This is a genomic window from Kribbella steppae (assembly GCF_004342025.1).
Taxonomy (GTDB): domain Bacteria; phylum Actinomycetota; class Actinomycetes; order Propionibacteriales; family Kribbellaceae; genus Kribbella; species Kribbella steppae.
On record NZ_SLWN01000003.1, the window covers coordinates 338,990 to 396,660 of the forward strand.

Consider the following 57,671-nt stretch of genomic DNA (forward strand, 5'->3'; position numbering starts at 1 on the left):
ATCTGGAAGGACCCCGGCCATGACCACTAACGACCTGACGATTCCGGCCACTACCCGTGTGTCCACCCGCGCTCTGCTGACCGGCGGGATCGTGGCCGGCCCGCTGTACGTCGCGGTCTGGCTGGGTCAGGCCTTCACCCGTGAAGCCTTCGACGTGACCCGGCATCCGGCGAGCCTGCTGGCCAACGGCGGCCCGGGCTGGATCCAGACCGCGAACTTCGTGATCGCCGGTCTGCTGTCGATCGGCGCGGCGGTCGGCCTCCGTCGTACCCTCACCGGACGGGGCAGCAAGTGGGCACCGCGGTTGCTCGGCGCGTACGGCGTCGGACTGCTGCTCGCCGCGATCTTCCCGGCCGACCCGGCGGCCGGCTTCCCGGCCGGTACGCCGGCCGACTATGCCGAGATCAGCACCCGCGGGATGGGGCACTTCGTTGCCGGCAGCATCGGGTTCACCGGCCTGATCGCCGCCTGCCTGGTGGTCGCAGCGCACTACCGCAGCATCGGCCGGACGGCGTTCAGCCGCTACTCCGCCGCCACCGGCATCCTGTTCTTCGGCGCCTTCGCCGGCCTCAGCGCCGGTGCCGGCTCCCGCCCGACCATCATCGCCTTCGACATCGCCGTCATCCTCGCCTGGACCTGGATCGCCGCCCTCTGCGCCGACAAGCGCCGCAACGTCTGACCGTCCACAGTGAACTTCACCCTGCCAGTGGTAGGCCTGTGCGCGAGACGCCTTGCTGCACCACGTCGACGGTCACGTACCGGCCCACCACCAGTTGCCGTCGGACACCAGCGGCGTTCGTGACGCTGGGAAGGATGCGGCCACCAACAGCGGAGTGCCAGAGGTGTGCCTCGCCGTAGCCACCCGTCACCTCGACCGATACGAGGCCCGCGATCACTGTCAACCGCCACGCCGTGGCAGCCAGGGCAGGGTTGTCCGCCAGCAACTGGCCGATCCAGTCGATGTTCTCCACCACAGACAACATCGGGTTTCTCGGCACGGATTGGATGGTCATGGTGTCCGCAACTTTCTTGGTGACATCTGCTCTCACCCTCTACGACGAGACAGAGCGCTGAAGTGTGACTTCCGAAACTCATGACCTGGCGGCGGTCTAACTCAAGCAGGTGCGGAGGGCGGTGATGAGGTTGGTGGCTCGGGGGTCGCCGTGGCCTAGCATCCGATTGGCGACGTAGGCGAAGCCGACTTCGTGCTCGTCGTCTCCGAAGGCGAATTGGCCACCGGCGCCGTCGTTACCGAAGCTGCGGGCGCCGAGCATCGGGCGGAAACTGGAGTCGAGCAGGACGCCTGAGCCCCAGCGGGCGCCGGCGTCGAAGCCCAGGAAGCCCTGACCTGCGGAGAGCTCGCGGACCAGGTCTGTGACGGTCTCCGTGGTGAGCAGCCGGTCGCCGGCCACGGCTGCCGAGTACAGGCCGGCGAGGCCGGTTGCGGAGGCTACCGCGCCTGCGCCGGGGAGCTCCATCCCGAGGAGGGCCGGGTCGTTCCAGCCGTGCGGTACGTCGAGACCCGGGAAGACCAGAGCACCGTTCATCGTCACGATCCGGGTGAGCAGGTGCTCCGGCCCGGGCATCGCGGGACGGCCTTCTGCCTCGACCAAGCGAGCGAGGTTGCCCAACTGCGATTCCGGCAGCCCGATCCAGGCCTGAAGGCCGAGTGGGTCGCCGATGGCCTGGCGGAGGTACGTACCAGGCCGGAGCCCGGTGATCCCGTCGTACCACCTCGCCGAGGACGAAGCCGAACACGTGACCGTGGTACTCGTACGTCGTACCAGGTTCCCAGAGCGGCTTCTGCTCCTCGATCGCCTCGATCACCGGCGTCCAGGCCGCGATCTCCTCGAACGACAGCGTCTTGTCCAGCACGGGGATCCCGGCGCGGTGCCCGAGCACCATCCGGGACGTGATCGCGTCCTTGCCGCCGGCAACGAACCCGGGCCAGTAGGTCCCGATCGGCGCATCCAGCTCGAGCCGGCCCTGCTGCGCCAGCAGGTGAACGCCCAGGCTCACCAGCCCTTTGGCGACTGAGAACACCGGTACGACGGTCTCGCGCGTCCACCGGCGTCCGGGCGAAGCCTCCCCGTCCCACAGCTCGACGACCTTGCGCCCGCCGACGTACACCGTGACCGCGGCTCCGAGCTCGGGGAACTCGGTGAAGTTCCCCGCGAACGCGTCGGCGACAGCTCCGAAGCCCTCGTCCACCCAGCCGTTGTCCATCATCCCGTCCTTCGTCGTAGGTCGGTGAGTCACCCTACGTGCGGGAGCGAGGTGTCACGACTGGTTTACGGCAGGACCCATTTCTGGTTGAGGGCGGTGTGACAGGTGTAGAGGATCAGCCTTGTTCCATTGGCTGTGGAGGCTCCGGTCGCGTCGAGGCACTGTCCGGAGCGCACGTTGAGGAGCGTGCCGTTCGCGCGTGGCAACCACTTCTGGCCCGCGCTGCCGTCACACGTCCACAGCACGACCGGTGTGCGGATCGCCGTACCGCGGGCATCCATGCACTTGCCGAGCGATCGCAGAGTGCCGTCCTCGGACTGTGTCCACTGCTGGTTCGCCTTGCCGTGGCAGGTGTACAGCGTGGTCGGAGTGCCGTCGGCCGAGCTGGCCTGGTAGAGGTCGACGCACTTGCCACCCGCCCCGGTGATCGGACCTGTGTCCTGGAAGACCCCGACTTCCCACAGCGAGTAGTAGCTGCCCGCGATACCCCGGGCCGTCGCGTTGATCCGCACGTACCTGGCGAAGTTGGGAGTGAACTGCAGGCTGTCGGTTCCGCCGTCTCCGACCGTGGTCGAGTAGACGGTCTTCCATGTCCGTCCACTACCCGACACCTGGATCTGATAGGCCTTGCCGTACGCCGATCCCAGCCAGTTGAGCAGTACGCGGTTCACGAGCTGAACCGAGCCGAGGTCGACCCGCAACCACTGTGGATCGCTGCGCGCACTCGACCAGGCCGTCGACATCGAGCCGTCCACTGCCTTCGGGCCTTCCCGGCCCGCGGTGTAGACGCTGGAAACGGCCACCGGCCGGTTGAACGCCAGATTCCGCTTCGGCACGTACGTCGCTGTGTAGGTGGTCGGTGTGGCCGGCGCGGTGAAGTTGTGGTTCCGCGCGCCGCCGTCGGACCAGGAGGCGAACCGGTAGAGCTTGCCGGCCGACGGCTGCAACAGATCGGCGGACAGCGATCCGTTCGACCCGATGATCGCCGTACTGGTGGCCGGAGTGGTGACCGACTTCGAGAAGTAGGTGACCTTCATTCCCGCCGGCTGGGTCGCGAAGGTGAGCCCGACGGTCTTCGGGTCGAGTCGCACGCTCTTGACGTTGGTCAGCCCGCCGGAGTCCCGGGCGGTGAGCTTGAGTTCCAGGTACGACGGATACTCGTGATCCGGCGTGGTGAACGTGCCGCTCGTGCCGGTCATCGAGGTGATCTGATGCGCGTGGCAGTCGCTCGGACAGTGGTGCATGATCAGCGCCCACGTCAGTGCAGATCCAGGCAAGGTGCCTTGCTCAGCGTCGGTCGCCGTACCGGCGAAACTGATGGTGTCGCCGACCTGCCACTTCGTCGCCGGGGTGGGAGCGGTGATGGTCGCGGTGGGTGGGCCGTTGGCCACGTCGATCTCGGTCGACGCGGTGCCGGTCCCGCCGTGGCCGTCGTTCACCCGGAGCCTGGCGATCGTGGCTCCGCTGCCCGAATAGGTGTGCTGGACGATCGCCGCGGTCGAGTCGTCGTACTGGCCGTCGCCGTCCAGGTCCCACGCATAGGTCAGCGCGTCGCCGTCGGCGTCGTTGGACGCGGTCCCGTCGAACGTGACCTTGAGTGGGCTCGGGCCGGAGGTCGGATCGGCGTTGATGATCGCGGTCGGCGGGTTGTTGGTGCCGTTGTAGACGTAGCGCATGACCCGGCCGTTGTCGTAGTCGACGGCGAAGATGTCACCGCCCGGTCCGGTCTGCAGCCTGGTCGTCCCGTACCCCGAGGCGAAGGTGACGATCTCGTCCGGATCGGGCAGCCCGTTGGCATCGGGCAGCATCGCCCAGACGCACTTGCGGCTGTAGTCGGCGAAGAACAGGGCGCCGTCGTACTCCGGCGGGTAGTTCCCCTCCTCGTAGAAGGACATACCGGTGAGTGAGGAACTGCCGGTGCCACAGCTCTCGCCGGCCACCACTTGGTCGCTGTGTTTGTAGGCGTAGTACGGCGATGCGACCGCACTCGGGCCGGCGGCGTACAGGTTCTCGCAGATGCTCAGGTCGTTCCCGTCGTACCCGCCCTGCCGGCCGGCGCCCTCGTAGCAGGGCCAGCCGAAGTTGGTCACGCCCGCGGTCGGACTGACGATGCGGTTGATCTCCTCCCAGGCGCTCCAGCCGACGTCGCCGACCCAGAGCTCGTTGGTGCCCGGGCGGAAGTCGAAGCGCATCGGGTTGCGCAGGCCGTGCGCGACGATCCGGCGCGCGTTGAGGTCCGAGCTGCTCAGCAGCGGGTTGTTGGGCGCGGCCAGTCCGGTGTTGGGATTGATGCGGATGATCGATCCGTCGAGGGTGGCGGGGTCGCCACTCGTCCGGAGGTCCTGGGCTCGCAACGCGCCGCCCTGGGCCGACGGCGGTGCGAGCGCGGTGCCGATCGGTGACGGCGGGTCACCACAGGGGTTGTCCGGCGTGATGTCCGAAGAGGGGAACGCGTCCTGGCCGTAGTCGGCGTAGTTGAAGCTGGCGCCGTCACCGCCGCCCGCGTAGAGCATGCCGTCCGGCCCGAACTCGATCGACCCGATCGAGTGGCTGGGGAACACCTGGCACCAGTCCTCGACCAGCACCTGCTCCGCCACGGCCGAGCCGTTCGGGGTGAGGACCGACAATCGCGCACTGGCCTGGCAGCCGTCACTCGTCGGCCCCGGGGGCGACGGGCACGGGTCGTTGGTGCCGCCAACGGTGCCCCATTTCGGTGCTGTTCCGCCGATCAGGCCGTCGTACGTATAGAGGACGTAGACGCGGGGATCGGTGGGGAAGTCGGGATGCAGCGCCAGGCCGAGCAGGCCGCGGTCCCAGTAGTTGTAGACCTTCGTGCGGAGGTCCGCGAACACACTGGGTGTCGTGTCGTCGAGTGAGTCGAAGACCTTGACCAGGCCGCTCTTCTCGGCGACGAACACCCGGCCGTCCGCAGCGAACGCCACATTCGACGGATTGGTGAGCCCGCTGAACACGACCTGCTCACTGAAACCGCTCGGCACGACCGCAGCTCGTGCCGGCTCGGTCATTGTCAACGGCGCCAACAGCGCCACGCACAGCGCTGCCAGCAACCTCTTGGCGGAATGCAACATTGGTGCCCCCAGGCAAGCCTCGCCGCCGGGCCCCACTCCCGGCAAGACCACGAGGTGCCCGACAGCATGCGGCACGATCCACCTCGGCGCAAGACCGCGTTTGAAACCTGCACTCCAGGTCAGCGAGCGGTTACTTCAGACGCTGACCGGATGGTCTCGACTGTGTTCGATTGTGTACGGACCGTTGAAGTAGGTCGGCATGCGCAGCACGCTAAGGCGCACGTTTTCGCCTGATGAGGAGACAGTCACGATGACCCGTCGGAGAATTCGATTCGCCGTTGCAGCGTTGGCGATTCTGGTGGCTTCGGTCGCCGGCGTCACGCCCGCTGCAGCCTCGCAGACGTATGAGTCCTTCCGGCCTGGTGCGCCGTGGCTCGACACCAACGGCCAAGTGATCCAGGCACATGGTGGTCAGGTCGTCCCGTCGACCGACAACCGTGGTCGGCGGATCTACTACTGGTACGGCGAGGACCGGAGCAAGGGGTACTTCGACAGCCCCGGCGTGCACGTGTACTCGTCGTACGACCTCTACAACTGGAAGGACGAAGGGCTTGCGCTGCGGGCGATGAGCTCGCCGGACCAGTTCGAGAACGACAACTACTTCTCGAAGCTGTACAAGGGCTACACAGCCGCGCAGAAGGAGATTGTCTGGCGCGACCTGTCGACCAACAGCGTCCGCACCGACGGCTGGGCGCGACCGTCGATCCTCGAGCGGCCGAAGGTGATCTACAACAAGGCCACTGGCAAGTGGATCATGTGGGTGCACTCCGACGGACCGTCTTCGCCGACGAGCACGTCGACGTACGCGCGGGCCGAGGCCGGGGTCGCGATCGCCGATTCGCCGATGGGACCGTTCCGCTGGATCGACTCGTACCGGCTGAACCGGGTGCCGAGTGATTCGGTGCCTTGGTGCGGTACGTCGCCCGCGTTCGACCCGGCCGGTGGGATGGCGCGGGACATGAACCTGTTCGTGGACGACGACGGCAAGGCGTACATCATCTACTCGTCCGAGGAGAACCGGACGATGTACATCTCCAAGCTGAACAACTCCTACACGTATCTGTCCGCTGCACCGGAGAGCGCCGTACAGGGTAGGGACTTCGTCCGGACGCTGCCGTGCAACCAGCGGGAGGCGCCGGCGATGTTCAAGTCCGAGGGCACGTACTACCTGGTGACGTCGGGGGCGACGGGCTGGGACCCGAACCCGGCGCGGTACGCGACCTCGCAGAACATCCTCGGTCAGTTCACCGACCGCGGTAACCCGGTGCCGGGCGCCGGAGCTGCCGACACCTACCGGTCGCAGAGCACGAACGTGATCCCGGTCGACCAGAAGCACAACAGGTTCCTCTTCATGGGGGACCGATGGACCCCGAGCGATCTGGCGAACGCGCCGTACGTGTGGATGCCGATGAGCTTCGGCGAGGGCGGCAGCCTCACCATCGGCCCGGACCAGGAGTGGACCCTCAAGGACCTGAAGCCGTACACCCGCTGGACGGTCACTTCGCAACTACCGGACACAGTCTGGTTGAACGACACCAGCACACTGCCGGCCCAGGTCACCGTGACGACCTCGGGCGGATCACAGCAGGTCGGGGTGACGTGGGACGCGTCGACGGTCGCTCAGCCCGGCCCGGCGCAGTTGCGGGGGACGTTGTCCGACGGACGTACCTTCACGCGTTCCGTTGTCGTCGTACCCCACGGTTTGCGGTACGCCGTCAACGCGGGAGGTACTGCGACAGCGGACTGGACGCGGCTGAGTCAGGTAGCTGCGCCTCTGCTCAACTCGGCGCCTGAGCAGCCGCTGGCGACGGATCCGGTCACCGGAACGACGTGGGGCTACACAGGATCCAGCGCGCCCGCCGGCACTGGTGACATGTACACCACCCTGCGTTACGCCAAGGACCACGAGCCGCTCGTCTACACCTTCGGTGGTTTGGAGGCCGGGACCTACATGGTCCACGCCGGCTACTACGACCCGTGGCCGTGGGCGAACCGCGCCGCCGAGGTCTCGATCAACGGATCGGTGGTGGACACTGAGCGCCTCTTCACCGCGACCCCCACTGCGGCGGCGTACAGCGGTGTGACTGTCGGCGACGATGGCAAGGTCACCGTCACCATCACCCCGACCCGCTCACCCGACATCCAGGTCAGCTGGCTCATGGTCGCCAAGAACTGACTGGTGGGTTCCCCGGGACGCTCCCCGAGCGGGCGAACGCGCCTGGACGGTAACCCGACGACCCGGGGAACCCAACCACAGATCCCATCACATCAACGGGTCAACCCGAAGAGCTCGTCAGATGAGTGAGACCTGACTTTTGTCACCGAGGCGGGTTGGCGCGGGCGTAGCCCTGTGACCTGGGGTTTTGGTGGCTCGGCTGTCTCGATTTGCGCACTAATCAGGTGGTCGCCGCCCGCACGCCGCGCAGGACGACGTCCAGCACCACGTCAGCCTCGACACGGGCGGCCTCGGGGTCGGCGGCACGCGCAATGTAGAGGGCTGAGCCGTAGAGACCGCCCAGTGCGAGGTGCGCCAGCGCGTCGAGTGTGACACCGGGCAACGCGCCGCTGTCCACCAGCGGCGTCAGCACGGTCCGCAGCATTGGCAGCTCGACGCCTTCCGTGCCGTTTTCCCACGCGCGGGCGGCCAGCACGGTCACACTGTCGATGATCACGATCCGCCGGAACGCCGGGCGCAGGCAGGCGTCGAGGAACGCGGACAGGCCCGCTCGTACCGCGGCCCACGGATCCTCCTCGGCCAGGGCCGCGGCCATCACCGCCCCAGCGGTCTCGTCCAGCACCACGTCGTAGACCGCCGTGAACAGCGCGTCCTTGCCGCTGAAGTGGTGGTAAAGAGCGCCCTTCGCGAGACCCGCGCGCTGGACGATGTCGTCCATCGCGGTCGCCGCGTAGCCCTGTTCGACGAACCGCTCGCGCGCGATCCCGACCAGCAGCTCCCGGGTTGCCTCCGCCTGCCGTTCCCGCAGCCTCTTGACAGTCACCCGGCAAGCATAAAAGACTGACTGCAAGTCGGTGACCGACCGTCGGTCGGTAAAGGAGGTCCGTGATGTTGCCACTTCCGCCCGGACAACGCCGCGTCGAGGGATTCCCGCGATTTGGCACGCACCTGCACCGGCCGCCGCCCGCGGTGCCAGACGCTCCGGTGATCGCGATCAGCGGCGTCGTGCGCAAGCCGTCGGAGGTGCGGCTGCCGGAGCTCGCCACGCTGTCGCGGCGCGAGATCGTCGCCGACTTCCACTGCGTCTCCGGCTGGACGGCGACCGACCTGCGGTGGGAAGGGGTGCGCTTCGCCGACTTCTTTCGCGCCTTCGTCGAGCCGGCGCTCGACTCCGAGGTCTCCGTCAGCCACCTGACGTTCGTGGGTCTGGACGGGATCAACTCCGTGGTCGAGCCGCAGGACGCGCTGGCGGACGACGTCCTGCTCGCGGACCGGGTGAACGGGCGCCCACTCGGCGGCGATCACGGCGCGCCGATCCGGTTGGTCAGCCCGGCCCAGTACGGCTACATGAGCATCAAGCACTTGTGCTTGGTCGAGGTGTGTTCCACGCTCCCGGCACATCGCCTCGATCGAGGCATCATCGGCCGGCTGATCGAGGGCCATCCCCGGGCTCGGGTCTGGCACGAGGAGCGCCACGGCCACATCCCGGGACGGCTGATCCGGCCGTTCTACCGCCCGCTGATCCGCCCCATCCGCGCCCTCTGCGCGAAAGGAACGCAAGACCGATGAGACTCCCCAACGACGTGCTGAAGACCCAGGACTGGATCATCGACGACATCGTGCCCGACTTCGACGTCGAGGATGTCTGGGCCCTTCCCATCGAGGGCGGCGCGCACGATTTTCCAGCCGTCGTCGAGACGCAGCAATCCCTCGACTTTCCGGCGTCCGCGCCGCTGCCGGTGCGCTTGCTGTGGGGCATTCGCGACCTGCTCGGACGCGCGTTCGGACTCGGGCGCATTTCGACATCCGCAGACGCCGCCGGCGCCTGGCCACCCGTTCCCGGCACCGGCGAACCGTCGCTGCTCGCGCGGCTTCCGGACGACCTCCGCGACAAGTCCCCAGCATTGCAGGTCACCGACAAGCCGTTTCGGCCGCTGTACCGCACCGGCACCGAACTCGCCCAGGAAATCTCCAACCGCACCATGTACGGAGTGATGCACCTGGCCTGGGCGGACCAGGGAAGCGGCCGCTACCGCGCGCAGATGACTGTCTACGTCAAACCCCGCGGCACCTTCGGCAAGGCGTACATGGCGTTCATCAAGCCGTTCCGCTATGCGATCGTCTATCCGGCACTCATGCGACACTTCGAACGAACCTGGTCGCAACAGCACTGACGAGCGAGTCTGTACCCCGTGAGCGCGGATCAGCACGTTGCGCCCGGGCCGGGTCCCGGCCGGTACGACGACACTTGTTCGACCGCGTCACGGACCACCGCACTCGCACTCACCAACTGATCGAGCACTGCACACTAAAGTGATAAAACTCGGGTCAACCCGAAGAGCTCGTCCGATGAGTGAGAAGTCCGCTGTCGGCTAACTTGTCTCATGGACGTTCTTCCGTGGTGGCAGACCGGCGCGATCTACCAGATCTATCCGCGATCGTTTGCCGACAGCAACGATGATGGTGTCGGCGACCTGGCCGGTGTCACCGGTCACCTCGAGTATCTGGCCGGCCTGGGGGTCGCTGCCATCTGGTTGTCCCCGTTCTACCCGTCGCCGATGGACGACTTCGGGTACGACGTGACCGATCACACCGGTGTCGATCCGGTGTTCGGCACCGTCGCCGACGCCGAGGAGCTGATCGAGGCCGCGCACCGGCACGGGCTCCGCGTGATAGTCGACTTCATCCCGAACCACACGTCGTACCAGCACCCGTGGTTCGTCGCCTCCCGCACTCGGGACGATCAGTACGCCGACTGGTACTACTGGCGTGATCCCGCTCCCGGCGGTGGCCCGCCGAACAACTGGCTGTCGGTGTTCGGCGGCCCGGCCTGGACCTTCGACGATCGTCGCGGTCAGTACTACTACCACGCCTACCTGCCCGAGCAGCCCGATCTGAACTGGCGCAATCCGGCCGTCCGGACCGCGCAGTACGACGTACTGCGGACCTGGCTCGCGCGTGGCGTCGACGGGTTCCGGATCGACGCCTTTCGTCAGTTGCTCAAAGATCCACAATGGCGCGACAACCCGCCGAATCCCGAGTGGCAGACCGGCGACGACCCGTACCTGTCGCTTCGCCCGGTCCACTCCACCGATCAGGCCGACATCGTCGACGTCATCGCGGAGCTCCGATCGGTCCTGCCGGATCAGGCGGCGTTGATGGCTGAGCTGTACCTCCCGCTGGACAAGCTGATGCGGTACTACGGAACCGACGGCTCGGGGATCCACCTGCCGACCAACATGCACCTGGTCTCGTCGCCTTGGACACCGACGGACATCGCCCACCTGGCCGAGGAGTACGAAGCCTTGTTGCCGAGTGGAGCGTGGCCGAACTGGGTGACGGGCAACCACGATCGCAGTCGCATAGCGAGCCGCATCGGACCAGCTCAGGCACGCGTCGCCGCGGTGCTGCTGCTGACCCTCCGCGGCACCCCCACGCTGTACTACGGCGAGGAGCTCGGCATGCTCGACATCCCCGTCTCCGGCTCCCAGCTGCGGGACCCGCTGACACGCAGGCTGCCCGATCAGGCGATGGGACGCGATCCCGAACGTACGCCGATGCGCTGGACGTCGGCGTACCACGCCGGATTCTGTCCCGACTCCGTCACGCCCTGGCTGCCGACCGAGCCGCATCCGGCTGGGGTCGACGTCAAGTCCCAGGACGGTTCGCCGACGTCGATGCTCACGCTGTACCGCGCCCTGCTGGAAGTGAGACAGACCTCGAACGCGCTCCGCACCGGCGCCTACAGAACCGTCCTGGTCACCGACGACGTGCTCGTCTATGAACGCCGGTCGGCCGACGCGGCCCAGTTGATCGCCTTGAACTTCACCGATCGACCGCAGCCGATCACGCTGCCACCGGGTGCTCACGCCGTACTGTCCACCCACGAACTGCCGGCCCAGCCCACCACACTCCGACCGAACGAAGGCCTCGTGCTGCAACAAAGCTTGGATCCAGCAGCGTCTGTAAGTATGTGAAGATGCGGCTCCTCGGCGTGCTGATGGCGGGCGTAGGCCTGTCTCTGGCCGCGTGCGGTACTGAAGTGCAGACCGGCGACAGCGGTGGCTCCGACAGCGGTGGCTCGCCGGTTGGGAAGTCGTACCTTTCGGTCAAGCTGACCGAGGACGGCAAGGTCAAGCAGTTGGTGCCGGGGACCCGGATCCGGCTGGACTTCCGCGACGAGGGAGCGCTCGGCTTCCACACCGGCTGCAACCAACTCGGCGGCATGATCTCGCTCGCTGGCGGCACCGTGACGATGGACGCCTACGGCGGTACCGAGATCGGCTGCGGCGCTGCGAAGCAAGCCCAGGACGAGTGGCTCGGCGAGCTCCTCAAGGCGCGTCCCACCTGGAAGGTCGAGGCGGACACTCTCACCCTCACCAGAGGTGGTACGACGCTCGTCCTCAAGGATCGCAAGATCGTCGAGCCGGACCTGCCGATCGCGGGCACAAAGTGGACTGTGGACGGTGTGATGTCGGGGGAGGCCGTCGAGCACTTCTACGGTCTGGCGCCGGCGTACTTCACGATCGAGGGCGAGCGAATCACCGGTTCGACCGGCTGCAACGCGTTCGAGGGTCCCGTCACCCGGACCACCACGACGCTGTCCGTCGGCGCGTTGGCGATGACCCTCGTCGGGTGCCTCGGCGACACCGCCCGGCTGGACGGGGCAGTGATCGGCGTCCTGGGGAGCCCGCTGACCTACTCCATCGACTACAACCGCCTGGAACTCCGAACCGCCGACGGCAAGCGTGGCCTCAATCTGATCGCCAAGAAGTGACAATGGCTGGGTGAGCGCGGCGCGGACGGTGGCACGGGGACTCCCGGTGGAGCCGGGGGTCTACCGGTTTCGGGACGAGGCCGGGAAGGTGCTGTACGTCGGCCGTGCGGTGAACCTGCGGCGTCGGGTGCAGTCGTACTGGACGCATCTCGGGGATCGGCCGCGGTTGCGCCGGATGGTGGAGCGCATCGACCGGGTCGAAGCCGTCTGGTGCGACTCCGAGCACGAAGCGGCCTGGCTGGAACGCAACCTGCTGGAGCATTCCAAGCCGCGCTGGAACCGCACCAAGGGCGGTCAGGAAGTCGTCGGGTACATCCGGGTCGACGACGGTCCGAGGCGTCCCGAGTTGCGGCTCGCACACCTGGTCACCGGGCCCGAGCAGCACTTCGGCCCGTACCTCGGCGGTGTCCGGATCCGGCTGGCGCTCTCTGCCCTCCATCGGGTGCTGCCGTTGGCCTACAGCGGTACGACGAACGGCTCGGAGCGCGAGTTCGCCGAGCTGTTCGGGATCGGTCCGGCCGATCGCGAAACGCTCGCGCGGACGGCAATCGCCGTACTCGAACGGGATCCGGCGGCCGTGAGCGCGCTGCGGGCCGAGCTGGAACGGCGCCGGGACCGTGCGGCGGCCGAGTTGCGGTTCGAGTTCGCGGCGAAGTTGCAGGAGGAGATCGCGGGGTTCGACTGGATCGTCGCCGAGCAGAAGGTGTCCTGGCTGGAGCCGCGCGACGCCGATGTGTACGGCTGGGCGGACGACGTACTCGTGCACTTCCAAGTACGCGCCGGCCGGATGTGCAAGTGGACCCAGCGTGCCGTCAGCGAGGCAGTCGCTCGCGATCGGGTGGCGGCGACTCCGGTCCTCTGGCAGCCGTTCGCCCGACGCAACGCCGAGCTCGCGGCGCGACTCCTGCGCGGGTGACTTCTTCGGACTCCGCAAATCACCGGCTGAACCTTCCGTCGCGCAGCGCATAATCCACACCGCCGTCCGCCTGTCAGGCAGGGAGTTTCGGTGGGCCAGGTCGTTGCCGTCCACACCTTTTCGATGGGCGGAAAACCGGGCTGATCCGAGCGTCCGCGGCCCCCATCGGCTGCCAGAATCCAGAGTCCGCCGGCATGCCGCCCGACCCGGTGGCGATGCCTCCCACAGGTGCCTTCGGAGGGGCGCGACTGATGACGCTGAGACTGGTGTTCGACCGAGACGACCTGCTACGGGTTCGCCTGGCCGACGGCCCTGATCCCCTGTGGGAGCTGGTGCTGAGCCTCCTGTGCGCCCGCGATCGCGACCCGCAGTTGCCCGCCCACCTAGCCCGCTGGCGCCGTCAGGCGGGGGCCCGGGTACGGCGTGATGCCCACGCCCGTGAGTGGCTGTCGACCCTGTTCACGCTGGTCCCGGCGGCCGGAGACTTCCCTGATTTCCTCACTCCGGCCTACGACCGCGGCGGTATCGACGCCGGCTGCGAAGCACTGGCCGGCACCCGGCGCGGCCTGCTCGAGACAGATCTGGCCGGCGTGTTCGGCGATGACACGCCACCGTCCTGGGTCCGGGAGCTTGCCACCGGGGATCGTCGCCGGCTTTCAGCGGTGACTGGCGCGGTGCGCTCCGGCTACGAGGCGATGCTGGCCCCGCAGTGGCACGAGATCAGCGGCGCCACCTCCACCGACCGGACGTCGCGTGCTGGGGTGCTCGCACGCGAAGGCGTCGGCGGTCTCCTCGCCGGCATCCCCGGCGTCATCGGCTGGGACGGCCAGGTCCTGGAGATCGGCTACGGACTCCGCACGCACACCGTCCACCTCCGCGGCCGGGGCCTGACGTTGCAGCCGAGCTTCTTCTGCACCGAGCGCCCGATCACTCTGATCGACCCCGAGCTGCCGCCGGTCCCGGTCTATCCAGCGGCCGGTACGCCGCTCGCCGGGTCGCTGGAGGTCTCACCACGACTCGTCGCACTGCTCGGCCGCACCCGCGCAGAGTGCCTCGCCGCCCTGACCTCCACCCGCACCACCAGTGAACTTGCGGCCCGGGTCGGCACCTCGATCGGAACCGCCAGCAAGCATGCGACGGTATTGCGTGAGGCCGGTCTGGTCACCAGCGTTCGCCACCGGGGCGCCGTACGGCACTACCTCACCCAGCTCGGATCGGCGCTGCTCGATGAGTGCTGACCGCATTGTTGGGGTGCTCGTGCTGGTAGTGGCCCTCCTGACCGGGTGCTCGGGGGAGGACGACCGGGTCAAGCTAAAGGCCGCGCTGGAGAAGGGGCCGCTGTCGGTGTCGGTGGATTCATCCGGTGAGGTCGAGTTCGGTGCCGCCGAGAAGTTCAAGATCGACGTGCTGGATCCCGGCAAGGGGGTGTCCACGGCGGAGGAACGCGTCGAGGAGCAGCGGGAGAAGCGCGCGGCGATGCTCAAGTGGTACGTCGTCTTCGTGCTCAAGGCCGACGGGGACAAGCAGGCGTTGCTCGAGTTCGCCCCGGACGGGTTCATGCAGGTCACCCTCGAGGGCAAGGTGGTCCAGGCGTTGCAACTGCGGATCACGGTGATCGAACTGAACCCCGGCGCGACCGCGGAGATCACCGAGATCTCCCACCTGAACACCGCCGGCCAGGGTGCGCCGACGCTGCCGGACCCGGTCCTGCCCGCAGCCCTGGTCGGCCGGTGGACCGGAAAGCTGAGCTACTTCGAACGTCGCAACCCACTGGGCAAAGGACACACCCGTCCGGACCGGCCGATCACCATCGTGATCCCGGCCCGGAAGCTGCCCGCCTCGGGCGTCGTGGGGACCGCCACGCTGCCTCGGGACGACTACACGGTCGATTACGGTGATCGGGAGGAGAAGGTGTCGCGGCCGGCCCAGAAGAACGTGTTCGTCCTGGCGTCCGACCAGGTTCGCCCGATCTCGATCAGCCGCGTGTACGTCCGCATCGCCGACGGTCGCGGGATGCCGTTCAGCCTGACCATCCTTGCCAACGGCAAGCTCTATCTCGAGCAGTACAAGAGCCTGCAGGCGCAGGAAGACCTCGATATCGCCGACCTCGAGCAGGCCGGCCTGCTCATCAAGGAGCGCTGACATGCGCCGACTCGTGCTCCTGCTGCCTCTCCTCCTGCTCGCGCTGACGGGGTGTGTCGAGAAGGACTCGGTCTCGTTCGGGCCGGTCGAGATCTCGGTCGACGAGGCCGGTGAGGTCGAGGTCTTCGTCGGGCCGCGCTTCGCGACGCCGATGGGCGAGTTCAAGGCCGGGATCGCGATCACCGTGATCGACCAGCAGCAGGACGATCACTGGTACGTCGTCATCCGGAGCACCAGACGCGCCGTCGTGATGGACACCGTCTACCGGCTCGACTCGGCGGCCGGGCTGCGGATCGAGTCCGGCGGGAAGCTGGTCGAGGAATTCGCCCGGCACCGCGCGTTGATCGTCGTACCGCCCGGGGCCGCGAACACGATCAAGATCAGCCCGATCGGCGACGGCGAGTACTCGGTGAGTGATGGCGGGGTAGCGCTGCTGCCAGCTTCGCTCAAGGGAGCCTGGTCCGGCACCCTGCGGGGCGGGAACAGGAACGTCTGGAGCAACAAGACCAACGAGTACTGGCCCACGACACAGGTCCGGCTGCGGTTGTTCGGCGGCGAGATCGGACACCCGGTGGGCGAATTCAGCTACCCCGCCTGGAACTGCTCGGGCATCCTCGTGCTCGCCGACGTCGGTACCAGCTTCCGCCCGATCTACGACAACCAGGACAACAAGGTTGTCGGCGCCAAGCTGAAGCACGTCGTCCTGGAGAGCGGCCGAACCCAGCGCTGCGGCGGGTTCATCAAGGCCGGCCAGGGCGATCCGGACCAGGGCTGGCTGATCGTCCGCAACGCCACCGGCGGCAAACTCCGCGTCGACACCAGCCTGGTCTGGACCCCCGAAGCAACCGAGGACAAGCCCGACCCCGAAAAGCCCATCTCAACCACCCTGGCCAAGTAGCCAGGTGGTCAGCGGTTGGTTACTTCGAAGGCGACTACGGCGGCGGCGATGGCTACGTTGAGGGACTCGACGCCAGGGTGCAGGGGGATCTGGAGGTCGGAGTCGGTGGGGACGGTGAGGCCGTTGGTTTCGCCGCCGAGGACGTAGACGGCGCGGGGCGCCAGGTCGGCCTTGAAGAGGGAGTCGTGGGAGCGGGCCGAGAGTCCGTAGATGTGGTAGCCGGCGGTGCGGAGGAGGTCGACGGCCGTCTTCGCGGTGGAGGTGTTCACGATCGGGGCCTGGAACGCGACACCGGCGGAGGCCTTGATCACCAATGGGCCGACGTGCGGCGTACCGGCGCGGGGGAGGATCACGCCGTCGAACCCGGCGCCGGTCGCGGTGCGCAGGATCATGCCGACGTTGCCCGGGTTCGTCACGCCGTCCAGCAGGAACACGTTCGTCGGCCGCTTGCCACGGTCCCGGACGAACTCCTCCAGCGGAGTCATCCGCGGCGCGTCGACGTCCGCGACCACGCCCTGGTCGTGCTTCCCGTTGCCGGCCAGCCACTTCACCCGGCTGGCCGTCGCCCGCTCGACCGGGACGTCGACCTTCGCCGCGGCCCGGAGGATGTCCTGCAGCGACTGCCCGGTCGCGTTGTCGGCCACCACCACCTTCGCCACCGACAGCGCCGGGTCGTGCAGTGCCTCGAGGACCGGCTTACGCCCATAGATGGTGATCCACTTGTCCCGCGGCGATCTCTTCGATTCCACCCGCCTACGGTACGCCGGACAACTTCACATCGTGGCAACAGGCGAGCAACGTCGGTCCGTCACGCTGAGTGGCATGGAACAGTTGCGTACGGCGCTCATCGGCGGGACCGCCTGTGAGGTGTGTGGGCGACTCCCGCATCCACGGCGGCTGCGGTTGACGGTGGCCAAACTGCTGGCGATCTTCCCGGTGGAGTTCGCCCTGCACGCGGTCGTACTGGCGCTGCATCCGCCGTACGTGGTGGCGGTCACAGTGCTGGTGATCGCCACGACAGCTCTGGTGATCTGGGTGATCGAGCCGTCGACGATGCGGCTGCTGCGGTCGTGGTTGCACGCGCCGCGGACCGGGCCCGCGTCCGGGATCGACGCGCTGTGGCGGATCCGCGTCACGCTCGCGGACCGGACCGGCGCGCTGGAACGGCTGACCCATCACCTGGCCGACCTGGACGCGAACATCCTCGGGCTCCACGTCCACCCGGTCGACGACGGCGTACGCGACGAACTCGTCGTGTCCACCCCGGACACGATCGACCCGCAGTCGTTGCTGGAGGCAATCGAAGCGGCGGGTGGACGGGACGCGCACGTGTGGCCGACGACCACGCTCGCGCTGGTCGACGGCCAGACGAAGGCGCTGAGCCTGTCGGCGCGGGTGGTCGGCGACCCGAGCGAACTCCCGCACGCGGTCGCCGAACTCCTCGGCGCCCAGCTCGTCACCGACCGGGTCGCCCTGGCCGGTCCGCTGCCCGCCGACGGTACCGTCCTCAAGATCCCGTCGCCGTGGACCGGCCTGTTCGCCTTCACCCGCCCCGGCGAACCGTTCACCCCAGCCGAATCCGCCCGGGCCCACCGCCTCGCCCAACTGGCGGAGCTGACCCTGGTCAGCCGGCGGGGTTAGTCGCCTTGCCGTCGAGCCAGAGGACGTTCGACGGGTCGCGGTGGGTACCCGTGCTGCCGACGTGCTTGTCGCTGATCCCCGGCCCGTTCTTGATCACGTGCACCAGCGCCATCGCGTGCCCGCGGCCGAGGTCGTAGTCGGCCTTCAGCCAGTCACAGATCACGCCGGCTTTCACGTCCGGAGCGTCGTACCCGAGCTCCTTCGCCTGCTCGACCAGCGCCCGCGGCGTCCGGCCGGTCTTCTCCTCGATCTTGTCCAAGTACGCCTGGAACGACATGTGGTGTCTCCTCACGAGTGTGTCTTCACCACTGCGTCGATCAGCGGGGTCCGGAATCGACACCCCTCACTCGCCGGTTTGCAGACCGTACTTGCGCAGCGCCGCGGACAGCTGGCCCTGGTTCTGGGCCTCGACGAGGTCGTCGGACAGCTGGCGGAGCTTGATGTTGGCGTCCTGGGAGGCCCGCTTGAGTACGTCGAACGCGACGCTGGAGGTGATCCCGTAGCGATGCATCAGCACGCCCTGCGCCTGGCCGATCACCGTCCGCGTGATGAGCGCCGTACGCAACTGCTCGACCAGGCTGCGGCTGTCGTTGAACAGCTGCACGTTGTCGAACGCGACACCGGCGTGCAGAGCGAACAGCAGGACGACGTCGTACGACGTGCTGCCGAACGCGTCGACCTTGGCCGAGAAGAGGCTGAACGCGGCCGCCGACCCGGTCACCGCAGGCAACGGAAGCAGCAGGGCGCTGCGGTAGCCGGCGTTGATCGCCGTCGCCGCGAACTCGGGCCAGCGGTGGTCCGCGGCGAGGTCGCCGATCCGGTGCGGCTCGCCGTACGTCAGCGTGTCGTAGAGCGGCCCGTCCGGCATGACCATCTGGCGGGCCAGCGGGGCCCTGGCCGGTTCGGCGACGTCGTCGGCGGTCTGGTGGTACCGCGCGACGATTTCCGCCTGGTCGCCGACGAGCACGGTGATCGAGGCTTCCTCGCACTCCGGCACGGTGTTGACCACGCGGCTGACGAATCGGCCCAGCGTGGTGGCGACGTCGTCGTCCTCGACCAGCCGGCTGACCTCGGCCAACTCCTGCGCCAGCTCCAGAATCCCCTCACCCATGGCTCTATCATGCGCCCTCACCGATCATGCGCTGTCACCGATTTCTGGGTTCCCGAACCCAGACAGCGCTACGCTCGATGCCATGGACGAACATCGCCTGACCGTCAAGGGGCGGGCGACTCGCGAGCGGATCCTTGCTGCCGCGGCCGAGCTGATCCTGCGGCAGGGGGTGGCCGGCACGCAGCTCGACGACGTACGGCGGGCTGCGGGGGTGAGCGGTTCGCAGCTGACGCACTACTTCCACGACAAGCAGACGCTGATCGACGACGTGATCGCGTGGCAGGCGCACACCACCCTCAAGCGCGAACCGGCGCTCGACACGTTCGACGCCTGGCGCCGGTGGGCTGACCAGGTCGTCGCCCGGCAGACCGCGCGGAAGTTCCAGGGCGGTTGCGACTTCGGCTCACTCGCCGGTCAGCTCGCCGAGACGAGCCCGGAGACGCGGGCTCACCTCGCCGACGGCTACGACCGCTGGCTTTCGCAGTTCCGGCACAGCTTGGACAGGATGCGCGATCAGGGCCTGCTCCGTGCGGACGCCGACCCCGACTCGCTCGCTCATATGTTGCTCGCCGCGATGCAAGGCGGCGTACTCCTGTCGCAGACCCTCCGCCGGCCGGAGCCCCTCCGCGACTCCCTCGACGCGGCGCTCGCCCAGTTAGAGTCCTTCGCCGGCTAGACACCGCAGTACGGCGGCTGCCGACCGGTCGATGTCTTCCTCGTCCGTCATCCAGTTGCTGACCGAGATGCGCATGGCGGCCTTGCCCTGCCAGGTCGTGCCGGACATCCAGCACGTGCCCTCCTGCTGCACGGCCCGCACCACGGCCCGAGTGAGCTCGTCGTCGTCACCGAAGCGGACGAGGACCTGGTTGAGGACGACGTCGTTCAGTACGGCGACCCCGTTCGCGGCCAGCGTGTCCGCGAACCGGTGGGCCATCGCGCAACACCGCTCGACGACCTCGGCGATCCCTTCGCGCCCCAGTGCCCGGATGGCGGCGTACACCGCGAAACCGCGGGCCCGGCGGGAGAACTCGGGGTTGAACTCGATCGCGTCGCGTTCGCCTTGCTCGTCATGGATCAGGTACGACGCTCGCACGGCCATCGCGGCGTGGTGGGCTTCTGGATGTGCGCAGAGGACGAGGCCCGAGTCGTACGGAACGTTCAGCCACTTGTGCGCGTCGGTCGCCCAGGAGTCGGCTTGGTCGATGCCAGTGAGGTGCTGCCGCAAGGCCGGGCTGACCGCGGCCCACAGGCCGAAGGCGGCGTCCACGTGTACCCACGCGCCGGCCGCATGCGCGAGCTCACAGATTTCGGCGATCGGATCGATCGCGCCGGTGTTCACATTTCCGACCTGGGCACAGACGATCGTCGGGCCTGCGGTTGTGGACAGGGCGTCGGCGAGCGCGTCGGCCCGCATCCGCCCTTGGCCGTCGACCTCGATCGGCACGATGCAGCTCGTACCGAGGCCGAGGAAGCGCAGTGCCCGGTCGACCGTGTCGTGCCGCTCGGCGCCGGCCAGCACGCGGATCGGCGGTGCACCGATCAGCCCGTCGCGCTCGACATCCCAACCGGCCTTCCGGAGTACGTCGTGCCGGGCCGCGGCGAGTCCGGTGAAGTTGGCCATCTGCGCGCCGGTCACGAAGCCCACCGTCGTACTGCTCGGAAGTCCGAACAGCTCGACCAGCCAGCTCGCCGCGACCTCCTCGACCACGGCCGCTGCGGGTGAGGCGGCGTACAGGCCCGCGTTCTGGTCCCAGACGGTGGTGAGCCAGTCGGCGGCGACCGCGGCGGGGGTCGCGCCGCCGAAGACGAACCCGAAGAAGCGGCCGCTGCCGCTCGGCAACAGGCCGTCCTCGACGCCTTGCGCGAGCTGCGCGATCACCTCTTGCGGGTCCGTTGGTTGCTGCGGCAACCCACCTCCGAGTGCGTGATGCAGCTCGGCCGCCGTCGCCCGCGGGCCGACCGGACGCTCCGGCAACCCGGCCAGATACGTCGTCGCCCGCTCGAACGCCTCCCCGAGCGGCCCTTTCCAGTCCGGCATGATCATCCCTCCCTTTGCTCTCTTTGTACGCCGATCACGTGTGATCCGGCGTGTGACGGCACTACAGTTCGCTCAGGCCGCGTTCGGGCAGTCTTGAGGAGGACGTGGATGGCGCGAGTGGTGACCGGGAGTCGCTGGGCGGCGATCGTCGGTTATTCCCTGGTCGGCGCGGCCACGCAACTGGTCTGGCTCAACTTCGCCGGCGTGACCACCGTTGCCGCCTCGCACTACGGCGTGTCCGAGAGCGCGATCGGCTGGCTCGCGCAGGTGTTCCCGCTGCTGTACGTCGTACTCGCGATCCCTTGCGGTCTGATCCTCGATCGATGGTTCCGGGCCGGGCTGATCGCGGGCGCCGTACTGACCGCCGTGGGTGCTTCGGTGCGGCTGATCGGCGACGACTACGGCTGGCTGCTCGCCGGGCAGATCGTTGCCTCGGTCGCCCAACCGCTGGTGCTGAACGCGGTCACCGGCATCACCGGCCGCTACCTCGAAGAGAAGGACCGGCCGACCGGGATCGCGGTCGGTACTGCGAGCATCTTCGCCGGAATGGTGATCGCGTTCCTGCTCAGCGCGGTCTTCACCTCGGCCGCTGACCTCTCGACCATGCTCGCGGTGACCGCGGCCTTCTGCATTCTTGCTGCCGTGTTCCTGGTTGTTGCCCTCCGCAATCAGGGTGTCCATGAGGTGTCGCGGCAACGACCCGATCGCGGTGCGTTGCGGATCGCCTGGGGTGACTCGCTGATCCGCCGGCTGTGTGTGCTGGCGATCTTCCCGTTCGGCGTCTTCGTTGCCCTGAGCACGTTCGCGCAGGCGTTGCTGGAACCGGCGGGGGTCAGCAGCGGTACGGCGAGCGCGATCCTGCTGGTCAACGTCGTCGCCGGCGTGCTGGGCTGTGCGGTGATCCCGATTCTCGTCGTACGCCGCCGAGCCGAGTCGACCCTCCTGGTCGTCAGTCTCTCGATGACCGCGGTCGCCTGCGTCGTGCTGGCGGTGGCGCCGGGGGTGATCACGGGCTTCATCGCGATCACCTTGATCGGCTTCCTCCTGCTTCCGGCGCTCCCGATCGTGCTCGAACTCGTGGAACGCCGTACCGGCGAGGCCGAAGGAACCGCGGCCGGGCTGATCTGGATGGCCGGCAACCTCGGCGGTCTCCTCGTCGCTATCGTGGTCGGTCTGCTGGTCGACTACCCGTCCGCGGCCTTCCTCGTGATGGCCGGCATCGCCTTGGTCGCCGTACCCGGTGCACGGGCGCTCAAGCGCCCAATCGCCGAAGTCCGATCGCCGTCGCAACTGTAGCCAGCAGTCCACCGATGCCTGCGGCAACGAACGTGACGCGTGCGTCGGTGTACTCGAGGAGGAGGCCGCCGAACACGTACGAGATCCCGGCCGCCAGACCGACAGCGCCGTACAGATTCCCGAAGACGCGGCTGAGCATCGGTGCCGGCACGACGCGTTGCAAGTAGGTGTTGATCCCGACGTCGAGGGCCGCGATGCCGAGGCCGCGGAACACCTGCAGCGCGAGCGCGGCCCACACCGCCCAGGCGAGACCGGTGACCAGGTTGCCCGCGCTGCTCACCGCGAACCCGGCCAGGATCAGCGTCAGCATGCGGAACCGGCTCGCGTACTTGGTCATCACGACGTACCCGGCGACCAGACCGATGCCGACACCGGCGTACAGCATCGCCGCGGCCGAGTCGCTGCCGTTCAGCTCGTCCTTGCCCAGGAACACCAGCGCGACGTCGTCCACCCCACTGCACGCGACCCCGGCGAAGAACCCCAGCCCGATCACCCGGATGACCTTCGTCCGCCAGATGTACCCGAGCCCGTCCTTCGCATCCTTGACCAGGCTGTGGCCGGATGGCTCACTTCTCGGCAGCTTGGGTAGTCCGCTCAGCACCACCGCCGACACCAGGAACGTCACCGCGTCGATCAGCAGGATCCCGCGGACGTCCGTCACCAAGAACAGCCCCGCAGCCACCAGCGGCCCGATCGCCTCCAACCCGTACGTCCCCGCCCCGAGCGTCGAGTTCGCCGTCTCCAGGTCCTCATCCTTGACGAGCGCCGGCACCGCACTGCGGGAGCTCGCCTGAAACACCTGCGCCACCAGACTCCGTACGGCGACCAACACCAGGAGAATCGGGAGAGGCGGCAGAGCGACGGCCATGGCGAGCACCAGCGCCCCCTGCAGCACGTCACAAACCACCATCACCCGCCGCAGATCGAACCGATCCCCGATCGCCCCCGCGAACGCCCCGAACAGCCCGGGCGTGAAGTCCCCGGCCAACAGCAACAACGCCACCGCCAACGCCGCCCCGGTCGACTCTTCGACGTACAACAGCAACGCCACCAGCCCCAGCGAGTCCCCCAGAAACGACACCGACCGAGCCACCCACAACCGCCGAAACCCCGCCGACCCCCGCAGCACCCCCACCGCTCCCATACCCACCTCCCTCGATCCCCTAAGATGGTCCAACGATGCACCCGCCGGTGTGGCGCAACTGGCAGCGCACCGCTCTTGTAAAGCGGTGGTTAGGGGTTCGAGTCCCCTCACCGGCTCTAGCGCTGACCAGGCATTACTACAGACAGTCACCGTGATAAACGACGGTCTGTCAATGGATCTGACAATGAGTACCATCAGTTCATGGCTGGACGTCGCAGTACCGGCGGTCGTGAGCGCGGATACGTCCGCAAGCGTGGCAACTCCCACCAGGTCCTCGTCTACGCCGGCGTAGACCCTGTGACCGGGAAGGACTCCTACCTCAGCGAGTCCACACGCGACGAGAAGAAGATCCCAGAGATCCGGTCGAGACTGCTCGCCAAGGTCGACCGCCAGCGGAACGCCGCGACCAAAGCGACGCTCTCGTACGCACTCGACGCGTGGCTTGAAGTCCATGAAGCCGATGAGTCCACGCTCGATCGGTATCGCGAGCTCGCTGAGCGGACGATCGGCCCAGCGCTCGGAGACGTACCGATCTCCAAGCTCGGAGCGCGTGCCCTGGAGCAGTTCTATGCGCAGCTGCGACGTTGTGGCGCGCGATGCGACGGCAAGCCCTTCGTAGAGCACCGAACCGCAGATGCACATGAATGCCGAGTGGTTGTGAAGCACCGGTGGCCGCCGGGCCGGCCCTCGGTGAAGTCGCGCGCCGAGCATGACTGCGATGCGGCGGGTTGCCGCGTTGCCGAGTGCCGGCCGCATGTCTGCAAGCCATTGTCCGCCGGAACGGTGCGAAAGGTTCACTTCGTCATCAGCGGAGCGCTGGCGGCCGCGGTTCGCTGGGAATGGATCGACAGCAATCCCGCGGCGGAAGCAAAGAAGCCGAAACAGGCCCCGCCGCAGCCGCAGCCACCGACGTCAGATGAGGGTTCTCGGATCATCACGGCCGCCTGGGCGCAGGATTTCGCCTGGGGCATGTTGATTTGGCTAAAGATGGTGACAGGAGCGCGACGCGGCGAGCTGCTCGCGCTGCACTGGCATGACTTGCACCTGGACCAAGGCGTGCTCGAGATCCGCCGCAACTTCACCCACCGGAACGGGAAGGCACGAGAGAAGGACACCAAGACACATCAGATGCGGCGCATCAGCCTGGACCCGGGAACCGTTGAGTTGCTCGCCACACACCGCCTCAACTGCCAGGAGCAGCTTGCGGCGCTGGGTGTGGCGTTCGATGAGTCAGCCTTTGTCTTTTCCTACGAGGCGGACCACAGTCGGCCGTGCAACCCGGACGGCGTAAGCCACCGGTACGCGGAGATGTGCACAAGGCTGGGCATCAAGAGTCACCTCCACACCTTGCGGCACTATTCGGCAACCGAGCTGATCAGCTCCGGCGTCGACATTCGTACAGTCGCCGGCCGCCTCGGCCACGGCGGTGGCGGCACAACAACGCTTCGCGTCTACGCTGCGTGGGTTGCTGAATCAGACCGCCAAGCAGCGAACGTGCTCGCCGGCCGCCTGCCAAAGCCAGGCTCCACTGGCCGATCCGACTGACCCATCCTAGTCGCTTGCGATGCCCGTCCTGAGCGTCTCATTACGATTGCCGCGACGTGCGTCCAGAGCAGTCCTACGACCTGTGTTTCCCATGGCGCGTGGCGCGTACTTACGTCCACAACGCTCCACCGAGGTCGACTGTCTAGTTAGCAGGACTGCTAGCACGGCTGACGTGGAACAAGCCACGTAGGGAGTCAAGAAGTGTCGGTGGCGCATGCGAGATTGTTACTGCACAAGTACGCGACTTTCTGGTGATGGCCGAGTACCGTCGGCGACAGGGGAACCGAGGGGGGTCACGATGGCGACACAGATGACAGATTGGGACAGCAAAGTCACTGAAGCTTCTGAGGCGGATCTGAGTGCAGCGGTACAGAGTGCACTCGACCGCTGCGGATGCACGTTCTCGGAGCTAGCGCTTCAGGCGAAGGCCGGCCGGTTCAGGTCTCTAGATGCGAGACTGGCTTGGGTCGCAATCGGTGACTTGTGGGGGGCTGGCAGTCCTGAGGCCACGACTTAGCCTCGGGAGCGAGGGACAGCGGTTCTGTGACGAAATGTCCGACCTCCTCAACGGAACCGTCTGCACCGGCATCCGCGTTGTATCCGTGGTGACTGAGCGACCGCATCCCCGAGTCATGGTCGGCTACCGGATCACTGCACGAGACCAGATGATGGCGAAGGGGATCCCGCTCAGGTCAGGACGGGGAGCGCCTCGGCTCTATCTGGGCTTGTCGATGAGGCTCGAAGCTGACCCAGAGGTCAGTTACCTCATGACGACCTCCTCAGTGATGCTGCTAGCCCTCGATCCTGAGCTGAGGCAGCCGCTTCTGCACTATGACTACGAACGGGAGAAAGCGGACGGCTATCCAGAGGCACACATACAGGTCTGCGCCTCGTCGCCAGCATGGGAGCGCGTCGGCGAGATATGCGGCGGCGAGAAGGGACGTGAGTTAGAGCGGCTTCACCTCCCGGTGGGTCCTCGTCGTTTCAGGCCTTCGCTGGAAGACTTGATTGAGTTCGTGATCTCCGAGCGCATCGTTCCGCCCATGCAGAAGGCTTGGCGAACAGTTCTTGACGAATCACGCGAGCGCTTCCGCGTGAAACAGCTGAGGGCCGCGGTGCGCCGAGACCCGGACACCGCGCTCGCAGTCCTGCGCGAGGAGGGCCACCTCTAGCTGGCACGGCGGAAACTGTCGGAGGCCGCGCCTATCCTCCCAAACATGAAGGCAAGAGGTTGGCCCCGCGACCGCTCCACCGGCCCTGGCGGTGGTCTGTCCACTGGTCCCCGTGGAGGACTCTCAACCGGTCCAGGGGGTGGCGCTTCGACTGGGGCTGGCGGCGGCATGTCAACCGGACCTGGGGGCGGATTGTCGACTGGGCCTGGTGGAGGACTCTCAACCGGACCTGGCGGAGGCATGTCGACCGGGCCTGGTGGAGGACTCTCAACCGGACCTGGGGGCGGATTGTCGACAGGCCCCGGCGGGGGTCTTTCAACTGGACCGGGCGGCGGACTTGCCACAGGAGCGAGCAACAACCATTACCACTGTGTCCAGCCGCCAATGGAAGTCTTCGTAAAGGAACTCGACAAGCGGGGGCTGACATACTTCGCGGACCTACTCCGGCGCGCACATGGAATCGAGTGATCGGGCAGCCACATCTACCCGTCCCCCTAATAGCTGCCAACCCAGGTCAGCGCGGCACGTGTCAAGAGTCGGCTTGCCGATCCCGAAGGGACGCGGAGCGCTCTTGATGCGTGTCGTGGTGGCTGGACAACCGAGCGGCCAGGGTGACGGAGCCAACCCCGGCCTTCGCTGACTCCGCTGGATGCGGCCGGATTGGTGGAGCAGCCGTTGAGATCGGTCGTACGCAGACGGTGCGCGCGGTCGAGGGCGTCGGCCGGAGGTCGTAAGCCCGCGGGCTGCGCGCCGCTCGCGGCGCGCCTTGGTTCTGCAAGAGCTCAGTGCAGCAACGACTTTGCCTACGTGAGCATCGCGATCGCGGAACGACGTCAGCGGTCAGTCGCGGCGAGCCATGTATCTCTCAGGGACTGGTCAAGAGTGATCTGTGGTGACCAGTTCAGGCTGCGCCGGGCAAGTGAGATATCGGCGCATTGCCAGGAGACCTCAGCTGCCGACGATTTGTGCGCTCTCTGAGGATCGGCGCCCACGACTGGTTCGGCTCTGGTTTCGCTGATCTCAATGAGGCGCTTGAGCCAGTCGCCGGTCCGGACCGCGCGACCTGAGCCAATGTTCAAGAGCGGAGGGGCCTCTTCGGTGTATGTGGTCGCGACGGCCGCTGCCGCAACGTCCCGCACATCGACGTAGTCGCGCCATCCGTCCAGTGAGTCCACGATGAGTGGCTCACCGCTTCGCAGTCTCGCCACCGCGCCACCCAGCATCGTGCTTGTAGGTGAGAGAGGTCCGCTGACATTGAAGATCCGAAGGACCGTGATCGCCAAACCCTGGGATCGCGCATGTAACGCGATCTGCGTAGCAGCCAGCTTTGAGTAGCCGTATGGACTACTCGGCCGCTCTTCAGCGCTCTCATCGATCGGGTGCTGCCCATCCGGCGCGCCATACTCGGCTGAGGACCCCAGTTGCACAATCCTTGCTGTAGGTGCGGCGCTGAATGCAGCTGACACGAGACTGTGAACGCTCGCGACATTGGTTCGCATCATCTCGCCGGCGGTTCCGCGCACTGCGCCCGCGCAGTTGATCACAGATGTTGGCTCGTACGACCGCAGCAGGTCGACCAGTTCGGCCTGTGGTGATCGAACAAGGTCAAGGCCAACGTCCACGTTCGTGCCAGGGGTCCTGCCGACGCGGAGATGATTGATTCCGCGATCGGCGAGGATCTGCGCGCAATGCTGTCCCATGAACCCCGAGGTGCCCAAGACCACGACGCGCATACTCGCCGCGTCAGCGTTGGCGGAGACGCTCTCGGCGACGAACTGGGGCGACGAGCCTGGCATTGCTGATCTCCTGCGTCTTGGGGTCGTAGTCGCACTGGACGAGACACGACCACAGATGGTTGCGCGTCTCGCGATACAGCTTGGCAATGTTCTCAGCTAGATAGAGAGCCCCACCCCGAGATCCCGGAGCGTGGATGCCCGCGCAGTAGAGCCAAGTTCCTTTGCCGTCTGGCCGTGGAAGCGTGCCGAGATATGCCAGATCGCCACCCTCATCTCGGTGCCTCGGCGACCGCAGCTTTTCACCGGTTGCCTTGTCGAGCAGGTACCAGCTCTCGTCATCCCGCTCGAACCCGTAGGCGCTATCCGACGCGAGGATCTGGGTAAGCCACGGCGACTGTCGGGGTCCGCAGGTTACGACGAGCCCGTCGCGGTTGAGATCAACGTACTCACCCGCCGGCAGGTGCTCCGTCTTGGTTTCAAGGCCGAACTCCAATGCAAGACGTTGGATGTCGTCCCTGAATGCAATGTCGCTTTCGTGCACGACTGGCCGTTGTGGCCCCTCTGGATACGGAGCCTGCTCTACAGGCAGGACGACGTGGACCGTGTCCCCTGTACTGAGAACGACTCGCTCTGGTCGCCGGCGCGGCGCGCCGAGCTGCGACAGGCGAGCAACGGACAGGCCCACACGGTCCGCGATCTGGGCGAGCGTCATGCCGTCTTGGCGCATCTTGTCCAGGGCTGCGCGCCGGACGTCGCCCACCTCAGTGATGGCCGCATCCAACGCGTTGAGGACATCGCCAGCGTAGATGAACTGCTCGACCGGGTCCTCGAGTGCCCGGAGACGCTCAAGTTCGTCCACGCAGCTCACCTCCTTGCATTGACCCATCCTAGTGTCTCTAAATCCAAGCCTTAAGACCCCCTTGAATTTCTGATTCAAGGGGTGCTTAACTGATCCGTACAGGGTAGCCAAACATGGCAGCCGAACTGCATGGGGAGCCAGAGATGACCAGCACGACAGATCTGCCAGGGCCGCAGCCAGACGAGCGCACAGGAGCCGTCGTTAGCGCCCGAGGAGTTGGTACTGCGCTTAGAGCCGCGGCTCGGCAACGCGCACTCGACAGTGCCCTCAACAAGCGCAGCCGCGGCGTTCCGACGTACACCGTGCCGGAAGCCGCCGCGCTTCTCAGCATCTCGCCGGAGGCGCTTTACCGCTTGGTGCGTGCGGATGACTTTCCTGCGGTGCGCGTAGGTCAGAAGTACTGCGTGCCAGCAGCGGCGGTGAGCGACCTACTCGAATCCGGGACGTCAGCGGACATCACGGACTGGGGCTCGCAATGGAAGCAGCGGCATCGACCTGCCAGTGGCGGTGCCGCGTGAGCAACTCAAGCACATCGATGGACCGGCCCCGCACGGGCGCCAACCAGAACAGGGCCGGTTCTCCCATCACTCAGGAACGAGTTCGAGAGGTCTACAGCATGACTGACGCAGTACAGGGCGGCGCGGAGTGGGTGCCGGCGATTGGGATGTTGGAGGAGTTGCCGTCGAAGCAGGCGGCGGTGATCAGGGGCTTGTTCGAGCTGGCTGCGCTCGTAGCGGATCACCCCGAGTTGCCGGTGCCCTCGGTGCGGGTTGTGTTCTGGCCGCCGAGCCGCAACGAGGACTTTGAGGCGGCGTGCCGCGAGGTCGAGCAGCTCGGTGCGGTGCTCGGTGTCGCGCCGGAGTTGAACAACGGCCATTACGCCGTGACCACTGGGTTCGGTCCTGTCGAGGTCACGTCGTTCGCGATCTCGAGCGACACCATGGCTGCGCACACCGCGCACATGTCGTACGCGGACAACGTGCAGCCCGAACAGGTGTCGGAGCTCGACGTGCCGCTCCGGTGGCGGGGGTAGTGCGATGAGCGAGCGCATGGAGATGGATCTGGCGTGGCGGATGCACGATTCTGCCGCTGCGACGATCGACAAGGCTGACACGAAGGCAGGTTTCGCGGCGACGGTTGAGACCGCCCTGGCGGCGGTGGTGCTGACGCTGGTGTCGCAGTCGCACGGCTCGCCGCTGGGCGCGCGGATGGCGTTCGGTGTCGCTCTGGTGGCGTTGGCGGTGGCGTTGGGCTCGGCGCTGCTGGTGGTGGTGCCGCGGATGCACCGCCCGGCTGATGCGTTGGTGCCGGGGGAGTTCTTGTACTTCGGCGCGGTCCGGGTGCGGTCGATCGAGCAGCTGCGCGAGCACATCGTTAACCAGGGCTATGCGAGCAGCAGGTACGGCGTAGCGGAGCCGTTGGAGGCGATCGCGCATCACTCCAAGCGGCTCGCGGAGATCGCGTGGACGAAGCACCGCCTGGCGCGGGTATCGATCCTTGCCGCGGGCATCGGTGCTGTGCTGGCTGTGGCCGGTGTGCTGATCGGTGGTGCGCGATGATGCGGCGGCCGAGCCGGACCGAGGGTGTGATGGTCCCGAACTTCACCCTCGCGATGGTGGCGCTGCTGGCCGCGGGCGTGGCCGCGATCGCCTTGGACAAGACGCCCGCGCTGACCGAGCTGGGCTACTGGACCGCAGCGACTGGCGTGGTCGGACTGGTGACCGCCGGGTTGCTGTTCTGGCGACTGATGCACGGCACGCTCATCGCCACGCCGCTGTGGGTGCTGCTCGCCGGCGCAGTCGGGCTGCGGCTCGGCGCGCCAGGCGACGCGGCGGGCTGGGTGATCGGCGGCGGCGTGCTGCTGCTGGTGACCCTGGGCCTGGTGGCGGTCAACCGCCCGGTCGGCTGCGGTCTCACTGCGGCTCTGTGGCTCGCGTACACCGGGTTCGTGCTGCATGCCCTGCCGCCGGCCGTGGAGGCGTCGGGGCGTTGGTGGCAGCTGCTCGTGGCCGCCGGCGTGGTGCTGCTCGGTACGGCGGGCTTCATGCTGCGGTCGCGGTCCAGCTCGCGGGGCCTGCTGCGCCGCCTGGGCCGCGCCGGTCGGGTGACCGACGGTCTGGCGTCGGGGTGGGATGTGCGGCGGGTGTCGTCGGCGCGGATGCTGCGCAAGAAGGCGAAGGTCGTGCGCCCCTCGCTAGCTGAGGTGCCCGCGTGGAAGCGGCGGTTCATGCCGCTCACGCAGATCGGCGCGACCGTCGCCACGGTCGGCTGGGTCAAGGTCCGGTCGTCTGCGGAGGACCACACCCTGACGGTCGCCGGTCCGCGCGCGGGCAAGACCGGGTTGATGATGAACCACCTGCTGGACGCGCCGGGCGCGGTGATCGCCACCTCGACCAAGACCGACATCCTCGACGTAACCCGCACTCAGCGGGTCAAGCGTGGACCGGTGTGGGTGTTCGACCCCGATGGTCTCACCGGCGACGGGTCCACGATCACGTTCGACCCGTTGACCGGTTGCACGGACCCGGGCGTGGTGATGGACCGGGCCTCGGACCTGCTCGACGGGGTCGGCGCGAAGTCCGATGACGCCGAGCACTGGCTGAACCTGGCCCGGCAGGCGTTGACGGCGCTGATGCACGCCGCCGCGCTCGGCGGCTACACGATGGCCGACGTACAGCGGTGGATCGCCCACCCCGACGACCAGGCAAGGTCCGACGCGCTGTGGGAGCTGCGCGTGGCGAACGCGACCGGGTTCGAGCAGCAGGCAATGCAGTTCTTCACCAACAACGAACGCACCCGCTCCAGCATCTCCACCACGATCATGCCTGCCTTGTCGTGGCTGTCGGTTCCGACCGCCGCCGATGCGGCGGCGCCGGGTGGGGTGCCGTTCGATGTGGAGCGGCTGCTGGCCGAGACCGGCACCGTGTACCTGCTCGGTGCGGAGGACAAGAAGACCGCGCCGCTCGTGACGGCGCTGACTGCGCACATCGCCCGCCAGGCCAAGATCCTCGCGGTCCGTACGCCGGGTCGCCGGTTGGACCCGCAGCTGACGATGGTGCTGGACGAGGCCGCGCTGATCTGTCTGATCCCGCTGGACCGGTGGACCGGTGACTTCGGGTCCCGGGGGATCACGCTGCACATCTCCGCGCAGTCCCGTGCCCAGCTGCGGGACCGGTTCGGCGAGGCCGCGACCGGTGCGCTGCTGACCAACGTCACCACGAAGGTCGTGCTGGCCGGCACGAGCGACGACGACGATCTGCAGTTCTGGTCCACGCTGTGCGGCGAGCGGCTGGAGCAGGTCGCGACCCGCGACCGCACCACCGGCGGGGTATCGATCAGCGACCGCCGTGTCCCGGTCCTCACCCCGGGCCAGGTCGCGCAGCTGCGCGCCGGGCAGGCGCTGATCATCACCCGCGGCATGCCGCCCGCGATCGGCCGGGTCCGCATGGCGTGGAACCGGCGCGACCTGCGGATGGAGCGGTTCCACAACCGCCGGACCGTCCGGTGGACGACCCGCCAGGTGGCCGCACTTGAGAACCGGGTCGGTGCCCGGCTGCTCACCGACACCGCGTGGCTGCGCGACCAAATCCTGGCCCGGGTCGATCGGGCAGCCGCAGTACGGCAGCGGCTGACCGCGCCCGTCGTAGGACGGATCGCGGCACGGCTCGACGCCGCGGTGACGTGGCTGGAGGCAACTGACCCGGCGCGCGAACTCCTCGCCCGGCTGCGGCTGGCTGGCGCGATGCGCAAGGCGCGCGCCGCGCTCGCCGCCCGCGACACCAATCGGGCCGGTACGCCGGAACTCGTCGGCTCCGACGACACAGACGGAGGCCGGTCATGACCGCCGAGATCAGCGGTGATCGCGGGGTGGAGTGGGTCCAGTTGTGGGACGGCCGGCGCTGGCCGGGCAGGGTCCGCAACGGCCTGCCGGAGTTCCGGTTCGGGCAGGCGCCGTCGGGGCTGTCCACGCGGCGGCAGCTGCGCGAGCGCGGCCTGTCCCCCGGTGGGCAGGAGCCGTTCGCGCGGTTGACGTGGAAGCGCGACCGCCGGTTCGCGTGGCTGTACGTGGACGATAAGGCGAAGGCGAAGCGGACCCCGAGCGACAAGCAGCTCGCCGCCGTCAACAAGGCGCTGGCCGCGCGGAAGGTATGCGCCGAGTGCGGACCGGTCGAGCAGTTCGTCCGCACGACCGACCAGCTGTGCGGTGACTGCCACGCCGCCGGCGTCACGCCGACCGCGGGCGGCACCGCCGGGTGGCGCACCGTCCAGGCCTGGCAGGACGACGCAACCGCCGACGACGCCGGCGACACCGACGACGGCGACGACACCGGCGGCGAGGCGGCCGAGCAGGACAAGGCCACGGCGGCGGCGGACCGGGCTGCCGCCGCACTGGCCCTGACCGAGGCCCGACTGAGCACCGCCGACGCGGGGGCGGACGCTGCTCACCGCGACGAGCAGCTTGCCCGCTGGCACGCCGACGACGAGTCAGCCCGCGCCGCCGAGCGCGCCGCGGCAGAACGGGCCGACAGCAACTACCACGCGGACTGGGACGAGAGGGGAGTGGCCTGATGCGCTACGACGACGACAAGGACCCCGGCACCGCCGCGCTCGCGGCGGTCGCCGGGCTGGCCCGCTCAGTCGAGACGCTGACTCGCGACGTGGCCGCGATGAAGACCGGCATGCAGCAGACCGCGTCCAAGACCGCCGTCGCCCGGCTCAACGACACCGTGGCCTCGCTCGGCAACGCCGTCGCCTCGTTCGAGGACCTGCTGACCCGGATCGCCGCCACGCCCGCCGGCGCGCGCAAGGCGGCAGGCTCCAGCGACAGCAGCGATGTGGAGCCGGTGCGGTCCTGGCTGCGGCTGCCCGAACACGACCAGGCCGCGGTCGAGGCGGTGCTGAGCGAGCTGCTGCCGTGGATGGAGTCGGTCTATCTGCGGTACGCGACCGCCCGGGAGACGCTGCCGCCGTGCTGGCTGTGGCACCCCGAGATCGTGGAGGAACTGCTGTGGCTGATGGACGCCTGGACCGCCGCCTACGAAGGCGAGCAGGCGTCGAACAAGCTCGTCGGTGACTGGCACGACCGGCAGCGGCCCGGTGTCACCCGTCGCATCGGCGAGTACGCCCCGGCCTGCGACGTGCTCGCGCACCGCGACGCCGCCGGACAGCACGCGATCACAGTGCCGCTCGCGGCCGACGCCGACCCGTTCGTCACCTGGTGGGCCGGCGGCCGCGACGAGAACGGCCCGGCCCCGACCCCCGAGCAGATCAAGGCTGGTCGCCGTGGCGGCCTGGCCGCCGTACCCGACACCGCTGGAGGCCAGCGATGACCACCCTGTCCATCAACCTGCCCGAGGTCTTCGACCCCGGCACGGTCACCTGGCCAATGATCGCCGCCGGCGTCGCCGGGCTGCTCATCCTCGCCGCCGTGCTCACTGGCTTGATCTGGGCCGCCCGCCGGGCGGTCCGCAGCGTCACGGCCGCGGTCGTGGCCGGGCGGCTTACGACGCGACGGGTGCTGATTACGGTGGCGGTCATCGCCGCGCTCGGCGTGGCCGGGATCGGTGGCGCCCGCTCGTTCGGCGCGGTGTCGCAGAAGTTCGACAGCCCGTTGGTGCCGTTGGTTGCCGACGGCATGATCGTCGCCTGCACCGCGCTACGGCTCGCCGCCCTGACCCGAGGGTGGCGAATTCCGGCCGCGCTGGTCACCACGTACGTGTTCATCGGCGGCACCGTGTGGCTGAACATCGACACCGCCCACGGCATCGCCGACGCCGTCGCGCACGCGCTCGCGCCCCTCGCCTACGCGGTACTGGTCGAGATGCTCGCCCATCTCCTGCGGCTGCACCTGCGGCTCGCGCAGCCCGCTAAGCCGCGACTGTCGGCGCTGACCTGGATCACCTCCCCGGTGATCACCACCCGCGTGTGGCTGCACCTGTCACGCACAGGCAGCGACGACCCGGTCGCCGCGCGGGCGCTGGTCCAGCAGGTGATCCGGATGGCGTCGCGGCTCGCGACGCTGTGCCCGAGCCGCAAGCTGTGGCCACTCGATGCCCCACGGGCAGCCCGGACGGCTGCGCTACAGACGATCCGCGACGGGCTGCTCTCGGCCGGCGAACTGGCCTCGCTGCTTCCGGCCGGTGGACGGGTGACGCCTGGCGAGCTGCTCGCGCTGGTCGATTCCGCCGCGCTCGGCCTGACTGCCCCGATCACGCCGGACGAGTCCGTAGGCACAGCTGATGTGCCCAGCAGCGCCGAGCGCATCGAGCCGCCGGGTGCACCGGTGTGGCTGCTCGCCTACCTGATCGGTGCACTCCGCACCGCATCGTCCACTGCACCGGTGCACCACCCGCCCCGCACCGCGCCGACTGCACCGGTGCACAACGACGCGCCAAGCGGTGCACCCGCATCGGTGCATGCACCGCACCGCACCGACCTGGCGACGCACGAGCCCGCCGAGACCGGCGAGGCCGCACCGCGCAAGACGGCGGGGCCGTCCGACGCCGAACTGCTCGATGCGGTGGTGCGCCACGCAGCCGATCAGGGCGGAGCGCCCCTCGGGCAGCGCGAAATCCGCCGCGCCACGGAGGAAGCGTTCGGGCGGCCGGTCGGCTTTGGCCGGGCCAAGCGCCTCCAGGAGCTGGCGGGGTGGGCCGAGCCCACCGCCACGGAGAGCGCCGACGACCCTGCACCTGCCCCGCAGGTCCGTGGACAACTGCAACTCGTCAGCGAGCCCGGTGAAAACGACCCCGACAACAACTCCGACGACACCACCACCAGCCCCGAACTCGAATCGAGTACCAGCCGATGAACATCCACGACACGAAGCCAGCGAGCACGAACCAGCACAGCAATCGACTCGTAGCCACCATGACGACGAGCAATCTGACGATTCAGCAGCAGCCAGCAGGCAGCAGCAGGACCAAAGAACTCAGATCACACCTATGCATCACGATCGAACGGGGCTGCCGGCCCCCCAATTACCTGCCGGTAACGAATGGCGGCGGGAACGCCGATTCGCCGACGGCTGCCGTGGCCTACCGGCCGGGTGATTGCTGATGCTGAGCATCTCCAGCGGGCACAACGCCGGTTACCTGACCGGCGCGGTCGCGGCGGGCCGGGAGAACTACTACACCGGCGCCGTCGCGGCCGGCGAGCCGCCGGGCCGCTGGTCGGGCCGGGGCGCCGAGGCGCTCGGGCTGTCCGGCGAGGTGGAGACGCAGGACATGACCGCGCTGTACGAGCGGTTCATCGACCCGCGCGACGAGAGCTTCCGTGACCCGGCGAAGTGGGACGAGGCCGAGACCCTCGGCCATGCAGGCCGCGCGTACAGAACCGAGGAGGAGATCTACGCAGCCGCGCTGGCCAAGGAGCCCGGTGCGGACGCGGAGCGGCGCGCCGCACTGCGCACCGAAGCGGGCAAGAAGGTGCGCCGCAACGTCGCGTTTCACGATGCGACGTTCTCGGTGCAGAAGTCGGTGACGGTGATGCACACCGCGTTCGAGGCCCAGGAGGTGCAGGCGCTTGATGCGGTGCGGGCCGCGCGCGGTGCACTGGCCGAAGCGGAGCGCACCGGTGATGCCGATGCGGTGCACCGCTACGCCCAAGCGGTGCATCGCGCGCAGACCGAGGCAGCCTCGTGGGGCCAGTACCGCCGAGCGGTCGAAGACGCGATCTGGGCCGGGAACCAGGCCGCGCTGAGCTACCTGTCCGACAATGCCGGTTACACCCGTGTCGGCCACCACGGCGGCGCGGCCGGCCGGTGGGCCGACGCCCACGACTGGACGATCGCGTCGTTCTTTCAGCACGACTCGCGCGACCACGACCCGCAGCTGCACATTCATAACGCGATCTTGAACCGCGTCCAAGGCGCTGACGGTGAGTGGCGGACCATCGACGGTGAGGCGCTGCACCGCTACAAGCCCGCCGCCGGCGCGGTCGGTGAGCGGGTGATGGAACACCACCTGGCCCAGTCGCTCGGTGTCCGGTTCACGATGCGCCCGGACGGTAGGGCTCGCGAGGTCGTCGGCATCGACCAGGCTGTGATAGATCTGTTCAGCTCTCGTCGCAAGGCGATCACGAGGAAGACCGCCCGACTCGTCGGTGAGTTCGAGTCGAAGTTCGGTCGGCAGCCGAACAACCTGGAGCTGGACCGGCTCCAGCGCACCGCGACCTTCGCGACCCGGAAGGCGAAGTCGCACGACGGCGAGACCGTCGCCGAGCGGCTCGAACGCTGGGACGCCCAACTGCGTGCCGAGGTCCGTGGGGGACTCGGCAAGGTCGCGCAGACCGTCCTCGCCTCCACCGGGCGAACCCGGCCGTCGGAGACATTCAACGAACGCAAGGTGCTCGAGACGGCGCTGGCCGAGGTCCAGACGAAGCAGGCCGAGTGGGAGGCCGCCGACTTGACCCGTGAGATCAGCAACGCTCTGCCCGACGATCTGGGCGACCGATCACCGGAGCAGATCGTGCAGCTACTCGACCTGCTCACCGACCAGGGTCTGCGGCAGGCGGTCCCGCTTGCGGCACAGCGTCCCGGCGAGGCGACGCTGCCGGCGGAGCTGTGTCTGGTCGACGGAACATCGGCTTACCAGGCGCCGGGCGGCACCCGCTACGCGACGCCGGACCATCTTGGCGCCGAGCGGCAGTTGGCACGCGCCGGATACGCCCGCGGCGCTGCACTGATGCAGCCGCACGACGCGTTGGCGTTCTGCAAGGAGCTGGACGCGGCCGGGTTCACGCTCGGCGCGGACCAGGAGGCTGCCGTGCGCGGCATCCTCTCGTCCGGCGCGAGCGTCGAGGCGCTGATCGGCCCGGCCGGCACCGGCAAGTCCCGGGTGGTCGGTGCCCTGGCGAAGGCGTGGGAGAACCCCGACCTGTGGGGCGGTGCTCGCCACCGGATGGTCGGGCTGGCCGCGTCCCAGGTCGCGACCGAGGTACTGGCCGGCGACGGAGTGACCGCCCGGAACATCACCCGCTGGCTGATGACCCAGCAGCACATCGCCGAAGGGTCCGCGACCCGCGACGAGCTCGCGTGGCAGCTCCGCGCAGGGGACCTGGTTGTGGTGGACGAGTCCGCGATGGCCAGTACCAGCGACCTGGCCGCGATCCATACGCTGTGCGAGGACGCGGGTGCCAAGTTGCTGCTGGTCGGCGACCACCGCCAGCTCGCCGCCGTCGGCGCAGCCGGTGGCATGGAACTGGTGGCCTCCGGTGCGCTGACCCACGAGCTGACCGAGACCCGCCGTTTTCAGCAGGCGTGGGAGGGTCCGGCGTCGCTGCGGCTCCGCGCCGGCGACCAGTCGGTGCTGGCCGACTATCACAAGCAGGGCCGACTCCTCGACGGCGGAACGGTCGAGCGGGCCGAACGAGTCGCGGTCGATGCGTGGCTGTCGGACCACCTGACCGGGCGGCATTCGCTGCTCATCGCGGCCACTAACGAGCAGGCCGCCAGGATGTCGGCGCAGGTCCGCGCGAAGCTGGTCGAGTATCGCCTCGTCGATGACGAGCGTTGTGTGCCGCTCGGCCTGCAAGGCACCATCGCCGGCGAGGGCGACATTGTTCAGGCGCGGCAGAACGGCTGGCAGCTGGCCGGTCACCGGGGGAACCAGCAGGTCCCGATCAACCGGCAGCAGTACCGCGTCCTTGCCGTGCTGTCCGATGGCGGGCTGCGAGTCACGCCCCACACGGGCGCTGACATGCACGCCACGTCCGAGGCCGACATGATCACGTTGCCTCCGTCGTACGTCGCCGAGCACCTGACGCTGGGCTACGCGGCCACGGTGCACTCCTCTCAAGGTCTGACCGTGGACACCACTCACGCGGTCACCACGCAGAACACATCCCTGTATGCGCTGTACGTGGCGATGAGCCGCGGGCGGGTCGCCAACACCGCCCATGTGGTGACGCAATCCATCGCGCCGGTCGCCGAGACCGGCGAGGTGAAGGCCGCGGCGAAGCGGTCCCCGCGCGCCGTACTCGGCGCCGCGTTCGACCTCGACAAGCCGCAGCTCTCAGCGTTGCAGACCCAAGCCGACGCCGCCGCCGAAGCCGGACGGCTCCGGACGCCGGCCGAACTGCTCGCCGACGGGATCGCGGTCGCGACCGCCGGGCGCACTCAGCGGTGGCTGGACGAACTCACCGAGCAAGGCCGCCTGTCGGAGCAGCAGCGCACCAACCTCGCCGCCGAGGACGGCGCCGGGACACTCGCCACGCTGCTCCGACAAGTCGAGCTGGCCGGGCACGACCCGCGCCAGGTACTCGCCGACGCGATCGGGAAGCGGTCGCTGCACGACGCCCGGCGCCTGTCCTATGTGATCCACGACCGGATCACCAAGACCGTCCGGCTCGACCCGGCCGGTGCCGGCTACACCGACCGGCTACCCAGCCTGGACGACCCAGCCTGGTCGGGCTACCTCGGCAAGCTCGCCGCCGAGGCCGACGCCCGCGCCACCGCGCTCGGCGAGCAGCTCGCCGACGAGCCGACTCCATGGGTCATCGAGGCCCTCGGCGAGCCACCCGCCGCCGGGCAGCCTCGCGACACGTGGATCGCGCTGGCCGCCACTGTGGCAGCACACCGCGACCTGGCCGGCTTCGACGCCGACGACACCGCGATCGGCCGTGCGCCGAAGCCAGGCCAACCGGAGCTGTATGCGTCGTGGCGTGCCGCCTGGAACGCACTCGGACGCCCCGACATTGACCGAGCCGAAGCCGAAATGTCCAACGGGCAGCTGCGAGTCCGAGTCCGCGCCTACGACCGCGAACAGGCCTGGGCACCACCCGCAGTGGCGGAGGAGCTATCCGGAACCCGGCAGCACGCCGAGGACCAGCGCCGCACCGCCACCCTGCGAACCGCAGAAGCCGACGCCACCGACGACACCGAAGCCGCCGCCCGGCTGAGAGAGGAAGCCGAGCAGGCCAAGGCCCTCGCCGTGGCCCTCGACGCTAGGGCCGCCGAGCTGGAAATCGCAGACCAGGCGCGCGCGGAGTGGTACGCCCACACCGCCGGCACCCGCGACGCCGCCAACCGGGCCGCGACCGAACTCGCCACGCGCGGTGTCGACAACACCGACGAAGGCCCGACGGCTGACGAGTGGCTCGCCGCCCACGACGCAGCGACCCGCCGCGACGACCAGCACCGCGACATCACCGACGAGCACGACCTGACCGACGCCGTGCACCAGCGCGACACCGACACCGCGCAGGCCCTGGCAGCCGAAGAGTCCGTGAACCACAAGCAGGTCCACGAGCAACCCGCCAGCCACAGCGCGAACGAGGACGACACCTCCACGGCGATCCAGGCGCCGGAAGTCGTTGCCGACCACACCCCCGCCGCCGAACACAAGGCAGCAGACTCGACTACAGCGGCCAGCTCGGACCAAGTGGAAGCCCAGGCCCCCAGCGATATCCGGCAGGCCACCGCCGCCGAGGAACGCATTCTCGAGTCCGACACCGTCCGCGTCCCGGCAGCCGACGAGACCGCCGAGGCGGTCCGCCGTGCCCAGCGGGCGCTGATCGAGATTCAGCAGCGCCGCGCCGCCGAAGAGCGGCACGCGGCAGACGAAGCCGAACGCGACGACGAGCTGACCAGACAAGCCACAGCGGACCGCGAGCGTGACCTTGAAGCGGCCCGCACCACCGATACCGGCGGCGCACTGACCAACGAGGACTAGCAACACCGCAGTACCGGTGTCTCCCCGCCGCGATGGCGGGGAGACACCCCGACCTTCGGCCGGGCGAAATCCCTTCCCTGGTTGACGTTGGTGGGCTGGTGCCAGACCGCCCCCTCCAAAGTCAAGGGGTTCTCACCTGGAGGACGGCGGCGCTCGCAAGCTCGCTTATTTCCTTGTCCACCAGCTGACAACCCCTTGACTTCGGAGCCTCTAGCGGCCCGGCAGACGGCAGTAGCCGGCAGGCCCCAAGAACGGGCTGCCGTCACACAAAGCCCACCAGCGGCCAAGCAAGGGAGAACCACCAATGACCCCCACCAGCAAGAACCAGAACCAGGCCTCATCCTCAGACTGCGTTGTCGCCCCGCCGATCGAAGGGGAGTTCATCCTCCAACTCGACCCATCGGCGAAGCGCGATGGCCTGGGCAACGTGAAGTTCCGCCTCTACTGGTTCGACCCGTGCACCCCCGCCGAGGGCGGACCGATCGACCACACCCGGGGTCAGGTCTACAACGCGGACCCCGATGACACGATCCGCCGCCTCTACACCGACGGCGCCCGCTCCATCCAGGTGATCCACGCCAACCCGACCTGGCTGGCCAGGTAACCACCCGACTCGGGGAGGGCCGTGGTGAAGGACCACGCACCCACGGCGCCTCCCCGCTCCAACCTGTGAAGGGAAGTGACCCATCAATGACGCTCACCGTGACAGACCTGTTCTGCGGGGCCGGGGGGTCGAGTACCGGCGCGGTGCAGGTGCCCGGCGTGACGGTCCGGCTGGCCGCGAACCATTGGCGACTCGCCGTCGACACACACAACACCAACCACCCGACGACCGATCACGACTGTGCCGACCTGTCCCAGGTGGAGCCGCGCCGCTACCCGCGCACCGATCTCTTGTGGATATCGCCGGAGTGCACGAACCACTCCCAGGCCAAGGGCCGCAAGCGCAACGTGGACGCCACCCCGGACCTGTTCGGGGACACGCTGCCGGACGAGGCGGCCGAGCGGTCGCGGGCGACGATGTGGGACGTGGTCCGGTTCGCCGAGCACCACCCCTATTCCGCCATTGTGGTCGAGAACGTCGTGGACGCCGCGAAGTGGGTGCTGTGGCCATCGTGGCGGGCCGCGATCGAGGCACTGGGTTACTGCACCCACGTCGTCTACCTGAACTCGATGCACGCCCAGGCCGGCGGACTCCCAGCACCGCAGTCGCGGGATCGGCTGTACGTGGTGGCTCACCTGCGCTCGACGCGCTGCCCGGACCTGGACCGGTGGACCCGGCCGATGGCCTGGTGCCCGGGGTGCGGCGAGCTGGTGCGGGCGATGCAGGGATGGAAGAAGGCCGACAAGGTGTGGGGCCGGTACCGCGCCCAGTATGTGTGGCGCTGCCCGCGCGTGGCGTGCCGGAACACGGTGCTCGAGCCGGGCTGGCTGCCTGCCGCCGCCGCGATCGACTGGACGCTGGCGGGGGAGCGGATCGGGGACCGGGCCAAGCCGCTGGCCGACAAGACGATGCAGCGCATCGCCGCCGGACTCGCCCGGTACGCCAGGCCGGAACTGCTGATCCCGGTCGAGGGCCGCGATGGGAAGACCGCCGCTCCGTTGTCGGAGGCGCTGCGGACCATGACGACCCGCAACGAGACCGGGTTGCTGGTCCCGGCGGGCGGCACCTGGAACGAGGCAGCTACGCCGCTTGACGAGGTGATGCGGACCCGGACGACGCGGGAGTCCGAGGCGCTGGTGGTGCCACTGCGGAACAACAACACCACCAAGCGAGTGGGGGACCCGTTCGACACGTTCGCTGCCGCAGGCAACCACCACGGGCTGCTGATGCCGTACTACGGCAACGCGACCAGCCGCGCCACGAGTGAGCCGCACGGCACGTTCACCACCCGCGACCGGTACGCGCTGATCATGCGCAACAACGGCTCCCGCTCCGACGGATCCGAGATGTGCACCCCGGCGACCGAGCCGCTACGGACCCTGACCACGACTGGGCACCAGTCGCTGCTGGAGTCGCAGACACCGACGGTCGAGGACTGCCTGTTCCGGATGCTGGAACCGCACGAGATCGCGGCCGGAATGGCGTTCACCGACGGCTACGTGGTGCTGGGCAACAAGCGCGAGAAGGTCCGCCAGCTCGGCAACGCCGTCACCCCACCGGCCGCCCGCGACCTGATCGCCGCAGTCGCCGAATCCCTCGGCCACGACATGACCGACCTCAGCGACGCCACCAGCTAGAGCCACCGTCCCGCAGCCACACGACAGCCAGGAGGGGGCAGGGGACCAGCAAGCGCAGTAGGGCCCCCTGCCCCTCTCAACTTCAGAAGGAGAATCACCGTGGACACAACCGACCACACCACCGGGCCGGCGCCTGACGACTTCACCACCGCCGTCGCCGCACTCACCAACGCCGTACAGTCCGCCAACCAGGGCAAAGGGTCCGACGGTGCGGAGATCGTCGCGCATGTCCTGGCCACCGTCGTCGCCAACCTCGGATCGACCGCGGCACTCACCGCCGCGCGCCCGGGATCGTGGGAGGCCGACCTGGTCGACCGACTCGTGCGCAGCACCGTCGGCTGGGACGACGACTACCTGATGGCCTACCGCACCGCTCCCATCGAAGTCGTGGTCAACCCTGACGAGGAATTCGCGGACCTCGGAGTGGAAGCCATGTACCAGGCGAGCCTCGAGCACATCGGCGACACCGTCACCGGCGGCCGGTGGACCGGGCCGGCACCGGCCATCGACCTGTCCGAGGACGAGGCCGAGCAGATCGAGGCAGCCGACGAGCTCATCGAAGCCCTCCGGGGGCGCGACACCACTGACTACGAGGAACGGTTCACCGCCGCCGTGCAAGCCGAACTGGAGCGGCTGCGCGCCAGCGACCCCGACAGGTTTCCCGACCGGATCAGCGTCACCGTCCGGTTCGTCGGCTTCGGAACCGATGAGTCCGAGCTGACCGACTCGTGGACCCCCGGCCTGGCAGGCCAGCTCTACCAGCACGCCCGCGAAACGACACCGCTGCCAGGCGCCGACGCCGCACCTGACTGGACCAGCGGCAAAACGCCCGGCGACGCGCTGCTGGCAGCCGGCCACTGGCCCCACCTACGCATCCACGAACTCGCCCACTACGGCACACCGCAGCCGAAGGACACCCACGCATGACCATCAAAGCCCGGCTGTCCGGAGAGCCCGACGACATCGCCCACCTGGTCGCGCACCTGCGGGGGAGGTTCGAGGTCGCCGGTGGGGACCGCGCCTACCCCAACCGCGGATCGTTCGGCGTCCGCGTCTACCTCGAAGTCCGCACCCACCGCCCCGACACCGCCGAAGAGGAGACAGCCAAGGAGATCGACCGATGAACAAGGCCACACGGCGGACTAGGACCGGCAAGGTGCACGCCACGCCCGCGCAACTGGCCCGCGCGGCGCACTGGCACGCCGACCGCGGGATGGCCGTGTTCCCTGTCGTCCCGGGCACCAAGTACCCGGCGGTGAAAGCCGACTGGGAACGCGAAGCCACCACCAGCCACGCCCGGATCGCGAAGACCTGGCGTCACGTCCCCTACAACATCGGAATCGCTACAGGGCCGTCCGGACTGCTGGTCGTGGACCTCGATACCCCGAAGAGACCCGCCGATCTGCCGCCCGAACCCTGGTATGGCCAGGGCGCCACCTGCGGCGCGGACGTGCTCGACCAGCTCGCCGCCGACGCAGCCAGTCCACTGCCGCGCACGCACACGGTCGCCACGCCGAGTGGGGGACGACACCTGTACTTTCGGCTGGCACCAGGGCTCGAGCTCGGCAACACCGCAGGCCGACTCGGCTGGAAGATCGACACCCGCGGCCACGGTGGCTACGTCCTCGGCGCCGGATCCACCATCGACGGCCGCTACTACCGCCTGCTCACCGCCACCGCAGCACAGCACCTGCCGGACTGGATCACCGCACGCCTCACCCAGACCCCCGAACCGACCGAAACCCCCATGCCCACCAGGGATCTGCGCGACGCCAGCGCCTACGCGATGGCTGCGCTCACCGGCGAACTGGACAAACTCATGGCGGCGACCGAGGGATGCCGAAACGACACGCTCAACGCAGCAGCCTTCGCACTCGGCCAACTCGTCGGCGCCAGCCACCTCGACCACGGCGCAGTCCACGACGAACTCGTTTCGGCAGCCGGGCGCATCGGCCTGTCCCGGAGCGAAGCCGAACGCACCATCGCCTCCGGCATGGCCGCCGGGGCGCTCCAACCCCGACGACCTCGCTCGCAGCGAACCTGACCACCGGGCAACAACATTGCCTCTGCGAGCCATACCGCGGGCTCGCAGAGGCAATGTTCGCCTGCGGGGTCAGCTCGCGTGTGCCTAATCCACCTCGATCGGCGGCCGACCCGAGCGACGCCAAGCCCACTCAAGCGTCGCCATGACACCTTCGACGTACCCGGGCCGAGCAGGCCACCCCTTGATCAGCCGCACCTCAGCCGCCAGAGTCTCCGCTGCGATCAGTTCCTCGTGCGCCAGCTGCTGAGTTCTCGAAATGGGCGCGTGCGCCAACTGACGGACCGGCCCGCCGGGATAGTCGAACACGGTGGTCGAGCACGCAAGCCAACGGCAAGTCACCTGCACACCAGTCAGGTACCAATCAACATGGCCGGCAGCCCCCAGCTCGTCAGCCCGACGCTCAGCAGCGACCCAGACCCGAGCAAAGTCCACGAGCGGCACGCGCAGGTTCCCCCGCGGCACCCGCTCGATATCGCGCGCCATCAGCTCCATACCACAAGACGATCCCACGGCGTTCCGACAGTTTGCAGACGTCACTCGGGACCGTGGGCGCCCCGCCACTGTGGCTGATGCCGTCATCGGGAACGCCCGTCGGGTACTTCTCATGAGTTCTCAGTCTGGCCATTTTCGAGTGGCTGTGAGAAGACGAGCTCCGGGCGCCACGCCGACCTCGCCCGTTCGGAGTCGCGGCCCGCAAACGCCTCCAGCAGCGGTACCCCGTATCCGAAATCCGCCGCGACGCGATCGGCGTGCTCATCGGCCAGGAGGGCACACCACGACACCACGATCGGGCGCGGGCCATGGCGATAGCATTCACCGACCGCCGACACAAACACCTGGCCGGTGTCGGTGCGGCCCCGCCCGGCCTCCGTTGTTCGTTCGTCCTCTCATGTGCTTGCCGGCTGAGAACGGCTAGCCCTGCTTCCTTGGCAGTCTCTTCGCTCTGTTGATGGCCCTGATCTTCTTCTGGAGCTCAGCGTCCTTCCTGTCATAGAGGGCCTTCAGTGCCATCTCTAGGATCTCGGCGCCTTCCATGACTTGAGAGGCCGTCAAACCTTCGGTATGGCTTCCGTCGTTACCGATCCACTTGACCGCCTCAAGCATCTTCGCGACGTCGTGGTGCGACTGTTCCAATAGCCCGAGGCGCTCACCGGTTGATAGGCGCCTTCGCTTCTTCTTCCGTGTCATGGTGTTCTGGCGAACTTTCTTGGCGGTCAATAGCTCTTCGACGGCGTACCGCAAGCGATTCGCCGCGGAGCCCGGACTTGCCCAGAGGACGCTCGATGCGCTCTCGATGCCTTGCCGCACCGTCGCTGGTGTCGCCGGCGGTGTCTCAAGAAGACGTAGTGGCGGGTTCGCGTACCGAACTCTGTAGTTCTCCACGAAAGACCCAAGTTCGGGGTTGCCGCTCTCATTGACGATCAGCTGCCAATCCCCCGCCACGGAGACGATCTGTCCACAGCTGCTGTTGTCGCACAGCAACTGGCCATGAAAAGTCCCTGTGAGCTCTTCCGGCCGCCCACCCCTTTGGCGCTTTGCTTCCAGCCTCGCGGAACGGACGTCGCAAGCAGGGACGAGCGTGCCAGGGGCGAGCGTTCCGTCGCCGCAGCTCGGACAAGCTACTCGGGGCCAGTCGGGTTGTTCGATCCAGCCGTCGAGTTTGCTCAGATGCTTCGCCATCGCCTGACAATACGTCAGTCGAGCCATCGTCCGCCGAGCAAAGGAAGGGGGGTCCGGACCGGGTCTGAAACGAAGTTAGTGAGGTTCACGGCCGGGAGCAGTGAGGATGCCTAGCTCAGGAACATGTCATCCGAGCAGGGCGAATGCAGCGATGAGCCGCCGATCGATCCCTTGCTATCACGGATGGTGTCCGACCCGAGGATCTCCGTCGCCCAGGCCGCCCAGATCCTCGGCAAGACCCAAGACCACGTGTACCGGTCGTCAGGCTCGGACGGCTGCGCAGGCGAGGTGAGCCCAACAAGTTCCGCGGTTGGTGCCATCCGACGTGCTTCAGTGCCGCTGACCGCGGCACCCGATGACGGATGCCGCGCACTTGCTCGGAGGCACAGCGAACGATGTCCGCCGACAGATCACCGACGGCAAGCTGACCCTGGAGCCGGCCTCGCAACGCCTGGTTATGAGGCTGACGACGTTCGAATACTGTCCCGCGCGCGGACCCGACTAGCCGGCCAAGCCACAGCCCAGCGGCCAGAGGGACACGTCAATACGCTGACCGCGCCGCAGATTCTTGGCCTCAGCGTCTCCCGAATCCGCCAGCTCGCGTCCTCCGAGCAACTGCCTGCCATCCGGCAGCAGGGCCGCTAGCGCCAGGACTGGCCTCCTGCGGAGGAGGACGGCCGCCGCTCGGCTGAGGCCGGGAGCGGAACCAGCTCGACAACCTTGTCCGGTCCGACCGTGACCGCCCGGCGCGTGGTGTCGAAGTAGCCCTCGATGTTCCCGCTGAGGTTTGCGTTGAACCGGGTAGATCCTGTGCTGGATTTCTCCTGGCAATGCGCCTGGGTGTCCGACGGTGGGGTGCTCACGCCTTGGGGGCAGCGGTGCTCGGAGGACCAGGACGACGACTACGAGGGCATGATCCCGGCCGTGACGGTGATCGGGATGGGGATGACCGGGTCGAGGAGGACGGCGCGGCCTGGCTCGCCGACCAGATCGCCGCCAACTCCCAACTCCTGACGGCCAGCACCGCGGGCTGCTGTCGTGTTGTCACACGCCTGAGCGGGACCATTACGGCGATCCGGGGCCTGACACTGTGGCCATGGGCAACTTGTCGCCCGAATTCACTGGGCCGGTCCAGTTGGAACTAGCCAGGGCAGCGGAACAGCTGCCCGGCAGCGCGGCATGCTCGTCGACACACGGCGAGCCGAAGGGGCGGTGGAAGTCGCCCAGGGCGGCCTTGCGGAGGAGGAAGCTTTTCTGCACCAAGCAAGCCGACACGCCGATGGCGACAGCCAGGCCTACGAGAGGCGTTGCTCGGGCCTCGAGCGAGCAACCAAGAGCCACAGCCAGCCAGCTCAACGGTCGCTTCTGCCGATGCGCGTGCAGGGACCGCCATGGTCGGTGGAATCTGATCTTCGCGGGCTCCGCGGAGCAGTGCGCTCATCTGTCGACAAGGGCTGGCGGTCCCGGGCGAACAGACTTGAATCTGGTCGGCGTGTCAGTTGCGCGCTGTCGGAAGGCGTCGGCCCTGAGGGGGTGAAGTGGGCGCCCGCGGTGCCTGGCACTAGATTCGGCGCGGGTGAAGCCGAGGAGGACGCGATGAGGACGACCACCGTCGATGACGAGCTGCCGGACTGGAGCACGCTCGACAACCGTGAGTGGCCCACGCTGATCATCGGCAATGGTCTGAGCATCAACCTGTGGAGCGACTTCCGCTACGACAGTCTGTTCAGCAAGGCCATGTTGTCGTCGGAGGCAGCAGACATCTTCGCGGAACTGGACACGACCAACTTCGAGACGGCGCTGGAGTGCATCCACCACGCGCGGCTCGTGCTCGAAGCGCTCAGGCGGCGCACCAACCAGGTGGACACCGTCTACGCCGAAGTCCGCGACGCGCTCTTTGAGGCGGTGACAGACGCACACCTCAAGTGGAGCCGCTTTCCGGTGAACTCGCACAAACAGATTGCGGAGACACTCGACGAGTACGAGTCCGTCTACACGACGAACTATGACCTATGTCTGTACTGGTCCCACCTGCAGAACCGCGCACGGGTGGACATTGTGGACTACTTCTGGTCCCAGCCGGACAACCGGTTCGATCCGGCAGACGTGACTTTGAGGTCTCCCCGACTCACCCCCGTTTACTACCTGCACGGTGCTGTGCATCTGTGGCAAGATGACGAGAACGACAACGGCAAGTGGACCAACGCCGATGGCGGCAACCTGCTGTCCCTCGCTTCGAACTACACGGCGAAGTCGAGCCGCCGACCTCTCTTCGTCAGCGAGGGCACCTCCAGGGCGAAGGTGCGTACCATCCAGCGGTCTCCGTACCTGAGCTTCTGCCTCGAATCACTCGCTGACGATGAACAGGACGCCGTCATCTTCGGGCACTCGCTGAGCGCACAGGACCAGCACATCGTCGACGCGATCAACGCGGGTCCGAAGCGGAAGGTGGCGGTGTCCATCTACCCGAGTGGCAATCCCCAGAAGGTCATCGAAGAGAAGGTCCGCATTCAACAAGCACTCGACCGCCACAGGGTCTCCTTCTACGACTCGACAACACATCCCCTCGGGGACCCAGGACTTAACATCCCGTAGCCGCGAGGAGGTGGATCGCGGAGTACGAAGGACTGCACGCGATCATGGCCGTCAGGGACTGTGCGCTCTCTTGCCTGGGCGGCTCACGCAGCCGCTCGGGAGGCCGGGCGATCCGGTTGCCGTAGCCCGCCGCTCGCGCCGCGGGCTACACAGCGGCGAGCCTTCACCTCGCCGGATCTTGGTCGATATCGCAGCGGTGCTCTCCACGGCTCGTGGGTCGCACGGCCGGCCCACCGACGGCTTCTAGCCGTCAGCCGGGCCGGGCCACTCAGCTCGGTCGGGCTGATTCGCCGTGACCCTCCGATGCCCTCCTCTGTATCGCGAGTAGCGAGATCTCAGCTCGCCGATGAGTTGGCGATATGGTTCTGCAGGGGGATGATGCCCACCCCCCTTCCAAATGGGCGGGACGGCAAGACGGGCGGGATGGGACCTAGTGTGACTCTCAAGCCTCTTCGACAGATGTGTGAGCCGCGCGAAGACGTGGTGAAAGGTGGGCTGAGCGATAATCACTTCGCTGCCCAGTTGGACAAGATTATCCGTGATCCGCTCAACTACCCGGTGTACGGCGACCCTGAGCAATTCTTCGCGTTGACATATCCAACCACTGGGTTGACGACGCTGCTGACTAAGGCCTTCGGCCGCGTGCAAGGCGTGGGCGGAGGAGGTGGAGAGAATGGAGTGCTTCGGTCGGAGACCTCGTTCGGCGGCGGGAAGACGCACGGCTTGACCGCCGTGTACCACCTGGCACGCGGTGCTCGGCCGGGAAACGTTGGCGACTTCCTGGACCCGAAGCTGCTCCCTGAAGGCCCGGTGCAGATCGCCGCAATCGTCGGAGACGCGCTCGACCCGTCCGCAGGCCTTGAGACGAACGGCGTGACAACATTTACAATCTGGGGCGAGATGGCCGCACAGATCGGGCCTGGGGCATCAGCCGTGATGGCTGCGAATGACGCGCAGCGGACTGCACCGAGCACTCATACAATGGTGCGCTCATTCGGTGGGCAGCCAACGATCGTGATCATCGACGAGATCGCGCAGCATCTTAGGCAAGCGTTGAAGTCCGGAAGCGAGGATGTACGACGGTACGCCCAGTCTGTCCCGGTGTTCCTGAAGAACCTCTTCGAGATCGCTGGCGACCCTACCAACCGTGTCGTTGCGATCGTGACACTCGCGTCAGGTACGGACACCTTTGGCAAGGAAACGAACGAGATCGCGGACCTCCTTGACGAGACGAGCGAGTCCGCCCGGGTCGCGGTCGCCGAGGCTGCCGACGTGCTGACCCGGATGGTGCAGCCTGGCGCGGTGATCAAGCCCGCCGAGGACACCGAGATCGGGGAAATCCTCAAGCGGCGCCTGTTCGTACACATCGACTCGGCGGCAGCGGCTGACGCAGCTCGCGCCTACCGCGGCCTGTACGAGACGCTTGCAAGAGAGGGCGAGCGGTTCTCTGGCGGCGCGGAGGCACCCGCAACCTACGCGGCGCAGCTCGAGAAGGCATACCCATTCCACCCAGAGTTGGTGCGGGTTCTCGACAAGCGGCTCGGAGCAATCCCGAGGTTCCACCGCGCACGCGGAGCGCTCAAGCTGCTCGCCGAGGTCGTCTCCGGAATTTACCGCGACGGTGACAACTGCGACGTCATCAACGTCGCCGACATCGATTACAGCGACGAACCGGTACTTGCACACCTCACCAGCAACCTCGGCCGACCCGAGTTCGCGAGGGTCGCCGAAGCAGACCTCGCAGGACCGGCGTCGCACGCCGCGAGCGTTGACGCACACGTTTTTGGCGGTAAGCCGCCATACGCGACGAGGGTGGCGCGGACGGTCTTCATACACTCCCTTGAGATGACAGTGACGGCGGGGGCCGGCCGGTCAGAGTGGCTGCTCGGCACGATCCGACCGGGTGAGTCCACGACTCTGTTGGAGAAGGCGCTCACCGAAAACGAACGGATCTGTTGGCACCTCTCCTCTGACGGAGCCAGGTGGCGGTTCCATGTCGAGCCAAATGTGAATGCCATTCTGGAGGAGGAGAAGGGTAATGTTCAGCACACGCGCGTGGCGACTGTGCTGGACGACCTGCTAGCCAAGGCGTTCGGAAACGACGGCGGCGCCACAACTGTCCTCTTCCCAACTGGCCCGGCGAGCTTGCCTGATCAGGCGGACCTGCGCGTCGCTGTGGTCCACCATGATCAACGGACCGTACTTGGCCTTGATGCTGACGCTCCGGACCAGTTCCTGGTTGACATGCTCGACACGGTTGGCCAGTCGAAGTCACCGCGGAAATTCCGCAACAGTATTGTGTTCGTCCTTGCTGACACTGATCAGGTCGGTGCCCTGCGCGATCGCGTTCGAGGCCTGATTGCCGCGGACGTCATCGCCGGGGATGTGGCCCGCATGAGCCAGTTCTCCGCCGACGTACGCAAAAAGATTGAGGCCTACCAAAAGAATGCTCGACTCGAGGCCCGCGTCGCGATCACTCGTTGCTTCAAGCACGTTTACTTCCCCACTCAGGACAAGGCTCATGGGCACCTTCGGCACCGCGAACTCCAGGCGCAGCAGCAGGGAGATACTCGTTCAGCGACGGCAGTCGTCCTTACGCTGCTGGATGATGAGGGCAAGATCCGCAAGGACAAGCCCTCCTACGATTGGTTGAAGGCGAAGGCGTGGCCAAGCTCCCAAGCATCAGTCACCACTGAGGCGCTCGCGAACTGGTTCTGGATTGACCACAGTTCGCCGATCATCCGAAATCTGGGGCTGGTCCGTGAATCTATCCTCGACGGTATGCGCAACGACGGGTGGGTCTACTACGACGCATCGAACGGCCGCGCTTACACCTCTACCTCGATGGCCGGGCTCTCCGTGGAGTTCCGACCCGACGCCGAGTTGATGACCGTCGCCGAAGCGAGCGGACGAGGTCTGTTGACCCGTAAGCCAACTGCCGGCGACCTGAAGGGGATAGTCACGGGTAGCAGCGTTGCAACAGGCGCTCAGGTTCGCGCCACTCTGGAGGAGAAGTGTGGTGGCGAGCCCAGCAAGGCTGATGTGCTGGACCTGCTTGCCGCCGCCGTGAGCCAGCACAACTACGACTGGCTCGTCATCACAGACAGCGACCCTGGCATGGGAGTGCGTGCACTCACCCCCACGCAGATACGCGAGAAGGGCCTGGACGGTCTACGGATTATGACCCGACAGACGGCCGATACCTCGGGCGTCGAGATCCCATCCCGCAAGGTGGAGAGAAACAAGTTCCAGGCATCGGGGCCGTCAGGGGTCGCAGTCGCTCAGATCGCCGACAAGGTGAGTGACTCCGGCAAGGCCCTGTCCGGCCTGTCGATCCAGGCCAATGCCGACGATCAGATCGGCACCGGTGATATCGACTTGCTGATCGCTACCCTCGGCATGCTTCAGCGGTATGACATCACAGTGAGCGCAGATCTGACCGCCGAGTTCAGCGGTATTGACGGCGCATTGGAGTTCTCGGGGCGCGGCGACAGAAAAGACTATCAGGCGCTGAATGCCACCCTGAGCAAAGTTCTGACCGCCGCCACCGCGGTCGCGGGTACGGTGCGTCTTGACTTCGCCTTCGCAGATCCGGTGTCGATTGAAGGCCCCGAGTTCACCCAGCTTGCCACCGTGCTCAAGACCCTCAATGTCACCACGACAATAGTCATCGCGGAAGTAGCGAAATGACTCACGGAAAGTCCAATGGCCTTGCAGCGCGTCGGATCGGCGCGATTCCCGATGGCGCGCGAGCCTTCCGGCTCACAGTGAAGCCCGGCCCAAGCGACACGTACGGTCTGGCGATCGCGGAGTCGTACGGAGATGGCACCGGGCCCACGACGCCTGTGCTCACCGCCACCGCTCCGCAGGTCAGTCGAGTTGTCGACGCAGTGTTGGCGGCGGTCAGGGCCACCGGTCACTCTGCAGGCAGGCTCGCCGTCGAGCACGGAAGGCCCATCCCGCTGGACGAGGCTGCGGGCGTCCGTCTAGCCCTCACCCTGTTTGCCTCCCAACCAGTCACCAAACATGATCGGATCCGTTCGATCGTCGCCGGTGTGAACACGATGAGTGTCGAGGAGACGTACTACTGGTACGCCAAGTGCGTCGGGCCGAGCGCGATACGTGCGCGCCGAGCGTTGCGCATCCTTCTAGCCGACAACAAGACCGGAGCCTGAAGTGAACGAAAGCAAGTCGGGCGGCCCCCGAGTTCTCATTGAGGATTGGCTCCCAGTCACCGAACTCGGCATCGAGTCGAGGCGCGAACGCGCCGCTGCCTCAGCTCTGCCACCGTTATCGTTTCTCCACGTTTGGTGGGCTCGACGTCCACTGGTTGCCTCAACCGCGGTTGTCCTTGCTGGCCTGTTGCCTGCATGGACTCGAAGCCTTGCTGATGCCTTCCCCGACGCTCTGCCGCTCCGAAGCGAGAAGGCTTACCATCGCTGGCTGTTTCACCTTGTCGGCATTTGGGGAGACCCGATCGCTGCGCGCCGCGCTTATGACGCCGCCGTCGCCAGTGGACAGCGGATCCCCAACCCGTACACGTATAGGCAGGCGTTTCGGAACGCGATTCCGCGCGAGGACATCGACCTACTTCACGACGTCCTCCGGCGGACGTGGGGAGACCTCCCGCTCGTCGCCGACCCAACCGCGGGTGGCGGAAGCATTCCCTTCGCCGCCAGCCGTCTGGGAATCCCCACCTATGCTAATGATCTAAACGGCGTGGCAGTCAGCGTCCTCAAGGCGGGTGTAGAAATCCCAGCCAGGCGGGGGCTTGACCTCAAGCCGCACTTGGAGATCTGGGGCAAGGAACTGGTCCGCCGTGTCGGGTCTCGACTCAAGGAGTACTTCCCGAGCGGTCCCGACGAAGTCGTCGCCACCTATCTATTCGCCAATGCGGTGATGTGTCCGCGCACAGGTCGCCTCGTCCCCCTGATGCCGGACAAGTGGCTGCGCAAGCAGAAGGGCAAGGAAGCAGCAGTTCGACTCGTTACCGTCCTCGACGGCAACGAATTGGACGAGCCGATGTTTGAGGTGTTGACCGGTGGCAGCGTCGACAGCAAGGAAGCCTCATTAGGAACGGTGCGCGGGGGTAATGGTGTCAGTCCATACGATGGGTTGATAATCGACGGGGAGTACATCAAGGCTGAAGCCAAAGCGAGGCGCATGCGGGAGATCTTATATGCCGTTGCCGTCCGCACGCCCACCGGCGAAAGGCAGTTTCGGGCGCCGACGGCGACTGATCTGGATGCTGTCTCCGCCGCCGCGGCTCGGTTCGACTCTGTTCGCCCGGAGTGGCAGAGCTCCGGAGTACTGCCTAACGAAGATATTGCCGACGAGGCCAACTATGAGCGTGGCCACCGCATGTACGGCAGAAACTCGTGGATGGACATGTTCACCCCTCGTCAAGCGTTGGTGCACGGCACCTTTAGTGACGAGTATGCGCGCCTAGTCCCGGAAGTGCGCCAGGCGTTGGGTGCAGACGCGGACGATGTCCTCTTCGAGCTGGCGCTCATGCAGGGAAAAGCGCTCAGCTACAACAGTCGCTATTGCCGGTGGTATGTGAGTCGTCAGGTGATAGCGCAAATCTTCGAGAAGCACAACTTTTCATTCAAATGGACTTTCGCTGAGTTCGAGGGAGCCTCGGCGCTATACAGTTGGTGCCTGGACCAGTTGGTCGATGCGTATGGCGGCATAGCTAAACTCGTGGACGAGACAGGGGCAAGTGGGCTCGTTAACAAGACGCCATTACAGCGAAGAGTGACGATCACGCAAGGTGGAGCTGCGAAACTACCCACGGTAGACGATAAGTCGGTGGCGCATCTCTGCATGGACCCGCCATATTACGACAATGTGATGTATGCAGAGTTAGCGGACTTCTTCTATGTCTGGGAAAAGCGCACATTGGGTCGTATTGCGCCCGAGTTCTTCAATGGTATCTCGGATCGAGATAATGAGGCTGTAGCGAACCCGGCACGGTTCGCCGCGATGGGAAAGCGGAAGAAGGAACTAGCGGACCTTGACTACGAGTCCAAGATGACTGAGATCTTCGCAGAATGCAAGAGGATTCTTCGTGATGACGGCGTCATGTCTGTGATGTTCACTCACAAGCGCGCCGAGGCTTGGGATACCTTGGGAATGGGACTCCTCCAAGCCGGCTTTACCGTGGAGACCTCCTGGCCCGTCAATACTGAGCCTGAACGAGGAGCTCATCAAGAGAAGCTAAATGCTGCGGTGTCGACAGTGATGTTGGTGTGCCGCAAGGGCAAGGTCGATTCAGGATCGCGCGTATTCATGGACGATATAGAGGAAGAAGTGCGCTCCGCGGCTCGCGATGCGGCCACAAGATTTCGCGCTGTCGGGATTGAAGGCGTCGACCTTCTGCTATCGACGTACGGACCGGTCTTGTCGGTCATCTCTGCCCACTGGCCGGTTTACTCCGTGGAGGCTGCTGATGACGGCCGGTCACGTTTGCTCCGCCCAGATGAGGCGCTGAGTTTAGCCCGCGAGGAGGTTGTGCGGATGCAGCGGCGCCGGATCATCGGGCGAGAGGTCCAGATTGATAATCATTCCGACTTCGTGCTTATTGCATGGGAGACGTTTAAGGCATCTGAATTTCCGTTCGACGAGGCACGCCGCCTCGCTCTCGCCGTCGGTGGACTTGACGTGGACGAACTGGCCCAGGCAAGGATTGTTGAGAAGAAGGCGGGCACGGTGCGTCTCTTGGCTCCGGCGGAGCGACAGCGCCGCGGCGGCGATGACACATCAAGCGGCGTTCGCCTGGAAGCCACCCACTTCGAGTACATGAATGACGCTGTCGACACAGTGCTACACCTCGCCGCGCTCGACGGGATGGGGCAAGCGAAGACGTTTATGGACCGGCTAGATCTGACCGCGGACCAACGCTTTCTTGCGTACGTGCAAGGACTGGTCAACGCCATTCCACGGGCGAAGGTCAAGGGTGACTGGGTGATTCCGCAGGCCGGGCTGCTCGACACTCTGGTGACCGCCTATCTGCCAGAGGTGACGATTCCCAGAGAGCCGGCGTTCGGGTCGGTCATGTCCAAGCAGGAGCCTCTGTTCGAGTGACCGCAGTGGCCTCAGGCCGTGGTGAATCGCATGGGCAGCGAGTGAGGGGTACGCATGGAGGGTTCCGGGTCAAGTGATGTATCCGCCATGGACGGGCGCGCGCTAGGGCTGCACGGTCTGCCGCTGGTCGGCACCTACTCGACTGGTGACAACGCGTTGCGCGGCTTCTACTTGCCGGCGCTCGCGGCTTCGTGCGCTTACGACCGGATGGCCGGCTATTACTCGTCGACAGTGCTCCGGATCACCGCGCGGGGCTTGCGCCGGTTCCTCACGAATGCTCAGGACCATGGCGGTCGAATGCGTCTGATCGTCGGCGCGCAGTTGTCCGCTCAGGACGTAGCTGCAGTCCGTGCGGGCACGCTCGAACGCGCGGAGGCGATTGGTCGGGCGGCCAGGGCGTGCCCGGTCGACTTCGACGGCGACGCCACCGGGGACAGCTACCTGCGAATGCTTGGCTGGATGGTGCGGGAAGGTTTGCTTGAGATACGCGTTGGTGTGCCCTTGGATGCGGACGGCCAACCCTTGGCGCCGGCGGAGGCGCGGGGGTACTTTCACTCGAAGTATGGTGTCCTCACCGATCAGTCAGGGGATCAGGTCGCCTTCATCGGCTCGGAGAATGAGACTGCGTCAGGGTGGCTGTACAACCACGAGACGTTCTCCGTCGCGCCTTCATGGGATCCGGCGATATGGAAATGGCAGGGTGCAGATATCGTCAGGCGGTTCGAGGAGCATTGGGCAAATCACCCGGATGCGGGCTGGGCCATCCTGCCGCTGGCCGATGTCGACGACCGACTGCTGAAGATGGTCACGCATGACTATATGCCGCCGGACCACGATCCGATTTGGGCCGCATTGGGCCTTAGAGATCCCGACGGAGCTGGCATTGAGCCTGAAGCTGACCCCACCGAGCAGCACGAGGAAGCCGCGTGGGCGGATCTGGTCGATCTAGCCCAGGAGCCGCTGAGGACCCCATTCACCGGGGCTCTGAGCGCTCCTGTCACGCCTCTGCCGCATCAGGCGAGACTGCTGCACCGCGCGGTCGGCACCTACCCCCGCAGCTACCTGTTTGCTGACCCTGTCGGGTTCGGCAAGACGATTGAAGTCGGCCTCGTTCTCCGCGAACTGCTGCTATCCGGCAAGGCGAACAATGCATTAATCCTCGTTCCTGCCTCTGTACTCAAGCAATGGCAGGAGGAGTTGGCTGAGAAGATCGGTCTTCTCGTGCCCCGATATGTGGGCAGCGAGTTCTTGGACTTGGAGGATCGGTCGGTGAGCACGCCGGAGAATTCCAGCCCTTGGTCGGCGTTCCCGATAGTTCTGGCGTCTTCACACCTGGCTAGGCGTCGAGCTCGCCGAGACGGCGTGCTTGCAGCAGGGCCGTGGGACGTCGTCGTCGTCGATGAGGCGCACCACGGCAGGCGCCGCGGCTCCAAACCAACCGACACCCCTAACTCGCTGCTGTCACTGCTGTTGGCAATGAAGGACAACGGCTCGTGGCGGGCACTGTACTTGGCGACTGCGACGCCAATGCAGATGAACCCACACGAGGCGTGGGATCTCATCAATCTCTTCGACCTGCCAGGGCGA

46 protein-coding genes, 1 tRNA gene and 1 pseudogene (1 of these 48 cut by a window edge) are annotated in these 57,671 nt (G+C 67.1%); 34 read left to right on the forward strand and 14 right to left on the reverse strand.

Annotation, left to right across the window (positions count from 1 at the left end; genetic code table 11):
• The first annotated feature begins 19 nt into the window (after nt 1-19).
• Nucleotides 20-679 carry a DUF998 domain-containing protein gene (locus EV652_RS10280; RefSeq protein WP_199238106.1) on the forward strand — a complete coding sequence of 220 codons (660 nt, stop codon included), beginning with the start codon at nt 20-22 and terminating at the stop codon, nt 677-679.
• Nucleotides 680-695: 16 nt separating this feature from the next.
• Here the strand turns inward: EV652_RS10280 and EV652_RS10285 are convergent, their stop codons facing one another.
• From EV652_RS10285 to EV652_RS10295, 4 genes and pseudogenes are all read right to left on the reverse strand, one after another.
• Nucleotides 696-998, reverse strand: a complete 303-nt coding sequence (locus EV652_RS10285; protein ID WP_158441136.1) for a hypothetical protein — start codon at nt 996-998, stop codon at nt 696-698.
• 111 nt (nt 999-1,109) lie between these two features.
• A complete protein-coding gene (locus EV652_RS45765) occupies nt 1,110-1,787 on the reverse strand; it encodes a serine hydrolase (protein WP_199238137.1) in 678 nt (225 codons plus the stop codon).
• Nucleotides 1,783-2,229: pseudogene (locus tag EV652_RS46135) on the reverse strand (serine hydrolase domain-containing protein); the annotation flags it as partial. The pseudogene EV652_RS46135 and the gene EV652_RS45765, both read right to left, overlap by 5 nt.
• A 62-nt stretch (nt 2,230-2,291) precedes the next feature.
• Nucleotides 2,292-5,315, reverse strand: coding sequence for a ricin-type beta-trefoil lectin domain protein (locus EV652_RS10295; protein ID WP_132208805.1), 3,024 nt, complete (start codon nt 5,313-5,315; stop codon nt 2,292-2,294).
• Between the two features lie 250 nt (nt 5,316-5,565).
• Here EV652_RS10295 and EV652_RS10300 point away from each other — a divergent pair, with 250 nt between their 5' ends.
• A complete protein-coding gene (locus EV652_RS10300) occupies nt 5,566-7,491 on the forward strand; it encodes a family 43 glycosylhydrolase (RefSeq protein ID WP_158441137.1) in 1,926 nt (641 codons plus the stop codon).
• 220 nt (nt 7,492-7,711) lie between these two features.
• Here EV652_RS10300 and EV652_RS10305 read toward each other — a convergent pair whose 3' ends face one another.
• A complete protein-coding gene (locus tag EV652_RS10305; protein WP_132208807.1) occupies nt 7,712-8,314 on the reverse strand; it encodes a TetR/AcrR family transcriptional regulator in 603 nt (200 codons plus the stop codon).
• Nucleotides 8,315-8,379: 65 nt separating this feature from the next.
• On the opposite strand from EV652_RS10305, the gene EV652_RS10310 reads away from it, so the two are divergent.
• The 8 genes from EV652_RS10310 to EV652_RS10345 all read left to right on the forward strand — a co-directional run bounded on the left by EV652_RS10310 (nt 8,380) and on the right by EV652_RS10345 (nt 16,224).
• Complete coding sequence (locus tag EV652_RS10310; RefSeq protein WP_132208808.1) at nt 8,380-9,060, forward strand: molybdopterin-dependent oxidoreductase; 681 nt, start codon at nt 8,380-8,382, stop codon at nt 9,058-9,060.
• Complete coding sequence (locus tag EV652_RS10315) at nt 9,057-9,665, forward strand: DUF2867 domain-containing protein (protein ID WP_132208809.1); 609 nt, start codon at nt 9,057-9,059, stop codon at nt 9,663-9,665. The genes EV652_RS10310 and EV652_RS10315 overlap by 4 nt, the downstream gene beginning before the upstream one ends.
• 210 nt (nt 9,666-9,875) lie before the next feature.
• Nucleotides 9,876-11,468: an alpha-amylase family glycosyl hydrolase gene (locus EV652_RS10320; protein WP_132208810.1), complete on the forward strand. Its 1,593-nt coding sequence runs from the start codon at nt 9,876-9,878 to the stop codon at nt 11,466-11,468.
• Between the two features lie 2 nt (nt 11,469-11,470).
• Nucleotides 11,471-12,268 carry an META domain-containing protein gene (locus tag EV652_RS10325; RefSeq protein WP_132208811.1) on the forward strand — a complete coding sequence of 266 codons (798 nt, stop codon included), beginning with the start codon at nt 11,471-11,473 and terminating at the stop codon, nt 12,266-12,268.
• Between the two features lie 10 nt (nt 12,269-12,278).
• Complete coding sequence (locus EV652_RS10330) at nt 12,279-13,184, forward strand: GIY-YIG nuclease family protein (RefSeq protein WP_132208812.1); 906 nt, start codon at nt 12,279-12,281, stop codon at nt 13,182-13,184.
• Nucleotides 13,185-13,435: 251 nt separating this feature from the next.
• On the forward strand, nt 13,436-14,422 hold the full coding sequence (locus EV652_RS10335; RefSeq protein ID WP_132208813.1) for a winged helix-turn-helix domain-containing protein: 987 nt from the start codon (nt 13,436-13,438) through the stop codon (nt 14,420-14,422).
• Nucleotides 14,412-15,326, forward strand: a complete 915-nt coding sequence (locus EV652_RS10340) for a hypothetical protein (protein WP_132208814.1) — start codon at nt 14,412-14,414, stop codon at nt 15,324-15,326. The genes EV652_RS10335 and EV652_RS10340 overlap by 11 nt, the downstream gene beginning before the upstream one ends.
• A 1-nt stretch (nt 15,327) precedes the next feature.
• Entirely contained in the window at nt 15,328-16,224 is an 897-nt protein-coding gene (locus EV652_RS10345) for a hypothetical protein (protein ID WP_132208815.1), read from the forward strand.
• 8 nt (nt 16,225-16,232) lie between these two features.
• On the opposite strand, the gene EV652_RS10350 is transcribed toward EV652_RS10345, so the two are convergent.
• Nucleotides 16,233-16,973 (reverse strand): TrmH family RNA methyltransferase, encoded by a 741-nt coding sequence (locus tag EV652_RS10350; RefSeq protein ID WP_132208816.1) that lies wholly within the window; start codon nt 16,971-16,973, stop codon nt 16,233-16,235.
• A 73-nt stretch (nt 16,974-17,046) separates the two neighbouring features.
• Here EV652_RS10350 and EV652_RS10355 point away from each other — a divergent pair, with 73 nt between their 5' ends.
• Entirely contained in the window at nt 17,047-17,865 is an 819-nt protein-coding gene (locus EV652_RS10355; RefSeq protein ID WP_132208817.1) for an ACT domain-containing protein, read from the forward strand.
• Here the strand turns inward: EV652_RS10355 and EV652_RS10360 are convergent.
• Nucleotides 17,849-18,142: a DUF4287 domain-containing protein gene (locus tag EV652_RS10360; RefSeq protein WP_132208818.1), complete on the reverse strand. Its 294-nt coding sequence runs from the start codon at nt 18,140-18,142 to the stop codon at nt 17,849-17,851. The genes EV652_RS10355 and EV652_RS10360 overlap by 17 nt on opposite strands.
• A 66-nt stretch (nt 18,143-18,208) precedes the next feature.
• Nucleotides 18,209-18,976 carry an ANTAR domain-containing protein gene (locus EV652_RS10365; protein WP_132208819.1) on the reverse strand — a complete coding sequence of 256 codons (768 nt, stop codon included), beginning with the start codon at nt 18,974-18,976 and terminating at the stop codon, nt 18,209-18,211.
• An 82-nt stretch (nt 18,977-19,058) separates the two neighbouring features.
• Here EV652_RS10365 and EV652_RS10370 point away from each other — a divergent pair, with 82 nt between their 5' ends.
• Nucleotides 19,059-19,652, forward strand: coding sequence for a TetR/AcrR family transcriptional regulator (locus EV652_RS10370; protein ID WP_132208820.1), 594 nt, complete (start codon nt 19,059-19,061; stop codon nt 19,650-19,652).
• On the opposite strand, the gene EV652_RS10375 is transcribed toward EV652_RS10370, so the two are convergent.
• Entirely contained in the window at nt 19,632-21,014 is a 1,383-nt protein-coding gene (locus EV652_RS10375; RefSeq protein WP_132208821.1) for a pyridoxal phosphate-dependent decarboxylase family protein, read from the reverse strand. The two genes, EV652_RS10370 and EV652_RS10375, sit on opposite strands and share 21 nt — an antisense overlap.
• Before the next feature lie 108 nt (nt 21,015-21,122).
• Between EV652_RS10375 and EV652_RS10380 the strand changes: the two genes are divergently transcribed.
• Nucleotides 21,123-22,310 (forward strand): MFS transporter, encoded by a 1,188-nt coding sequence (locus tag EV652_RS10380; protein ID WP_132208822.1) that lies wholly within the window; start codon nt 21,123-21,125, stop codon nt 22,308-22,310.
• Here EV652_RS10380 and EV652_RS10385 read toward each other — a convergent pair.
• A complete protein-coding gene (locus EV652_RS10385) occupies nt 22,267-23,454 on the reverse strand; it encodes an MFS transporter (protein ID WP_132208823.1) in 1,188 nt (395 codons plus the stop codon). The two genes, EV652_RS10380 and EV652_RS10385, sit on opposite strands and share 44 nt — an antisense overlap.
• Before the next feature lie 43 nt (nt 23,455-23,497).
• Here EV652_RS10385 and EV652_RS10390 point away from each other — a divergent pair.
• The 3 genes from EV652_RS10390 (at nt 23,498) to EV652_RS10405 (ending at nt 26,171) form a co-directional block, all read left to right on the forward strand.
• A tRNA-Thr gene (locus EV652_RS10390) sits at nt 23,498-23,570 on the forward strand.
• Between the two features lie 85 nt (nt 23,571-23,655).
• Nucleotides 23,656-24,999 carry a site-specific integrase gene (locus tag EV652_RS10395; protein ID WP_132208824.1) on the forward strand — a complete coding sequence of 448 codons (1,344 nt, stop codon included), beginning with the start codon at nt 23,656-23,658 and terminating at the stop codon, nt 24,997-24,999.
• A 551-nt stretch (nt 25,000-25,550) separates the two neighbouring features.
• Nucleotides 25,551-26,171 carry a hypothetical protein gene (locus EV652_RS10405; protein WP_199238107.1) on the forward strand — a complete coding sequence of 207 codons (621 nt, stop codon included), beginning with the start codon at nt 25,551-25,553 and terminating at the stop codon, nt 26,169-26,171.
• Nucleotides 26,172-27,004: 833 nt separating this feature from the next.
• Here the strand turns inward: EV652_RS10405 and EV652_RS10415 are convergent.
• Nucleotides 27,005-27,904 carry an NAD-dependent epimerase/dehydratase family protein gene (locus tag EV652_RS10415; protein WP_158441138.1) on the reverse strand — a complete coding sequence of 300 codons (900 nt, stop codon included), beginning with the start codon at nt 27,902-27,904 and terminating at the stop codon, nt 27,005-27,007.
• A gap of 10 nt (nt 27,905-27,914) precedes the next feature.
• Nucleotides 27,915-28,766, reverse strand: a complete 852-nt coding sequence (locus EV652_RS10420; protein ID WP_132208827.1) for a sigma-70 RNA polymerase sigma factor region 4 domain-containing protein — start codon at nt 28,764-28,766, stop codon at nt 27,915-27,917.
• 143 nt (nt 28,767-28,909) lie between these two features.
• On the opposite strand from EV652_RS10420, the gene EV652_RS46140 reads away from it, so the two are divergent.
• From EV652_RS46140 to EV652_RS10485, 13 genes are all read left to right on the forward strand, one after another.
• Nucleotides 28,910-29,284, forward strand: a complete 375-nt coding sequence (locus EV652_RS46140; protein ID WP_132208828.1) for a helix-turn-helix domain-containing protein — start codon at nt 28,910-28,912, stop codon at nt 29,282-29,284.
• A 98-nt stretch (nt 29,285-29,382) separates the two neighbouring features.
• A complete protein-coding gene (locus EV652_RS10430; RefSeq protein ID WP_132208829.1) occupies nt 29,383-29,799 on the forward strand; it encodes a hypothetical protein in 417 nt (138 codons plus the stop codon).
• 4 nt (nt 29,800-29,803) lie between these two features.
• Nucleotides 29,804-30,325, forward strand: coding sequence for a Pycsar system effector family protein (locus EV652_RS10435; RefSeq protein WP_132208830.1), 522 nt, complete (start codon nt 29,804-29,806; stop codon nt 30,323-30,325).
• Nucleotides 30,322-32,607 (forward strand): type IV secretory system conjugative DNA transfer family protein, encoded by a 2,286-nt coding sequence (locus tag EV652_RS10440; RefSeq protein ID WP_132208831.1) that lies wholly within the window; start codon nt 30,322-30,324, stop codon nt 32,605-32,607. The genes EV652_RS10435 and EV652_RS10440 overlap by 4 nt, the downstream gene beginning before the upstream one ends.
• The gene (locus tag EV652_RS10445; protein ID WP_132208832.1) at nt 32,604-33,335 is read left to right on the forward strand and encodes an RRQRL motif-containing zinc-binding protein; all 732 of its coding nucleotides are present in this window, start codon (nt 32,604-32,606) and stop codon (nt 33,333-33,335) included. Before EV652_RS10440 ends, EV652_RS10445 begins: the two co-directional genes overlap by 4 nt.
• Complete coding sequence (locus EV652_RS10450) at nt 33,335-34,096, forward strand: hypothetical protein (protein ID WP_132208833.1); 762 nt, start codon at nt 33,335-33,337, stop codon at nt 34,094-34,096. Before EV652_RS10445 ends, EV652_RS10450 begins: the two co-directional genes overlap by 1 nt.
• Complete coding sequence (locus tag EV652_RS10455; RefSeq protein WP_132208834.1) at nt 34,093-35,577, forward strand: DUF2637 domain-containing protein; 1,485 nt, start codon at nt 34,093-34,095, stop codon at nt 35,575-35,577. The genes EV652_RS10450 and EV652_RS10455 overlap by 4 nt, the downstream gene beginning before the upstream one ends.
• 247 nt (nt 35,578-35,824) lie before the next feature.
• Complete coding sequence (mobF, locus tag EV652_RS10460; RefSeq protein WP_132208835.1) at nt 35,825-40,438, forward strand: MobF family relaxase; 4,614 nt, start codon at nt 35,825-35,827, stop codon at nt 40,436-40,438.
• Between the two features lie 304 nt (nt 40,439-40,742).
• Nucleotides 40,743-41,042, forward strand: a complete 300-nt coding sequence (locus EV652_RS10465) for a hypothetical protein (protein ID WP_132208836.1) — start codon at nt 40,743-40,745, stop codon at nt 41,040-41,042.
• An 86-nt stretch (nt 41,043-41,128) separates the two neighbouring features.
• On the forward strand, nt 41,129-42,679 hold the full coding sequence (locus EV652_RS10470; protein ID WP_132208837.1) for a DNA cytosine methyltransferase: 1,551 nt from the start codon (nt 41,129-41,131) through the stop codon (nt 42,677-42,679).
• Nucleotides 42,680-42,778: 99 nt separating this feature from the next.
• On the forward strand, nt 42,779-43,606 hold the full coding sequence (locus EV652_RS10475; RefSeq protein ID WP_132208838.1) for a hypothetical protein: 828 nt from the start codon (nt 42,779-42,781) through the stop codon (nt 43,604-43,606).
• Nucleotides 43,603-43,803 carry a hypothetical protein gene (locus EV652_RS10480; protein ID WP_132208839.1) on the forward strand — a complete coding sequence of 67 codons (201 nt, stop codon included), beginning with the start codon at nt 43,603-43,605 and terminating at the stop codon, nt 43,801-43,803. The genes EV652_RS10475 and EV652_RS10480 overlap by 4 nt, the downstream gene beginning before the upstream one ends.
• Nucleotides 43,800-44,723: a bifunctional DNA primase/polymerase gene (locus EV652_RS10485; protein WP_132208840.1), complete on the forward strand. Its 924-nt coding sequence runs from the start codon at nt 43,800-43,802 to the stop codon at nt 44,721-44,723. The genes EV652_RS10480 and EV652_RS10485 overlap by 4 nt, the downstream gene beginning before the upstream one ends.
• 84 nt (nt 44,724-44,807) lie before the next feature.
• Here the strand turns inward: EV652_RS10485 and EV652_RS10490 are convergent, their stop codons facing one another.
• Nucleotides 44,808-45,215, reverse strand: a complete 408-nt coding sequence (locus EV652_RS10490; protein ID WP_132208841.1) for a hypothetical protein — start codon at nt 45,213-45,215, stop codon at nt 44,808-44,810.
• Nucleotides 45,216-45,635: 420 nt separating this feature from the next.
• Nucleotides 45,636-46,403 carry a DUF4145 domain-containing protein gene (locus EV652_RS10495; RefSeq protein ID WP_158441139.1) on the reverse strand — a complete coding sequence of 256 codons (768 nt, stop codon included), beginning with the start codon at nt 46,401-46,403 and terminating at the stop codon, nt 45,636-45,638.
• Between the two features lie 1,179 nt (nt 46,404-47,582).
• Between EV652_RS10495 and EV652_RS10500 the strand changes: the two genes are divergently transcribed.
• From EV652_RS10500 to EV652_RS10515, 5 genes are all read left to right on the forward strand, one after another.
• Nucleotides 47,583-48,998 (forward strand): DUF4917 family protein, encoded by a 1,416-nt coding sequence (locus EV652_RS10500; protein ID WP_132208843.1) that lies wholly within the window; start codon nt 47,583-47,585, stop codon nt 48,996-48,998.
• Between the two features lie 435 nt (nt 48,999-49,433).
• Nucleotides 49,434-52,688, forward strand: a complete 3,255-nt coding sequence (locus tag EV652_RS10505; RefSeq protein ID WP_158441140.1) for a DUF499 family protein — start codon at nt 49,434-49,436, stop codon at nt 52,686-52,688.
• Nucleotides 52,685-53,173: a DUF7680 family protein gene (locus tag EV652_RS46370; RefSeq protein ID WP_439649049.1), complete on the forward strand. Its 489-nt coding sequence runs from the start codon at nt 52,685-52,687 to the stop codon at nt 53,171-53,173. The genes EV652_RS10505 and EV652_RS46370 overlap by 4 nt, the downstream gene beginning before the upstream one ends.
• A 1-nt stretch (nt 53,174) precedes the next feature.
• Nucleotides 53,175-56,084, forward strand: a complete 2,910-nt coding sequence (locus EV652_RS10510; protein WP_132208845.1) for a DUF1156 domain-containing protein — start codon at nt 53,175-53,177, stop codon at nt 56,082-56,084.
• 54 nt (nt 56,085-56,138) lie between these two features.
• On the forward strand, nt 56,139-57,671 hold the beginning of the coding sequence (locus tag EV652_RS10515) for a DEAD/DEAH box helicase (RefSeq protein WP_132208846.1). Its footprint extends 1,767 nt past the window's final position; 1,533 of the gene's 3,300 nt are visible here — the first part of the coding sequence; it begins with the start codon at nt 56,139-56,141; its stop codon lies off the right edge, out of view.

What these genes read in the sequence shown, in the direction of transcription:
- EV652_RS10445 (WP_132208832.1), top strand. Translation starts at nt 32,604, where the DNA reads ATGACCGCCGAGATCAGCGGTGATCGCGGGGTGGAGTGGGTCCAGTTG.
- EV652_RS10340 (WP_132208814.1), top strand. Translation starts at nt 14,412, where the DNA reads ATGAGTGCTGACCGCATTGTTGGGGTGCTCGTGCTGGTAGTGGCCCTC.
- EV652_RS10495 (WP_158441139.1), bottom strand. Translation starts at nt 46,403, where the DNA reads ATGGCGAAGCATCTGAGCAAACTCGACGGCTGGATCGAACAACCCGAC.
- EV652_RS10500 (WP_132208843.1), top strand. Translation starts at nt 47,583, where the DNA reads ATGCTCGTCGACACACGGCGAGCCGAAGGGGCGGTGGAAGTCGCCCAG.
- EV652_RS10490 (WP_132208841.1), bottom strand. Translation starts at nt 45,215, where the DNA reads ATGGAGCTGATGGCGCGCGATATCGAGCGGGTGCCGCGGGGGAACCTG.
- EV652_RS10295 (WP_132208805.1), bottom strand. Translation starts at nt 5,315, where the DNA reads ATGTTGCATTCCGCCAAGAGGTTGCTGGCAGCGCTGTGCGTGGCGCTG.
- EV652_RS10465 (WP_132208836.1), top strand. Translation starts at nt 40,743, where the DNA reads ATGACCCCCACCAGCAAGAACCAGAACCAGGCCTCATCCTCAGACTGC.
- EV652_RS10385 (WP_132208823.1), bottom strand. Translation starts at nt 23,454, where the DNA reads ATGGGAGCGGTGGGGGTGCTGCGGGGGTCGGCGGGGTTTCGGCGGTTG.
- mobF (WP_132208835.1), top strand. Translation starts at nt 35,825, where the DNA reads ATGCTGAGCATCTCCAGCGGGCACAACGCCGGTTACCTGACCGGCGCG.
- EV652_RS10280 (WP_199238106.1), top strand. Translation starts at nt 20, where the DNA reads ATGACCACTAACGACCTGACGATTCCGGCCACTACCCGTGTGTCCACC.
- EV652_RS10370 (WP_132208820.1), top strand. Translation starts at nt 19,059, where the DNA reads ATGGACGAACATCGCCTGACCGTCAAGGGGCGGGCGACTCGCGAGCGG.
- EV652_RS10335 (WP_132208813.1), top strand. Translation starts at nt 13,436, where the DNA reads ATGACGCTGAGACTGGTGTTCGACCGAGACGACCTGCTACGGGTTCGC.
- EV652_RS10325 (WP_132208811.1), top strand. Translation starts at nt 11,471, where the DNA reads ATGCGGCTCCTCGGCGTGCTGATGGCGGGCGTAGGCCTGTCTCTGGCC.
- EV652_RS10345 (WP_132208815.1), top strand. Translation starts at nt 15,328, where the DNA reads ATGCGCCGACTCGTGCTCCTGCTGCCTCTCCTCCTGCTCGCGCTGACG.
- EV652_RS10470 (WP_132208837.1), top strand. Translation starts at nt 41,129, where the DNA reads ATGACGCTCACCGTGACAGACCTGTTCTGCGGGGCCGGGGGGTCGAGT.
- EV652_RS10435 (WP_132208830.1), top strand. Translation starts at nt 29,804, where the DNA reads ATGAGCGAGCGCATGGAGATGGATCTGGCGTGGCGGATGCACGATTCT.
- EV652_RS10380 (WP_132208822.1), top strand. Translation starts at nt 21,123, where the DNA reads ATGGCGCGAGTGGTGACCGGGAGTCGCTGGGCGGCGATCGTCGGTTAT.
- EV652_RS46140 (WP_132208828.1), top strand. Translation starts at nt 28,910, where the DNA reads ATGACCAGCACGACAGATCTGCCAGGGCCGCAGCCAGACGAGCGCACA.
- EV652_RS10360 (WP_132208818.1), bottom strand. Translation starts at nt 18,142, where the DNA reads ATGTCGTTCCAGGCGTACTTGGACAAGATCGAGGAGAAGACCGGCCGG.
- EV652_RS10440 (WP_132208831.1), top strand. Translation starts at nt 30,322, where the DNA reads ATGATGCGGCGGCCGAGCCGGACCGAGGGTGTGATGGTCCCGAACTTC.
- EV652_RS10395 (WP_132208824.1), top strand. Translation starts at nt 23,656, where the DNA reads ATGGCTGGACGTCGCAGTACCGGCGGTCGTGAGCGCGGATACGTCCGC.
- EV652_RS10405 (WP_199238107.1), top strand. Translation starts at nt 25,551, where the DNA reads ATGTCCGACCTCCTCAACGGAACCGTCTGCACCGGCATCCGCGTTGTA.
- EV652_RS10430 (WP_132208829.1), top strand. Translation starts at nt 29,383, where the DNA reads ATGACTGACGCAGTACAGGGCGGCGCGGAGTGGGTGCCGGCGATTGGG.
- EV652_RS10310 (WP_132208808.1), top strand. Translation starts at nt 8,380, where the DNA reads ATGTTGCCACTTCCGCCCGGACAACGCCGCGTCGAGGGATTCCCGCGA.
- EV652_RS10315 (WP_132208809.1), top strand. Translation starts at nt 9,057, where the DNA reads ATGAGACTCCCCAACGACGTGCTGAAGACCCAGGACTGGATCATCGAC.
- EV652_RS10480 (WP_132208839.1), top strand. Translation starts at nt 43,603, where the DNA reads ATGACCATCAAAGCCCGGCTGTCCGGAGAGCCCGACGACATCGCCCAC.
- EV652_RS10415 (WP_158441138.1), bottom strand. Translation starts at nt 27,904, where the DNA reads ATGCGCGTCGTGGTCTTGGGCACCTCGGGGTTCATGGGACAGCATTGC.
- EV652_RS10450 (WP_132208833.1), top strand. Translation starts at nt 33,335, where the DNA reads ATGCGCTACGACGACGACAAGGACCCCGGCACCGCCGCGCTCGCGGCG.
- EV652_RS10455 (WP_132208834.1), top strand. Translation starts at nt 34,093, where the DNA reads ATGACCACCCTGTCCATCAACCTGCCCGAGGTCTTCGACCCCGGCACG.
- EV652_RS10485 (WP_132208840.1), top strand. Translation starts at nt 43,800, where the DNA reads ATGAACAAGGCCACACGGCGGACTAGGACCGGCAAGGTGCACGCCACG.
- EV652_RS10355 (WP_132208817.1), top strand. Translation starts at nt 17,047, where the DNA reads ATGGAACAGTTGCGTACGGCGCTCATCGGCGGGACCGCCTGTGAGGTG.
- EV652_RS10300 (WP_158441137.1), top strand. Translation starts at nt 5,566, where the DNA reads ATGACCCGTCGGAGAATTCGATTCGCCGTTGCAGCGTTGGCGATTCTG.
- EV652_RS46370 (WP_439649049.1), top strand. Translation starts at nt 52,685, where the DNA reads ATGACTCACGGAAAGTCCAATGGCCTTGCAGCGCGTCGGATCGGCGCG.
- EV652_RS10320 (WP_132208810.1), top strand. Translation starts at nt 9,876, where the DNA reads ATGGACGTTCTTCCGTGGTGGCAGACCGGCGCGATCTACCAGATCTAT.
- EV652_RS10365 (WP_132208819.1), bottom strand. Translation starts at nt 18,976, where the DNA reads ATGGGTGAGGGGATTCTGGAGCTGGCGCAGGAGTTGGCCGAGGTCAGC.
- EV652_RS10375 (WP_132208821.1), bottom strand. Translation starts at nt 21,014, where the DNA reads ATGCCGGACTGGAAAGGGCCGCTCGGGGAGGCGTTCGAGCGGGCGACG.